This window comes from Nonomuraea sp. NPDC050478, from assembly GCF_044458265.1.
Taxonomy (GTDB): domain Bacteria; phylum Actinomycetota; class Actinomycetes; order Streptosporangiales; family Streptosporangiaceae; genus Nonomuraea; species Nonomuraea ferruginea.
Map to the genome: position 1 here is coordinate 719,435 of NZ_JBITHT010000002.1, position 56,266 is coordinate 775,700.

General features: G+C 71.5%; 51 protein-coding genes and 1 riboswitch (1 of these 52 only partly in view). Of the genes, 28 read left to right on the forward strand and 23 right to left on the reverse strand.

Annotated features, from left to right (window positions below; all coding sequences use genetic code 11):
• Nucleotides 1-150 precede the first annotated feature (150 nt).
• From ACIBF7_RS11335 to ACIBF7_RS11345, 3 genes are all read right to left on the reverse strand, one after another.
• Nucleotides 151-1,368, reverse strand: a complete 1,218-nt coding sequence (locus ACIBF7_RS11335; protein ID WP_261808638.1) for an acyltransferase — start codon at nt 1,366-1,368, stop codon at nt 151-153.
• A 249-nt stretch (nt 1,369-1,617) separates the two neighbouring features.
• Complete coding sequence (locus tag ACIBF7_RS11340; RefSeq protein WP_187281236.1) at nt 1,618-2,220, reverse strand: amino acid-binding protein; 603 nt, start codon at nt 2,218-2,220, stop codon at nt 1,618-1,620.
• 282 nt (nt 2,221-2,502) lie between these two features.
• A complete protein-coding gene (locus ACIBF7_RS11345) occupies nt 2,503-2,667 on the reverse strand; it encodes a hypothetical protein (RefSeq protein WP_271279748.1) in 165 nt (54 codons plus the stop codon).
• A gap of 177 nt (nt 2,668-2,844) precedes the next feature.
• Here ACIBF7_RS11345 and ACIBF7_RS11350 point away from each other — a divergent pair, with 177 nt between their 5' ends.
• Complete coding sequence (locus ACIBF7_RS11350) at nt 2,845-3,402, forward strand: hypothetical protein (protein ID WP_148032436.1); 558 nt, start codon at nt 2,845-2,847, stop codon at nt 3,400-3,402.
• 2 nt (nt 3,403-3,404) lie between these two features.
• Here ACIBF7_RS11350 and ACIBF7_RS11355 read toward each other — a convergent pair whose 3' ends face one another.
• From ACIBF7_RS11355 to ACIBF7_RS11375, 5 genes are read right to left on the reverse strand one after another with little or no spacing between them, the layout of a single operon-like run.
• On the reverse strand, nt 3,405-4,661 hold the full coding sequence (locus ACIBF7_RS11355) for a right-handed parallel beta-helix repeat-containing protein (protein WP_261808640.1): 1,257 nt from the start codon (nt 4,659-4,661) through the stop codon (nt 3,405-3,407).
• A gap of 52 nt (nt 4,662-4,713) precedes the next feature.
• Entirely contained in the window at nt 4,714-6,504 is a 1,791-nt protein-coding gene (locus tag ACIBF7_RS11360) for a glycoside hydrolase family 13 protein (protein ID WP_345482620.1), read from the reverse strand.
• Nucleotides 6,505-6,507: 3 nt separating this feature from the next.
• Nucleotides 6,508-7,347, reverse strand: a complete 840-nt coding sequence (locus ACIBF7_RS11365) for a sugar ABC transporter permease (RefSeq protein WP_222709008.1) — start codon at nt 7,345-7,347, stop codon at nt 6,508-6,510.
• On the reverse strand, nt 7,344-8,912 hold the full coding sequence (locus ACIBF7_RS11370; protein WP_271280180.1) for an ABC transporter permease subunit: 1,569 nt from the start codon (nt 8,910-8,912) through the stop codon (nt 7,344-7,346). The genes ACIBF7_RS11365 and ACIBF7_RS11370 overlap by 4 nt, the downstream gene beginning before the upstream one ends.
• 6 nt (nt 8,913-8,918) lie before the next feature.
• Complete coding sequence (locus tag ACIBF7_RS11375; RefSeq protein WP_271280181.1) at nt 8,919-10,178, reverse strand: maltose ABC transporter substrate-binding protein; 1,260 nt, start codon at nt 10,176-10,178, stop codon at nt 8,919-8,921.
• A 329-nt stretch (nt 10,179-10,507) separates the two neighbouring features.
• Between ACIBF7_RS11375 and ACIBF7_RS11380 the strand changes: the two genes are divergently transcribed.
• From ACIBF7_RS11380 to ACIBF7_RS11395, 4 genes are all read left to right on the forward strand, one after another.
• Nucleotides 10,508-11,857, forward strand: coding sequence for a cell wall metabolism sensor histidine kinase WalK (locus tag ACIBF7_RS11380; RefSeq protein ID WP_271280182.1), 1,350 nt, complete (start codon nt 10,508-10,510; stop codon nt 11,855-11,857).
• Between the two features lie 98 nt (nt 11,858-11,955).
• Nucleotides 11,956-13,998, forward strand: a complete 2,043-nt coding sequence (locus ACIBF7_RS11385) for an N-acetylneuraminate synthase family protein (RefSeq protein WP_271280183.1) — start codon at nt 11,956-11,958, stop codon at nt 13,996-13,998.
• A 5-nt stretch (nt 13,999-14,003) separates the two neighbouring features.
• Entirely contained in the window at nt 14,004-14,981 is a 978-nt protein-coding gene (locus ACIBF7_RS11390) for a glycosyltransferase family 2 protein (protein ID WP_397197024.1), read from the forward strand.
• The gene (locus ACIBF7_RS11395) at nt 14,978-16,261 is read left to right on the forward strand and encodes a polysialyltransferase family glycosyltransferase (protein WP_345482621.1); all 1,284 of its coding nucleotides are present in this window, start codon (nt 14,978-14,980) and stop codon (nt 16,259-16,261) included. Before ACIBF7_RS11390 ends, ACIBF7_RS11395 begins: the two co-directional genes overlap by 4 nt.
• Before the next feature lie 37 nt (nt 16,262-16,298).
• On the opposite strand, the gene ACIBF7_RS11400 is transcribed toward ACIBF7_RS11395, so the two are convergent.
• Both ACIBF7_RS11400 and ACIBF7_RS11405 read right to left on the reverse strand, forming a co-directional pair.
• Nucleotides 16,299-17,459 carry a DUF6716 putative glycosyltransferase gene (locus tag ACIBF7_RS11400; protein ID WP_271280212.1) on the reverse strand — a complete coding sequence of 387 codons (1,161 nt, stop codon included), beginning with the start codon at nt 17,457-17,459 and terminating at the stop codon, nt 16,299-16,301.
• Between the two features lie 2 nt (nt 17,460-17,461).
• Entirely contained in the window at nt 17,462-18,415 is a 954-nt protein-coding gene (locus ACIBF7_RS11405; RefSeq protein ID WP_397197025.1) for a hypothetical protein, read from the reverse strand.
• A 97-nt stretch (nt 18,416-18,512) separates the two neighbouring features.
• Here ACIBF7_RS11405 and ACIBF7_RS11410 point away from each other — a divergent pair, with 97 nt between their 5' ends.
• The 11 genes from ACIBF7_RS11410 to ACIBF7_RS11460 all read left to right on the forward strand — a co-directional run bounded on the left by ACIBF7_RS11410 (nt 18,513) and on the right by ACIBF7_RS11460 (nt 30,217).
• Nucleotides 18,513-19,328 (forward strand): aldo/keto reductase, encoded by an 816-nt coding sequence (locus ACIBF7_RS11410; RefSeq protein WP_397197026.1) that lies wholly within the window; start codon nt 18,513-18,515, stop codon nt 19,326-19,328.
• A 48-nt stretch (nt 19,329-19,376) separates the two neighbouring features.
• The gene (locus ACIBF7_RS11415) at nt 19,377-20,333 is read left to right on the forward strand and encodes a Gfo/Idh/MocA family protein (RefSeq protein ID WP_397197027.1); all 957 of its coding nucleotides are present in this window, start codon (nt 19,377-19,379) and stop codon (nt 20,331-20,333) included.
• A gap of 114 nt (nt 20,334-20,447) precedes the next feature.
• A riboswitch (cyclic di-AMP (ydaO/yuaA leader) is annotated at nt 20,448-20,585 on the forward strand.
• Between the two features lie 13 nt (nt 20,586-20,598).
• Entirely contained in the window at nt 20,599-21,297 is a 699-nt protein-coding gene (locus tag ACIBF7_RS11420) for a CHAP domain-containing protein (protein WP_397197028.1), read from the forward strand.
• Between the two features lie 93 nt (nt 21,298-21,390).
• Nucleotides 21,391-21,822, forward strand: coding sequence for a YciI family protein (locus tag ACIBF7_RS11425; protein WP_261808869.1), 432 nt, complete (start codon nt 21,391-21,393; stop codon nt 21,820-21,822).
• A gap of 192 nt (nt 21,823-22,014) precedes the next feature.
• Complete coding sequence (locus ACIBF7_RS11430) at nt 22,015-23,259, forward strand: RNA polymerase sigma factor (RefSeq protein WP_148032447.1); 1,245 nt, start codon at nt 22,015-22,017, stop codon at nt 23,257-23,259.
• Nucleotides 23,260-23,529: 270 nt separating this feature from the next.
• On the forward strand, nt 23,530-24,858 hold the full coding sequence (locus ACIBF7_RS11435; RefSeq protein ID WP_219544545.1) for an ABC transporter substrate-binding protein: 1,329 nt from the start codon (nt 23,530-23,532) through the stop codon (nt 24,856-24,858).
• Between the two features lie 69 nt (nt 24,859-24,927).
• A complete protein-coding gene (locus ACIBF7_RS11440; protein ID WP_148032449.1) occupies nt 24,928-25,884 on the forward strand; it encodes a carbohydrate ABC transporter permease in 957 nt (318 codons plus the stop codon).
• Nucleotides 25,881-26,732 carry a carbohydrate ABC transporter permease gene (locus tag ACIBF7_RS11445; RefSeq protein ID WP_148032450.1) on the forward strand — a complete coding sequence of 284 codons (852 nt, stop codon included), beginning with the start codon at nt 25,881-25,883 and terminating at the stop codon, nt 26,730-26,732. Before ACIBF7_RS11440 ends, ACIBF7_RS11445 begins: the two co-directional genes overlap by 4 nt.
• Nucleotides 26,729-28,138: a GH1 family beta-glucosidase gene (locus ACIBF7_RS11450; RefSeq protein ID WP_148032451.1), complete on the forward strand. Its 1,410-nt coding sequence runs from the start codon at nt 26,729-26,731 to the stop codon at nt 28,136-28,138. Before ACIBF7_RS11445 ends, ACIBF7_RS11450 begins: the two co-directional genes overlap by 4 nt.
• On the forward strand, nt 28,119-29,117 hold the full coding sequence (locus tag ACIBF7_RS11455; RefSeq protein ID WP_148032452.1) for a LacI family DNA-binding transcriptional regulator: 999 nt from the start codon (nt 28,119-28,121) through the stop codon (nt 29,115-29,117). Before ACIBF7_RS11450 ends, ACIBF7_RS11455 begins: the two co-directional genes overlap by 20 nt.
• Before the next feature lie 62 nt (nt 29,118-29,179).
• Entirely contained in the window at nt 29,180-30,217 is a 1,038-nt protein-coding gene (locus ACIBF7_RS11460; protein ID WP_148032453.1) for a phosphotransferase family protein, read from the forward strand.
• Here ACIBF7_RS11460 and ACIBF7_RS11465 read toward each other — a convergent pair.
• Nucleotides 30,161-32,416: a M64 family metallopeptidase gene (locus ACIBF7_RS11465; RefSeq protein ID WP_397197029.1), complete on the reverse strand. Its 2,256-nt coding sequence runs from the start codon at nt 32,414-32,416 to the stop codon at nt 30,161-30,163. The genes ACIBF7_RS11460 and ACIBF7_RS11465 overlap by 57 nt on opposite strands.
• 94 nt (nt 32,417-32,510) lie before the next feature.
• Nucleotides 32,511-33,266: an anti-sigma factor domain-containing protein gene (locus tag ACIBF7_RS11470; RefSeq protein ID WP_397197030.1), complete on the reverse strand. Its 756-nt coding sequence runs from the start codon at nt 33,264-33,266 to the stop codon at nt 32,511-32,513.
• 154 nt (nt 33,267-33,420) lie between these two features.
• Between ACIBF7_RS11470 and ACIBF7_RS11475 the strand changes: the two genes are divergently transcribed.
• Both ACIBF7_RS11475 and ACIBF7_RS11480 read left to right on the forward strand, forming a co-directional pair.
• The gene (locus ACIBF7_RS11475) at nt 33,421-34,755 is read left to right on the forward strand and encodes a class II 3-deoxy-7-phosphoheptulonate synthase (protein ID WP_246639746.1); all 1,335 of its coding nucleotides are present in this window, start codon (nt 33,421-33,423) and stop codon (nt 34,753-34,755) included.
• A gap of 91 nt (nt 34,756-34,846) precedes the next feature.
• A complete protein-coding gene (locus tag ACIBF7_RS11480; protein ID WP_397197031.1) occupies nt 34,847-35,614 on the forward strand; it encodes an SAM-dependent methyltransferase in 768 nt (255 codons plus the stop codon).
• 54 nt (nt 35,615-35,668) lie between these two features.
• Here the strand turns inward: ACIBF7_RS11480 and trxA are convergent, their stop codons facing one another.
• On the reverse strand, nt 35,669-36,043 hold the full coding sequence (gene trxA / locus ACIBF7_RS11485) for a thioredoxin (protein WP_148032460.1): 375 nt from the start codon (nt 36,041-36,043) through the stop codon (nt 35,669-35,671).
• A gap of 138 nt (nt 36,044-36,181) precedes the next feature.
• The gene (locus ACIBF7_RS11490; RefSeq protein WP_397197032.1) at nt 36,182-37,873 is read right to left on the reverse strand and encodes an ExeM/NucH family extracellular endonuclease; all 1,692 of its coding nucleotides are present in this window, start codon (nt 37,871-37,873) and stop codon (nt 36,182-36,184) included.
• 106 nt (nt 37,874-37,979) lie between these two features.
• Here ACIBF7_RS11490 and ACIBF7_RS11495 point away from each other — a divergent pair, with 106 nt between their 5' ends.
• Both ACIBF7_RS11495 and ACIBF7_RS11500 read left to right on the forward strand, forming a co-directional pair.
• The gene (locus ACIBF7_RS11495) at nt 37,980-39,029 is read left to right on the forward strand and encodes a pentapeptide repeat-containing protein (RefSeq protein ID WP_219544538.1); all 1,050 of its coding nucleotides are present in this window, start codon (nt 37,980-37,982) and stop codon (nt 39,027-39,029) included.
• 64 nt (nt 39,030-39,093) lie between these two features.
• The gene (locus tag ACIBF7_RS11500) at nt 39,094-39,753 is read left to right on the forward strand and encodes a permease prefix domain 1-containing protein (protein ID WP_148032463.1); all 660 of its coding nucleotides are present in this window, start codon (nt 39,094-39,096) and stop codon (nt 39,751-39,753) included.
• Here ACIBF7_RS11500 and ACIBF7_RS11505 read toward each other — a convergent pair.
• Nucleotides 39,731-40,075, reverse strand: coding sequence for a PadR family transcriptional regulator (locus tag ACIBF7_RS11505; RefSeq protein ID WP_148032464.1), 345 nt, complete (start codon nt 40,073-40,075; stop codon nt 39,731-39,733). The two genes, ACIBF7_RS11500 and ACIBF7_RS11505, sit on opposite strands and share 23 nt — an antisense overlap.
• A gap of 87 nt (nt 40,076-40,162) precedes the next feature.
• Between ACIBF7_RS11505 and ACIBF7_RS11510 the strand changes: the two genes are divergently transcribed.
• The 8 genes from ACIBF7_RS11510 to ACIBF7_RS11545 all read left to right on the forward strand — a co-directional run bounded on the left by ACIBF7_RS11510 (nt 40,163) and on the right by ACIBF7_RS11545 (nt 48,180).
• Nucleotides 40,163-41,329: a cytochrome ubiquinol oxidase subunit I gene (locus ACIBF7_RS11510; RefSeq protein ID WP_148032465.1), complete on the forward strand. Its 1,167-nt coding sequence runs from the start codon at nt 40,163-40,165 to the stop codon at nt 41,327-41,329.
• Nucleotides 41,330-41,339: 10 nt separating this feature from the next.
• Nucleotides 41,340-42,104: a cytochrome d ubiquinol oxidase subunit II gene (locus ACIBF7_RS11515; protein ID WP_148032466.1), complete on the forward strand. Its 765-nt coding sequence runs from the start codon at nt 41,340-41,342 to the stop codon at nt 42,102-42,104.
• Between the two features lie 7 nt (nt 42,105-42,111).
• Nucleotides 42,112-43,860, forward strand: coding sequence for a thiol reductant ABC exporter subunit CydD (cydD, locus tag ACIBF7_RS11520; protein WP_148032467.1), 1,749 nt, complete (start codon nt 42,112-42,114; stop codon nt 43,858-43,860).
• Entirely contained in the window at nt 43,857-45,536 is a 1,680-nt protein-coding gene (gene cydC / locus ACIBF7_RS11525; RefSeq protein WP_397197033.1) for a thiol reductant ABC exporter subunit CydC, read from the forward strand. The genes cydD and cydC overlap by 4 nt, the downstream gene beginning before the upstream one ends.
• Nucleotides 45,537-45,622: 86 nt before the next feature.
• The gene (locus tag ACIBF7_RS11530; protein ID WP_148032468.1) at nt 45,623-46,246 is read left to right on the forward strand and encodes a hypothetical protein; all 624 of its coding nucleotides are present in this window, start codon (nt 45,623-45,625) and stop codon (nt 46,244-46,246) included.
• Complete coding sequence (locus tag ACIBF7_RS11535) at nt 46,243-46,566, forward strand: transcriptional regulator (protein WP_148032469.1); 324 nt, start codon at nt 46,243-46,245, stop codon at nt 46,564-46,566. The genes ACIBF7_RS11530 and ACIBF7_RS11535 overlap by 4 nt, the downstream gene beginning before the upstream one ends.
• Nucleotides 46,563-47,447, forward strand: coding sequence for an ABC transporter ATP-binding protein (locus ACIBF7_RS11540; protein ID WP_271276454.1), 885 nt, complete (start codon nt 46,563-46,565; stop codon nt 47,445-47,447). Before ACIBF7_RS11535 ends, ACIBF7_RS11540 begins: the two co-directional genes overlap by 4 nt.
• Nucleotides 47,440-48,180 (forward strand): ABC transporter permease, encoded by a 741-nt coding sequence (locus tag ACIBF7_RS11545; RefSeq protein ID WP_271276455.1) that lies wholly within the window; start codon nt 47,440-47,442, stop codon nt 48,178-48,180. Before ACIBF7_RS11540 ends, ACIBF7_RS11545 begins: the two co-directional genes overlap by 8 nt.
• 98 nt (nt 48,181-48,278) lie before the next feature.
• On the opposite strand, the gene ACIBF7_RS11550 is transcribed toward ACIBF7_RS11545, so the two are convergent.
• The 8 genes from ACIBF7_RS11550 to ACIBF7_RS11585 form a co-directional block, all read right to left on the reverse strand.
• Nucleotides 48,279-49,517, reverse strand: coding sequence for a S1C family serine protease (locus ACIBF7_RS11550; protein WP_148032472.1), 1,239 nt, complete (start codon nt 49,515-49,517; stop codon nt 48,279-48,281).
• 141 nt (nt 49,518-49,658) lie between these two features.
• Nucleotides 49,659-51,185, reverse strand: coding sequence for an AMP-binding protein (locus ACIBF7_RS11555; RefSeq protein WP_148032473.1), 1,527 nt, complete (start codon nt 51,183-51,185; stop codon nt 49,659-49,661).
• Nucleotides 51,186-51,280: 95 nt separating this feature from the next.
• On the reverse strand, nt 51,281-51,850 hold the full coding sequence (locus ACIBF7_RS11560) for a hypothetical protein (RefSeq protein WP_148032474.1): 570 nt from the start codon (nt 51,848-51,850) through the stop codon (nt 51,281-51,283).
• Nucleotides 51,851-51,943: 93 nt separating this feature from the next.
• Complete coding sequence (locus ACIBF7_RS11565) at nt 51,944-52,756, reverse strand: MetQ/NlpA family ABC transporter substrate-binding protein (RefSeq protein WP_397197034.1); 813 nt, start codon at nt 52,754-52,756, stop codon at nt 51,944-51,946.
• Between the two features lie 10 nt (nt 52,757-52,766).
• Nucleotides 52,767-53,423, reverse strand: coding sequence for a methionine ABC transporter permease (locus tag ACIBF7_RS11570; protein ID WP_397197035.1), 657 nt, complete (start codon nt 53,421-53,423; stop codon nt 52,767-52,769).
• Nucleotides 53,420-54,370 (reverse strand): methionine ABC transporter ATP-binding protein, encoded by a 951-nt coding sequence (locus ACIBF7_RS11575; protein ID WP_397197036.1) that lies wholly within the window; start codon nt 54,368-54,370, stop codon nt 53,420-53,422. The genes ACIBF7_RS11570 and ACIBF7_RS11575 overlap by 4 nt, the downstream gene beginning before the upstream one ends.
• A gap of 291 nt (nt 54,371-54,661) precedes the next feature.
• Nucleotides 54,662-55,807, reverse strand: coding sequence for a Fic family protein (locus ACIBF7_RS11580; RefSeq protein ID WP_364227537.1), 1,146 nt, complete (start codon nt 55,805-55,807; stop codon nt 54,662-54,664).
• 23 nt (nt 55,808-55,830) lie between these two features.
• Nucleotides 55,831-56,266 carry the 3' portion of a TetR/AcrR family transcriptional regulator gene (locus ACIBF7_RS11585; protein ID WP_397197037.1) on the reverse strand. It continues 155 nt past the right edge of the window, so the window shows 436 of its 591 coding nt (coding positions 156-591); the start codon falls outside the window, past its right edge; its stop codon occupies nt 55,831-55,833.

Genomic DNA, 56,266 nt, shown 5'->3' on the forward strand with positions numbered 1-56,266 from the left:
ACCCCGCGCCGTGGCTGCCCGCCGTCGCGCTGCCCCGGCTGGAGCTCGCCATGGGCGCGGCTCCCGCCCGGCCCTCGCCGGAGCGGGTGGAGGTGGCCCACGTGGCCGCGCACGCGGTCCGCCACCTGGCGTTCCTGATGACGGAGGACCCTATCGTGCGGCGGACGTTGCTGAGGCATCCTCTGCTGGCCCCCGCGCTGGAACGGTGGACGACCTCGACCGCGCGATCCGCCGGCCCAGCTCCTGCATGGGCCGCTCCACGAAGCGGTACGTGAACGCGCTCACCAGCACCACCATCGTCAGCGCCAGCGCCGTCATGGCGAGCTGGTAGGGCAGCGGCTCCGCCCGGAGGTCGCCGGACACCCAGGTGAAGTACCTCAGCAGCGGGTGGTGCACCAGATAGAGCGAGTAGCTGACGAGCCCCAGCCAGACGAGCACCCGGGGCACCCGCCGCCCGCGCAGCGCCATACCCGCCGCGAACGTGGCGGCCACGAGCACGATCGTGGTGATCCAGATGTCGGGCTGGACCCACCACCACCCGGCCATGATCGCCCAGAACGGCACGCAGGCGACCGCCACGAGCGTGACCGCCACCGGCCACAACCGGCCCTCGCCCCGCTCCCAGCGGTAGATCGCGGTGCCGGCGAACATCAGCGCCAGCACCGCCACCCCCACCCATGGCACCCGGCTGCCCAGCACCAGCAGCGTCAGCGCCATCACGCCCAGCACGGCCGCGGCCGTCCGGCGGAACCGCCCGGTGATCAGGCAGACGAGGCCGGTCACGAACACCGCGCACGACACGTACGCGACCCAGCCGCCGGTCAGCACCCCCCGCGTCATCAGCACCCCGGTCGCCACCGCCCCGGCCGCGAACAGCATCGCCAGCAGCCCGCTGCGGTGGTGCAGCCGGACCATGAACAGCGCCGTGACCATCAGGTAGAACACCATCTCGTACGAGAGCGTCCACATGGTGTCGGCGACCCCGGCCACGTCCACGACGTCGAGCAGCATGGTGGCGTGGCCGGCGACCGACGCCCAGTCGCGCTCGACCGCCTCGCGGACCGGCACCCACCAGTGGAGCGCGACCACCAGCAGGCCGACGGCCAGGAAGAGCGGGTAGAGGCGGAACACGCGGCTGAGCCAGAACGTGCGCACGTCGCCGTGGCGCTCCAGCGACGCCGGGATGATGTAGCCGCTGACCAGGAAGAACACGAAGATCCCGTACACGCCGAGATGGAACCACTGCGGGCGCACGGAAGGCAGGAACCACGGGGTCATGTGCTCGGCGACCACGGCCAGCGCGCCGATGCCACGCAGCGCGTCCAGCCACGCCAGGCGTGGCTGGGCCGGAGCGGAGGCTTCTGACACCCGCCCAAACCTACCCGTACCCATAGGAGAAATGCTCGGCGATCAACAACAACCCCGAAATCTTCTCCCTAAAGCCACAGTCTTCCCATCCCGGACGAACTACCGGGTCCGCCTCAGCGGTGGGTGGACGAAAAGGCGGGGTGGTCGGTGGCGGAGGACCGTCCGACTTCCGGATCCGCGTCAGCGGTGGGTGGACGGTGCCGGAGGGCCGTCCGGAGCGTGTGGACGGGCCCGCGGGCGTACGGGCGGTCAGACGCGGGCGGCCAGGGCGGAGACGACGTCCACGATGCGCACGGCCCGTTCCAGCTCGGCGCGGTGGAACCCGGGCCCGTCGGCCCGGGCCACGAGCAGGTGCAGCTGGTACGCGGTCATGGGCAGCAGCATGAGCCGCACCTTCTCGCCGTCCAGCGTGGCGGCGCGCGGCGGCGGCTCGGGCAGGTCGACGAGTTCGGGCGCGGCGATGGAGCTGTGGACCACCGAGCCGCCGGCATAGGCCACCGACCATTCCGCGCCGCACAGGCCGGGCAGCGCGTCCACCAGCGTGGCGAGGCCGCGCGACGGCTCGGCGGCCACGTGCATGAGCAGGTCGTAGTCGGGCGCGGAGCCGGGGACCTCGCGGGTCGGCCACACGCCCTCCACCCGCACGCCTGGCACGGCGGAGAACCGCTCCCGCACCTCGTCCGCGCCCGCCGGGCCCGGCCAGGACACCACGAAGTCGTCCACCGCCCTGCCCATCTCACGTTCGAGCACGGTGACCTGGAGGATGTCGGCGCCCAGCGTGCCCAGCACCTTGGCGACCTGGCCGAGCCCTCCCGGCCGGTCGGCTAGCGACACCCTCAGTCGCAGCAGCATTGCCCCTCCCCTTTTCCGAGGCTTTCACAGTGCCGCGGAGAGGTTTCCGGCATGTTCCACGGATATGTCACGCTTGCTGCGCTTAATCCCAGCATGCAGCTTCCATACCGGTTCACGCCGCCAAGAACCGGGCAAGACTGACCGCGTATTGCGCCAAGCCGCCGTCAGGCGCGCTCCTGCAGCACCCGGCCGTCGCCGTCGAGGTCGTCGAAGAACACGAGTTCCATCGGCCGCCCCGCCCTTCGGCGAGCGTGCCGTCCCGCTCGTAGTGCTTGACCGCGCTCACATGGAGCAGCCCGAGCCGGGCGGCGTCAGCCGGACCACCCGCGTCTCCTCGTTCACCCGCGAGTCGTGGTCCACGGTGAACCCCAGCCGCTCGCTGTAGGACCCCTTGGCCTTCTCCACGTCGGCGACGGGGATGGGGACGACTTCGATCTTCCAGCCCATGGGTCTCTCTCTCGTCGCTTTCACAGGAAGCGTCGTGCGGATCGCGCCCGTTTCGACACCACCACAGGGTCGCGGATAGGTAATCATTGATCTCGGTCACGAGGGTGGCCTGAGAACGGTTGCAGAGAGCGCGGTACGGTGAGGCGCAGAGGATGGCCTGGATGGCTGCATGTCGGCGTGCTGGAGCACAGGCTGACGCGGATGTGGGAGCCGGGGACGCTGCCGCCGCCGGAGTCACTCGTGGCCGTCATGACGCTCGCGGCGGTGCCGCGCGCCCTGGGCGCCCGCCTGGCCGACCACCTCGACGGCGGCCTGGTGGTGGGCCCCGGCTCCGTTCCTGACCTGCCGGCCTTCGAGAAGCTGCGCGCCATCCCGCTGCCGCAGCAGGAGGGCACGTGGGAGCGGAGCGCCGGCGTCTACGACCCGGTCCTGCGCCGCATCGCGGTCGGCAGCGTACCCTCGCCGTCGGTCAACGTGTGCGGTCACGAGCTGGGCCACGCCATCGACCACTCCGACGGCCGGCCCTCGGCCGACCGCTGGTGGACCTTCCTGCACGCGCTGCGCCGGCCCCGGCTGGAGTCGCCGTACCGGCAGGACGTGTCGGAGCTGTTCGCGGAGAGCTTCGCGTGCGTGCTGACCCGCCGCACCGGCAGGCTGATCACCTTGCTGGGCGGCGACGAGCCCGCCGCCCGCCAGGTCTACGACTGGATGTCGAGCCGTTACGGCATCGGCTGACGTTACTGGTAGGCGCCCGCGTGGCGGGTGGAGGAGGGCAGCGGCTTGCCGGTGATGTCCTTGGCCAGCGCGGCGCCGCCGAACCACGACGGGCCGAGGCGGACCGCGCGGCCACGGGCCGGCGACGAGGGCGCCAGGCGCAGGTTGGTCCGCGAGACGAAGCGCGGGTCGGCCATGACGGAGCCGGAGCCGAGCTTGAACTCGGCCTTGCGCGCCTTATAGACGCTGCTCGCCTCGTCGGCGCCCTTGGCGTCCTCGTAGCCGGCCGTGCCGCCCACCACGATGACGTTGTTGCGCAGCTTCAGGATCGACGGGGAGCAGCCGTCGTGGCAGGACCAGCCGATGGTGTCGCGGGCCGGCATGTAGACGGAGTTGTGCACGGCCGTGGTGCCCTTGACCGGGCCCACGACGTGGCGGGCGCCGCGGGTGACGAGGAAGGAGCCGGTCTTCAGCGAGGAGGTGACGACGTTGAAGGCGAACACGTTGCCCGTGGCGGTGTCGCCCTTCTTGGCGCCGAGCTCGCTGAAGGTGTTGTTGTCGTGGGTGCGGTTGTGGGTGATCCGGTTGCGGTTGCCGCCGAAGATCTCGATGGCGGCGCCGTCGACGCCGTAGTCGTAGCTCTTGGCGTGGCTGCCGGTGATCGTGTTGCCGGTGACGAGGTTGTCGTCGCCGTTGAGCAGGATGCCGAAGGCGCCGGAGTCGTTGTCGCCGCCCTTGTCGTTGACGCTCATCCGGTTGTTCCTGGTGAAGGTGCTGTCCTTGATCGTGTTGCGGGACCCGCTGGGGGTGACGGTCGCGCCGGTCACGTTGCGGTCGGCCTGCACCTTGGACAGCACGTTGTGGTCGCCCTTGATCTCGAACCCCGCCCAGGCGCAGTTGCTGGCGCGCAGGCCGCTGATGCGCCAGTGGTCGCCGGCGACGACCACGCAGTTGGCGTCCCTGCCGCCGATCCTGGGCAGCGCGCCCTTGCCGTAGGCCTTGACGGTGATGGGCGAGCGGGCGGTGCCCTTCGCGGCGAGTACGAGCGAGCCGGTGAAGCTGCTGCCGCGCTTGACGGCGACGGTGTCGCCGGGCTTGAGGTCGGCGGCGTTGACCGCGTCGAGCGACCGCCACGCCCGGTCGGCGGCGGTGCCGTCGGCGGCGTCGTCACCCGCCTTGGAGTCCACGTAGTAGGTGGTGCCGGCGTGGGCGGCCGCCTGGGCCGGCAGCGGCAGGGCGGGCAGGAGCGAAGCCAGGACGGCCACGGACAGCAACCTCATCGGGCACACCTATAACTCGATCAACTCTGACGGGGCGGCCCCAACCGTAGCGTCATCGGCCGATGACCCGCCACACGGACAGCGACGGTCCATCACCTGTTCCGTCATTCGTGTCGCCGCCGTTATGGACGAGGTCGGCGCGGGCGGGCAGGGCCAGCGGAGCCCCCGGCGCGCGGCGGGCGCACACGAGCAGCGTCTCCTCGTACGTCTCGCGCGCGAACACCAGGCAGTCGGCGTCGGCGTGCAGCCAGCGCAGCCCGCCGTGGCGCAGCGCGGGCTCGCGGCGGCGCAGGCCGAGCAGGTCGCGGTAGGCGGCGAGGGTGGCCGGGTCCCGGTCTGCGGGGCGGTTCCAGGGCATGGGGGTGCGGGAGTGCTCGCCGTTGACGCCGGTGAGGCCGAACTCGCTGCCGGCGAACACCATGGGCGTGCCGGGCAGCGTGGCCTGCAGGCCGAGCGCGACGAGGTGGCGCTCGCGCGAGCCGGTGACGGTGCGGATCCGCGGCGTGTCGTGCGAGTCGAGCAGCTGCCAGGAGTGCACGAGCGAGCGCCACGACATGTGCGAGGCGAAGGACCGCAGCGTGGCCAGGGCGGCGAGGCCGTCGCGGCGGGGAACGCCGCCGGGCACGCCGAGGAAGTGCTCCAGGCCGAGCGTGCCGGCGCGCAGCCAGGACCAGACGGGGCGGGTGAAGCCGCCGTAGTTCATCGTGCCGTGCCAGCCGTCGCGGTCCAGGTCGGACGAGGCGTCGTGGTTGTGCTCGGCGACGAACGCGGCGCCGGGCGGCAGGGCGCGGCGCAGCAGGGCCGCGGCCTCGTGGTTGTGGTCGTCGGCGCCGAACCGGCCGGTCATGTTGGCCACGTCCACCCGCCAGCCGTCGAACGGCCCGGTCCAGCGGGTGAGCACCTGGCGCATGCGGTCGCGGACGAGCGGGCTGCCCCAGTTGAGCTTGGGCAGCGACTTGAAGCCCCACCAGGACTCGTAGTCGCCGGTGTCGGGGTCGAAGTAGTACATGTCCCGTTCGGGGGCGCGCACGTCGGAGACGGCGGCGGTGAACCAGGCGTGGGCGTCGCCGGTGTGGTTGGCGGTGATGTCGCCGAGCAGCCGCATGCCGCGCCCGTGCAGCGCGTCCGCCAGCCGGCGCAGCGCGGCGTCGCCGCCGAGCAGCGGGTCGACGCGGTCGAAGTCGGCGGCGTCGTAGCGGTGGTTGGAGCGGGCCGGGAAGATCGGGGTCAGGTAGACGGTGTCGGCGCCGAGGCTCTCGATGTGGCCGAGGTGGCGGACGACGCCGTCGAGGTCGCCGCCGTAGAACTGCTCCGCGGTGCCGGGGCCGCTGGGGATGACCGGGTCGCGGTCCCAGTCGCGGGGCAGCGCCCATGCCGGGGCCGGGTCCGGCATGGGGCCCGAGCGGGCGAACCGGTCGGGGAAGATCTGGTAGACGATCGAGCCGGCCATCCACGCGGGGGGCGGCTCGTGGCAGACCAGGCGGAAGTCCCCGGAGTCGGGCAGGTCGTGCGCGAACAGCCCGGCGGCGGTCAGCCACGCCTGGCCGCCGGTGGTCTCCAGCAGGAAGCGGTAGCGGGTGACCGGGTTCACCGGGGTGACCTCGGCCCGCCACCAGTCGTCGCCGGCACCGTACCCGCCGACGGGGCGGCCGGTCCTGGCGGGGTCGGGCGCGGCGCGGGCGTAGCGCGGCTCGCCGTCGTGGACGGCGCGCACGTGCGCGGCGGTGACCCCGGCGGCGCGCGGGGCGCGCAGCCAGAGCGTCACCGGGGCGCCGGGCTCGGGCGCCTGCGTGGAGACGTACAGCGGGGAGCCGTCGTGGTGCGGCAGATCCAGGAAGCGCATGAGTCACCCCTTGACGGCGCCGGAGGTGAGTCCGGAGACGATGTACTTCTGCAGCCAGAGGAAGACGCTGACGGTCGGGATCGCGGTGAGCAGCGTGGCGGCGGCGAACATGCCGAAGTTCTCGTTGCGCCGGTCGCCGGCGATCATCCCGTACATGCCCACGGCGAGCGTCTTGCTCTCCGGGTCGCGCAGGAAGACGTTCGCCATGAGGAACTCGCTCATGGTGGTGATGAACGCCAGCAGCGCGGTGACCGCGAGGATCGGCGTGACCAGCGGCATGATGACCTTCCAGAAGACCTGCGCGTGCGTGGCGCCGTCCACGGTGGCGGCCTCGTCGAGCTCCTTCGGCACGGTGTCCAGGAAGCCCTTCATCAGCCAGGTGTTCACGCCGAGCGCGCCGCCCAGGTAGAGCAGCATGAGCCCCCACACGGTGTCGAAGCCGAACGCCGGGTACAGCTCGGTCACCCTGGTGAAGATCATGAAGATCGTCACGATGGCCAGGAACTGCGGGAACATCTGGATGAGCAGCAGCGCCAGCAGCCCGACCCGGCGCCCGGCGAAGCGCATCCGGCTGAAGGCGTAGGCGGCGAACATCGACAGCAGCAGGCTGGCGAACGACGACAGCAGCGCGATGAACACCGAGTTGAAGAACCACCGGCCGAACGGGTAGACGTCCGAGGTCATCAGCTCGCCGAAGTTGTCCAGGCCGGCTCCGGTCGGCAGCAGCTCGGTCGAGGCGAGGGTGCCCAGCGGGTTGATCGCCGCCGAGACGACGAACAGGATGGGGAAGATCGCGAACGCGCACACGGCGAGCACGAACGCGTGCCTGAGCGCCAGCTTCACGCGTACACCTCCTCCTGCTTGCGGGTACGGCGGAACGCCACGGCAGAGACGATCGCCACGATGGCGAAGATGAACACCGAGATCGCGGCCGCGAAGCCGAACTGCGCGCCGCCGGTGCCGAAGGCCAGCCTGAACGTGTAGGTGATGAGCAGGTCGGTGCCCCCCACCTGCGGGTTCTCCGGCGGGAACGGCCCGCCCTCGGTGGTGAGCTGGATGGCGTTGAAGTTGTTGAAGTTGTACGCGAACGACGAGATGAGCAGCGGCGTCAGCGCCACCAGCAGCAGCGGCAGCGTCACCCGCCGGAACGCCTTCCACGGGGTGGCCCCGTCGATGGCGGCGGCCTCGGTCAGCTCCCGCGGGATCGCCTGCAGGGCCCCGGTCGTCACCAGGAACATGTACGGGAAGCCCAGCCACAGGTTGACCAGGACGACGGCGAGCCGGGCGGTGGTCACCTCGCCGAGCCAGTCCACGTTCAGCCCGAGCATCTGGTTGACCAGCCCGAAGTCGCGGTTGAACATGTCACGCCAGACCAGCAGCATCGCGAACGACGGCATGGCGTACGGCAGGATGAGCGCGATCCGGTAGGCCTTGGTGCCGCGCATGCGCGGGTGGTGCAGGGCCAGCGCGACGGCCATGCCGAGCCCGAACGTGCCGGCTACGGAGGCCAGCGCGAAGACCGCGTTCCAGCCGAACACGCCGAGGAAGTAGCCGGAGATCGTGGGGTTGGTCAGCACCCTGGCGAAGTTGGCCAGGCCGACGTTGACCTGCCAGCCCTGGGCCAGGTGCTCGCCGGCGGCGTTGACGAAGTAGCCCTGCGACCCGTCGGCGCGCCACGGGCCGCCCTCGCCCCGCATGCAGTCGCAGCCCGCGTCGTAGACGAGCGCCGCCCTGCCCTCGACGGCGCGGCTGAGCCCGTTGGCCTTGATGGCCCCGCCGTCGGTGGGCACGGTCAGCGCGGCGATCTCCTCGCCGCGGGCGGCGGCCTGCGGCGCGGTCAGCACGGTGACGCCGGGCGCGCGCAACACCTTGCCGGTGACGCCGACCTCGGCGCCGGGCAGCGGCGACAGCCCGCCCGCGTCGCCGAGCCGGACCTGCTTGGTGGCGGGGTCGACGAGCAGGAACACCAGTTCGCCGCCGCGCAGCGCGGTGGTGAGCTGGTACTCGGGCGAGCCGGGCGCCTGCCGTACGGAGCCGCGCTCGATGGCGGTGATCGCCGCCGCCTTGTCACCGCGGTGGCCGTCGCCGAAGTTGGTGAAGGCGGTGGTCACCGTGTAGAGCACCGGGAACACCTGGAAGGCGATGAGGAAGACGGTGCCGGGGACGAGATACTTGGCCGGGACGTACCGCCGGGTCAGGTAGAGGTAGCCGATGACGGCGGTGGCCCCGAGCAGCACGGCCAGCCCGATCCACGACCCGGTGGCGACCAGCGGCGGCGCGGCGTAGAGCAGGATCGCGGCGGCGACGGCGAGCACCGCGATCCTGCTCACCACGAAGGCGGTGGTGATGTTGCGGCGGGGCCGCGGAGCCTGTGACGCCTCCGCGGTCTCGCGCACGTCGGGCGACATGGGGCGTCAGTTCTTGAGCGAGCCGTCGATGGTCTTCTGCGCGGCGGCGGCCGCCTTGGCCGGGTCGCCGCCCTTGACCACGCCCGCCTCGGCGATGCCGAACGGCTCCCACACGGCCTGCATCTCCGGGATGGCGGGCATCGGCATGCCGTCCTTGCCGGCGTCCATGAACTTGCCGGCGTCGGCGTCGGCCGCCTTGACCTCCTCCAGGGCGGCGGTCAGCGCCGGAGGCCGGGGGTCGGCGTCGTACAGCGCCTTGGCGACGTCCTTGTTGGTCACGTAGTTGGTGACGAACTCCTGGGCGAGCGTCTTGTTCCGGCCCTTGGCCGCGACGAAGAACGACTGGACGCCGACGAACGGGGTGGCGGGCTCGCCGCCCTCGAACGAAGGGACGGGCGTGATGTCGTAGCCGAAGCCGCCCTTCTTGACGTCGGTCATGGCCCACGGGCCGGAGATCAGGAAGGCGCACTTCTTGCCGGCGAAGCTGGGGATGTAGTTCTCGTTGGTGATCGACGTCTTGAGCGCGCCGTCGCCCTTCTCCCCCAGCTCGCGCAGCTTCCCGAAGGCCTTGACCGAGCCCTCGGAGCCGACCAGCACCTGCTTGGGGTCGGGGTCGCCGGCCGGGGTGGAGCCGAACAGCTTGCCGCCGCCGGCGGCGAACAGCGGGTAGACGTGGAAGGCGTCGCCCTTCTGGGCCACGGGCAGGCAGAGGATCTCCTGGACCTTGCCGTCGTCCTTGAGCTTCTTGCCGGTCGCCACCATGTCCTCGATCGTGGCGGGCGCGTCGGGGGCCAGGTCGGTGTTGCGGATCAGGGCGATGTTCTCGACGGCGTACGGGGCGCCGTAGATCTGGCCGTCGAAGGTGACCGCCTTGATCGCGATGTCGGAGAACGCCGCCTTCTGCTCCTCGGTCAGGTTGACCGGCTCGATGGCGCCGTTCTGCACCAGGTTGCCGATCCAGTCGTGCGCGCCGACCATGACGTCGGGGCCGCTGCCCTGCTGGGAGGCGGTCAGGAAGGTCTGCTGGTTGTCCTTGCTGATCTCCTTCACCTCGACGGTCACGCCGTTCTCGGTGCCGAACTGATCGGCGAAGGGGGTGAGGGCCTTGACCCGGTTGGGGTCGGCCCAGATGACGAGGTTGCCCGACGCGGGGGCGGCCGAGGCGGACTCGCTCGGCGCCGCGGAGGGGGCAGCGGGGTCGGAGCCGCCACAGGCGGTTAAGGCCAGCGTCGCGAGAGCGGCCACGCCCAGGGCTCGCTTGCTCATGAGACCTCCCGAAAGATCAGTGATCGACCGCTTTCGCGGCTCTTGTTTCCGGGACGTTAGCTGGATTTTGCAATTTTTGGAAGATTTTGCAAGAGGGCGTTACCCGATCCTCATCCAGAGGCATTCCGGAGAGGCTCAACCTCCAGCGTCCGACCGGTATGCAAGTTTCGGCAAGCTTGCATCCCCACCCGGCGGAAGCCGGCGGGGTCCCACCCGATTCTCCCGCGCCGGCCGGTGCGGGCCCGCCTCTGATGAGGATCGGGAGCATTTGACCTTTCTTTCCCTCGGCGCGGCAGTCCGCGAAGAATACGGTCGGTAGCGTCGGTGAGGTGCGCCTGTGGGCCCGATCCCTGCGGGGACGCGTCACCATCATCGCCACGGTCGTCGCCGCGCTCGTGCTCACCCCCGTGGCGATCGCGGGCGTCCTCATCACCCGCCATCTGATCGCGCAGGCGACCTGGGACTCCACGGGAGACACCGCCGCCCGCATCGCCGCCCGGGTGCGCGGCGGCGAGCTGGGGGCCGGCCACGGGCTGCCGGTGCTCGACAGCGACGTCGACCTGATCCAGCTGGTCGCGCACGACGGCCGGATCCTCGCGGCGAGCGACGCGGCCAGGAAACTGCCGATGCTGAGCGGCGTGCGGCCGCGGCCGGGCGGCCGGGACGTCGACGTCACCGCTTGCCTGCCCGCCATGTGTATGCACATCACCGTGATGCGGGCCGGCCTGTCCGCCGAGGCGCCGATCGTCTACGCTGCGCGGCGCACCCCGCCCCTGCTCTCCACCCGGAGCATGGAGATCAGCGCGGCCGTCCAGCTCGCCGCGATCCTCGCGCTCACCGCCTGGGCGACCTGGGTGGTCACCGGCTCGGCCCTGCGCCCGGTGGCGCGGATGCGGCGGGAGCTGGACCACATCACCGCCCGCGACCTGAGCCGCCGGGTGACGGAGCCGCCGGGTGACGACGAGGTGGCGCAGCTCGCCCGCTCCGTCAACGGCACCCTGGCCCGCCTGGAACGCGCCGGGCTGCAGCAGCGCCAGTTCGCCGCCGACGCCTCGCACGAGCTGCGCACCCCGATCGCCGGGCTGCGCGCCCAGCTGGAGAGCGCCCAGCTCTACCCGGACGAGGCCGACGTGCGGACGCTGGTGAAGTCCGCGCTGCGCGACACCGACCGGCTGGAGGCCATCATCACCGACCTGCTGCTGCTGGCCAGGATCGGCTCCGGCGAGGACGCCGCCGCCAGGGAGCAGGTGGACCTGGCCGAGCTGGTCCGCCAGGAGCTCACCAGGCGCACGGACAGGGTCCCGGTGAGGACCGAGCTCGCCGAGGGCGTCACCGTGCACGGCGTCCGGCTCCAGCTGGCCAGGGTGCTGACGAACCTGCTGGACAACGCCCAGCGGCACGCCGAGAAGCAGGTGTCCGTCGAGGTGCGGCGGCAGGACGGCCAGGCCGTGCTCTGCGTGGAGAACGACGGCGCGCCGATCGCCGTCGGCGACCGCAAGCGCATCTTCGAGCGGTTCACCCGGCTGGACGCCGCCCGCAGCCGGGACGCGGGCGGCACCGGGCTGGGCCTGGCGATCGCCCGCGACGTGGCGCTCGCGCACGGCGGGCAGATCCGGGTGGAGGACAGCCCGCACGGCGCCAGGTTCGTGCTGCGCCTGCCGGCCACCTGGCCCGGGTGACGCAACCCGATGCCCCCGGAAAGTTAAGAACGGGGACGCTGCCAGTTCAACCAGCGCCTCTAGCTTCTGGATGCAACCCGGAGGATAGAGGAGATACGTTGCGAGTCCTGGCCGTAGTTCCCGCCCGTGGAGGTTCGGCGGGCGTACCACTGAAGAACCTCGCCCCCGTCGGGGGCACCCCGCTCGTGGCTCGCGCGGTCCGCGCGTGCCTGCAGGCCGAGCTGGTGGACGAGGTGGTGGTGAGCACCGATCACCCGGGCATCGCCGAGGCCGCCGAGCGGGCGGGCGCGCGGGTGGTGGAGCGGCCGGCCGAGCTGAGCGGCGCCACGGCCTCCAGCGAGTCGGCCGTGCTGCACGCCCTCGACGCCCTGGGCGAGGACCCCGAGGTCGTCGTGCTCGTGCAGTGCACGAGCGTGTTCATCGATCCCGCCGACCTGTCGGCGGCCGTGCGCCGGGTGCTCGACGGCGAGGCCGACGCGGTCTTCTCCGGTACGCCGACGCACGAGTTCCTGTGGACCCCGGCCGGCGCGGGCGTCAACCACGACCCGGCGTCCCGGCCGCGCAGGCAGGACATGGAGCCGCAGTTCCGCGAAACCGGCGCCTTCTACGTGATGCGCGCGGCGGGGTTCCGCGAGCGCGGCCACCGCTTCTTCGGTGACGTGGCCGTGCAGGCGGTGCCCGCCCGGCACGCGGTCGAGGTGGACACACCAGAGGACCTGGAGATCGTGCGGGCGCTGGCCCCGTTCGTGGACGCGCCCGAGCCGATCGACGTGGACGCGGTCATCACCGACTTCGACGGCGTGCACACCGACGACCGCGCCTACGTCGACTCCGAGGGCCGCGAGATGGTGCTGGTCAGCCGCTCGGACGGGATGGGCGTGTCGCTGCTGCGCCGCGCCGGGGTGAAGGTGCTGGTCATGTCGACCGAGCACAACCCGGTGGTGGCGGCCAGGGCGCGCAAGCTCGGCGTGCCGGTGCTGCAGGGCCTGGCCGACAAGCGGACGGTGCTGCGCGACTGGCTCGCCATCGAGAACCTCGACCCGGCCCGCGTGGCGTACGTCGGCAACGACGTCAACGACCTGGGCCCGATGGCCGAGGTGGGCTGGCCGGTCGCGGTGCCGGACGCGCACCCGCGGGTGCGCGCCGCGGCCCGGGTGGTGCTGACCAGGGCGGGCGGCGACGGCGCGGTGCGCGAGCTGTGCGACCGGGTGGTCGCGGCCCGGCCGGTCCTGGAGGAGCCGGCTCCGGCCGCGCCGCCGCGGCTCAGGTTCCGCCCGGTGTCCATCGGGGACGTGCCGGTCGGCGACGGCGAGCCGGTGTACGTGATCGGCGAGATCGGCATCAACCACAACGGCGACCTCGACATCGCCCGCCGGCTCATCGACGTGGCGGCCGACGCCGGCTGCCAGGCGGTGAAGTTCCAGAAGCGCACCCCGGCCATCTGCGTGCCCGAGGCGCAGAAGGGACAGATCCGGCAGACGCCGTGGGGCGAGATGACGTACCTGGAGTACAAGGAGCGCACCGAGTTCGGCGCCGACGAGTACCGGCAGATCGCCGAGTACTGCGACGAGCGCGGCCTGCACTGGTTCGCCTCCCCGTGGGACGTGCCGTCGGTGGAGTTCCTGGAGGACATGGACGTCCTGACGCACAAGGTGGCCTCGGCCGGCGTCGCCGACCACCAGCTGCTGCGCGCGCTGGCCGCCACCGGCAAGCCGATCATCCTGTCGACCGGGATGTCCACGCTGCGGGAGATCGACGAGGCCGTGGAGATCCTCGGCACCGACAAGCTGATCATGATGCACGCGACGTCCACGTACCCGCTGCCTCCCGAGGAGGCCAACCTGCGCACGATCACCACCCTCAAGGAGCGGTACGGGGTGCCGGTCGGCTACTCGGGGCACGAGCGGGGCCTGCAGATCTCGCTGGCCGCGGTGACGCTCGGCGCGGTCTGCGTGGAGCGGCACATCACCCTCGACCGCACCATGTGGGGCTCCGACCACGCCGCCTCGCTGGAGCCGTCGGGCCTGGAGCACCTGGTGCGCGACATCCGGATCATCGAGCAGGCCATGGGCGACGGCGTCAAGCGGGTCTTCCCCGGCGAGGAGGCCCCGAAGGCGCGGCTGCGCCGGATCACTGTCTGACCTCGGTGATCACCCTCTCGGTCATCGTGCCGGTCCGCGACGGCGAGCGCTTCATCTCCGACGCGCTCGCCTCGCTGGCCCGCAACTTCCGGCCCGGCTTCGAGTTCGTCGTGGTCGACGACGGGTCGGTGGACGGCACCGCCGCCGTCGTCGAGGACTTCCGCGCCGACCTGCCCGGACTCGCCGTGATCCGCAACCCCGAGCCGCTCGGGCTGGCGGACGCGCGCAACGCCGGGCTTGCGGCCGTCTCCGGCCGGTACGTCACGTTCCTGGACGGCGACGACTGGCTGGCTCCCGGCTACTTGGCGCGGCTGGTCGCGGTCATCGACGGGCTCGGCTGCGACTTCGTACGCGCCGACCACGTACAGGTCGAGGGCCGCAAGCGGGTCGTGCACCGGGCCCCCGCGGCGCGGCGGGGCGCGGTGCTCGACCCGCGCTGGGCGATCCTGCCGGCGGGCGCGCGCACGATGGTGGACTACCCGTACGCCTGGGCGGGCATCTACCGGCGGTCGCTGGGTGACCTGCTGCGCTTCCCCTCCGGGCTGCACACCGCCGAGGACCGGCCGTGGATCTGGCGGCTGCACCGGGAGGCGGTGACGTTCGCCGCGGTGTCGATGGCGGGCGTGTTCTACCGGCGGCAGGTGGCCGGCTCGCTCACCCAGGTGGGCGACGAGCGGCAGCTGCACTTCTTCGACGCGTTCGAGCTGGTCTTCGCGGACCTGGAGGAGAAGTACCTGCCGAAGGCGGTGCGCAACTTCTGCGGTCTGCTCGCCCACCACCTGGAGCTCGCGGACCGGTTCCCGCCGGAGCTGCGGGCCCGGTTCACCGAGCGCGGCGCGCGGATGGCGCAGGCGCTGCCGCGCGAGCTGGTGGCGGAGGCCGCGTCGGCGATGCCGGCCGAGCGTTCGGCCGTGCTGCGCGAGCTGCTGCCCGGTCTGCCCGTCCCGGCCCGCGGGCCGCGCCCCGATGGGGAGGATTCATGACGAGCCACCCGACGACGGTCTTCTACGCCTCGACGCTGTTCGGCGCGATGTCGCTGGCGGCGGGCATCGACGCCGGCCTGTTCGGGGACGGCCGCAGGGTGCTGCTGGTGTCGTCCAACACGCCGGTCCCCGAGGTCTCCACGCCGCTGGACGCGACCCCGGGCTTCGCCGTGCTCGCCTCCCGGTTCGACGAGGTGCGCTCGTGGAACGAGCTGATCGCGCCGCTGCATCCGGCGGAGTGGCGGCCCAGGATCGTGGAGGCGCCGATGCTGGAGCGGCTGGTCCGCTCCCACCTGCGGCTGGACGTGGTCGACGAGCTGGTGGTCGAGTCGATCGCGGTCGCGCCCGCCCGCACGATCGCCGGGCTGGTCCGCGACTGCCCGATCACCGTCTACTCCGACGGGCTGATGAGCTACGGACCGACCCGTGACCCGCTGCCCGCCGAGATCTCCCACCGCGTCACCCGACTGCTCCACCTCGACCTGGTGCCGGGGCTGGCGCCGCTGCTACTGAGCGAGTACGGGGTGCCGGCCGTGAGGCTGCCGGAGGAGCCGTTCCTGTCGGTCGTCCGCGAGGTGGCCGCGACCGCGCCGGCCATGGCGGGCGGCCAGGCGATGATCCTCGGGCAGTACCTGTCGGCGCTCGGCGTCGTCACCCCCGAGGAGGAGGCCGGGCTGCACGAGGCGATGCTGCGCGGCCTGGCCGCCCGCGGCTACACGGGCGTGCTGTTCAAGCCGCATCCCTCGGCGGGACGCGAGCACGCCCGGCTGCTGCGCGCCGCCGCCGGGCCGCTCGGCGTCCAGGTGACGGTGGCCGGGGAGAGCGTGCCCGCCGAGGTCTGCTTCGCCACGCTCCGGCCGGAGCTGGTGGTGGGCTGCTTCTCCACCGCCCTGGTGACGGCGCGCCGCCACTACGGGCTGCGCGCCGTCTCCCACGGCACCGGCCTGGTGCTGGAGCGGCTGACCCCGTACGAGAACAGCAACCGGATCCCTGCCACGATCGTGGACGCGCTGCTCCCCCGGCTGTCGGAGGACGGCTTCGTCGACGAGCCGCCCGCGGCCGACCTGCCGGAGCTGGTCCGCGCGGTGGGCTACTGCATGCAGGCCGAGGCGTACCCGGACCTGCGGCCCGACGGCTTCTCCTTCGACGCCCGCTACTTCAAGCGCAGGCGGCTGGAGGCCCTGGGCCTCCTCGACAAGCCCGAAAAGCCCGGCAAGCCCGAGCAGGCCCCGCCGGGCCCGCTGGACCGCCTGCGCAGAAAACTCCGAACCACCCGCTGACCCCGCTCCACCTGCGGCGACCTCCGCGCCGTACGCGTCAGGTCAGGACTTTGAGGTAGCGGCGGACGCGTCGCTTGGCGCGGTAGCCGGCGCGCAGCATGTTCGGCGGCACCTCGACCCGCAGCCGGGCGCGGCGGCGGGCGGCGGCGTGCTCGGGGCCGTCCAGCAGGGAGACGGCAGGCACCCGGGAGCGGGAGAGCACCAGCCCGGTCAGCAGCCCGGTCCAGTCGCCGCGCTCGTCCGGGTGGAAGTAGTTGGCCGCGCACCACCGCGGGTCCGCCTGCCGGAAGCCGCCCTCGGCCAGGTCGTCGAGCGTGCCGAGCAGGCCGCTGTCCTCGAACACCAGGTTGATCATCTCGGCGTTCACCCCGAAGTCGCTCAGCACCAGCGACGGCACGCCCATGGCGATGGCCTCCAGCGCGGCCGTGGAGCTGACGGTGACGAACCCGGCCGCCCGCGAGAGCTGGTCCTGCATCGACCCGGCGGCGAACCGCAGCCGGCCCGGCTCGCCCAGCTCCCGCCAGAGCTTCTGGTAGTGGTGGCGCTCGCGGTGGGTCTGCCGCTCGCCTTCGAGCGCGCGCAGCTTGACCACGACGTCCAGGCCGGGTTCGCGGACGGCCAGCTCGGCCAGCGCGAGCAGGATCCGCTCGCGGTCCTCGCGCGCCTTCGGCACCTTGGCCTGGGTGGCGAAGACCACCCGGTCGCCGCCGGACCGCTCCTGCCGGGGCCGCAGGAACGGCAGCCTGGCCAGGCCGACCGCCCCTCCCCCGCCGAGCCGGGCCGCGATGGCCGCGAACTCGGCCACCTCGCGCTCGCTGTGCACCACGAACAGGTCGCAGCCGCTGCGGAACAGCCACGCCTTCTCCGTCGCGGGCACCGAGATGCCAGGCAGCCCGGTGGCGAACACCGGCCGCGGGCGCAGCCCGTCCAGCACGCCGGACACCAGCACGTCCACGACCGGACCCGTGCAGGACACCAGGATCACGTCAGGCCTGGACCGTTCCGCCAGGCGGCGCAGCGCGCGGGCGCTCAGCACCGGCGGCGCGGGCCGGTCCCCCACGGCGGCGGCGATCTGCTCGGCCGACGGCGCGATCGGGGTGCGCACCACCACCAGTTCGGTGTCACAGCCGTCCGGCAGGTCCTGGAGCAGGCAGGCCGCCCACTTCAGGTACGAGTCGGAGTCGGCCACCGCCAGCATTCTCAACCGGTCACTCCTGTCACTCCTGTCAGATGCGAGCGCAGCGCGGGGGCCGCCCTGCTCGTCCACCAGTCGTCGGGCACGTCCACCGGCTCCACCGCCACTCCGCGCGGGCCGAGCAGCACCCGCAGCGAGGAGACCGCGGTCGACGGCAGGCTGACCACCCGCTGGCCCGGGTCGAGGCCGCGCAGCGTCAGCTCGGCGGGCGCGCCGCCGTCGTGCACGGTGATGCCGGGCCGCTCGCGGATGACCGCGACGTCGACCGGGTCCTCCCGCCGGTGCGGGTAGTACGCGAGCGGCTCCTCGGCCGCCAGGTCGGTCAGCCAGCGCAGGTAGCGCTCGCGGTGCACCAGCCCGTTGCGCACCAGCGAGGTGCCGAGCACGACCGTCCGCTCGGCGGGCCCCGGCTCGCTGGGCGGCTGGCCGCGCAGCCATGCGAACTCGTGCCGTACCAGGTCGACGCCCGCCCGGCGGACCGCCTCCGCCAGGTGAGGCGGGACGGGCAGCGCGGTGAAGACCGTGACCCCGCCCGCGCGCAGCCTGATCGCGGCGGCCAGCCCGAGCGCCGCGCGCAGCGCGCCCGGCTGGGCGCGGGCCCGCAGCAGCGGCCGGTACGGTTTCGCGGCGAGCAGTTCCAGCAGCCGGATCGTGGCCATGCCGTCGTCCACCACGACGACCCTGCCGGGGAAGGCGGCGAGCCAGCGCAGCTGCACCCGGCCGGAGAAGGCGTCGCCGACGACGGCCGGCCGGCGCGGCATGCGCTCGCTCGGCTCGGCCAGCTCCAGCCCGGCGGGCAGGTCGAGGCCGCGCAGCTCGCGCCCGGTCGCCTTGAGGGCGCGCAGCCGCGCCCGCGGCACCACGATGGTGGCCGGGCCGAGCAGCCCCGCGTGATGGGCCTCGACGGCGCACAGCATCTGGAGCGGGGATTCCACCCAGGCCGACGCCTGTTTGACCACGTTTGCTCTCCCAGCCAGGTGATGGCCCGTTCACGACCGCTTCAAGCTAGCCCGGGCGGCTTAAGCCGTGCGGAACGAGACGTGAACAATGGGAAGTATGAACTCGCTACGGCTTTACAGAGACGGTGTCGAGATCCCGCAACTCGGCCTCGGCGTCTGGAAGGTGACCGACGACGAGGCGGAGCGGGCCGTGCTGACCGCGCTCGAGGCCGGCTACCGCCACATCGACACGGCCACGCTCTACCGCAACGAGGAGGGCGTCGGCCGGGCCGTGCGCGCCTCCGGCATCCCGCGCGAGAAGCTCTTCGTCACCACCAAGCTGTGGAACTCCGACCACGACCGGGTGGAGCGGGCCTTCGACGAGAGCCTGGCCAGGCTCGGCCTCGACCACGTCGACCTCTACCTGATCCACTGGCCGGCGCCGAAGCAGAACAAGTACGTCCAGGCCTGGCGTGGCCTGGAGAAGATCTACCGGGACGGCCGGGCCAGGGCCATCGGCGTGTCCAACTTCACGGTCGGCACGCTCACCCGGCTCATGGACGAGACCGACATCGTCCCCTGCATCAACCAGATCGAGCTGCACCCGTACTTCCAGCAGCACGAGATGCGCGAGTTCCACGACAAGAACGGGATCCTCACCGAGGCGTGGAGCCCGCTCGGCTCCGGCCGGGGCCTGCTGGAGGACCCGGCGCTGGCGGTGCTGTCGGACAAGCACAACCGCACGCCCGCGCAGATCGTGCTGCGCTGGCACATCCAGATCGGCAACGTGGTGATCCCGAAGTCGGTCACCCCGTCGCGGATCAAGGAGAACATCGACGTGTTCGACTTCATCCTGGACCGCGAGGACATGGCCGCGATCGGGGCGATGAACGCCGGCCGCCGCCTGGGGCTCGACCCCGAGACCAGCGGGTGAATTCGCCTCACATATCGCTTTCGCGGATGAATCTGTACGATCTTCCGCGTGCGTGACTTATCGTGGGGCATCGCGGCGACCGGCGGCATCGCCAGGACAGTGGGCGCCGTCATCGCCGCCGAGCCGGGGATGAGGGTGGCCGCGGTCGGCTCCCGCGACCTGGGCCGGGCCAAGGCGCTGGCCGCGACGCTGGGCGCCGAGTCCGCCCACGGCTCCTACGCCGAGCTGTGCGCCGATCCGGCCGTGGACGCCGTCTACGTCGCCACCCCGCACGCCCAGCACCTGGAGGTGGCCGAGGCGGCCATCGCGGCGGGCAAGGCCGTGCTGTGCGAGAAGCCGCTCGCCGCCACCACGGCCGACGCCGAGCGGATGGTCCGGCTGGCCCGCGAGGCCGGGGTCTTCCTGATGGAAGCGATGTGGATGCGGTTCAACCCGCTGATCCGCATGCTCGCCGGCGACGGGCGTTTCGGCGAGATCCGCTCGGTGCGCGCCTCGTTCGGCTTCGCGCACCCGTACGATCCCGCGCACCGGCTCTGGGCGCCGGAGCTGGGCGGCGGCGCCCTGCTCGACCTGGGAATCTACCCCATGGGGCTGGCCCAGTTGTTCCTCGGGACGCCGGAGAGCACGCACCTCACCGGCTCGCTGTCCCCGGGCGGCGTGGACGCCGAGGCGGGCGGGCTGATGAGCTATCCGGGCGGCAGGCGGGCGCTGGTGGAGTGCTCGCTGCTCGGCGCCTACTCCAACGACGCCACCGTCGTCGGCACCGGGATGCGGGCCGACATCGACGCCCCGTTCTGGGCTCCGCGGCGGGTCGTGCTCAGCGGGCCGGGGATGGAGCCGGAGGAGCACGTGCTCGACGATCCGGCGGACAACGGGTACGCGGGCGAGCTGCGCGAGGTCCGCGACTGCCTGGCGCGAGGTCGTACCGAGAGCGCGATCATGCCGCTTGACGAGAGCCTTGCCATCATGCGGGTTCTGGCGGAGGCGCGGGCGCAGATCCGCTAGCCGCGGCTTTGAAGACTTGCCAGTTTCTTGCCAGATGCGTTACTTTACTCCGCATTCACGGCATACGTCCGGTTTGTCCGGTCGTGTCCGAGAACACCGTCGTATCGCAGGATCGTCCTGCGACCGCTGAATCCGCCTTGCGCGGAACCGGGGACCCACTTCTTCCGGGGTGAATCGGCGCCTCGCGCGCCGTAGGGCAGCTTCCACGCCCGAACCCGTCAGCTAACCCGGTAAGCGGCATGGAAGCAAGGAGTACATCCCCTCGATGGTCATGCATCGCCTCCCCCGTGCCACCAAACCGCATTACGTCCGCGCCGCCCTCGGCGCCACCTTCGTCGCCTGCTTCATGGGCTCCGCCCTCCCCGCCCACGCCGACCCGGTCAACGGAGACGATCTCTCGTTGACGGCCCAGGCGGAGACCGGCCAGACCGCCTCCCAGGAGGCGAAGCCCGCCGAGAAGGACAAGATCGACGTCACCGCGGCCCAGGTGCTCGCCCTGGCCAGGGAGCAGATCGGCATCAGGGAGAACGCGCGGGGCGGCGGCACGAAGTTCCAGGAGTGGTACGCGAACTCGCAGCGCGCCCAGGAGACCATCGCCCGTGACGGCGGCCACCCCGCCGCCTACCTGAACGCCCCCTGGTGCGCGATGTTCGTCTCCTGGGTCGGCGAGCAGACCGGCGCCCGCGCGCAGGTGGGCTGGGACGCCTACACGGTGACGCACGCGCGGTGGTTCCAGAACAACGGCCGCTGGGGCACCCTGGCCAAGCCGGGCGCCGTGGTCTTCTTCGCCTGGAACGGCAGCAAGAGCCTCGGCTCCATCCAGCACGTCGGCTTCGTGGTCAAGGACAACCGCGACGGGACGATCTCCACGATCGAGGGCAACACCGGCAACGGGCTCGTCGAGGAGCGCATCCGTCCCAAGTCTCAGGTCGTCGGCTACGGCTACCCCGAGTACGCCGCCTGATTGTCCGGAAGAATCCCTGAGGTGTCGATGCGGGCGCCGCTCGTTCGACGCGTCGGCGAGACCGGGATTCGAAGGAGAAGCACCGTGAAGTTCATGATCATCGGAAAGGGCAGCGCCGAGACCGAGGCGGGCGTCATGCCGAGCCGGCAGCTCGTCGACGACATGATGGCCTACAACGAGTCGCTGGCCAAGGCCGGTGTCCTGCTGGCGGCGGAAGGGCTCGCCCCCAGCTCCCGCGCCGCCCGCATCGCCTACGGCCCCGGCAAGCCCAAGGTCATCGACGGGCCCTTCGCGGAGACCAAGGAGATCATCGCCGGCTTCTGGCTGATCCAGGTCAAGTCCCGCGAAGAGGCCGTCGAATGGGCCCTGCGCGTCCCCGTCCCCGAGGGCGGCGAAGGGGTCGGCCTGGAGCTCTGGGAGGTCTTCGACGCGGCCGACATGCCGGAGACCTCCCTCACCCCGGAGACCGCCGAGCGCGACAAAGCCCTCCGCGAGTCCCTGGAGACCAACCCCCCGAACGCCTGACAGCCCAGGGCGACCCCCCGCACGCCTGCCGGAAACGCGTCACCCACGCCCGCCGTGGACGACCATCACCGCTTCAACCAGGAGCCCGGCACACATGCCCGGGACGCCGCTCCTTCTTGAAAGCGTTTCTCGCTTCCCGCGCTGAGGTGAGTGCCGGGCATGTCCCGGACGGGGTGACCATACGATGGGCCCGTGACAGCTTCGGAGACGCATGGGGCCATCGAGGCCGTGTGGCGGATCGAGGCGGCGCGGCTGATCGCCGGGCTGGCCCGGCTGGTGCGCGACGTCGGCCTGGCCGAGGAGCTGGCACAGGACGCGCTGGTCGCGGCGCTGGAGCAGTGGCCCCGCGAGGGCGTGCCACGCAATCCGGGCGCCTGGCTGATGACCGTGGCCAAGCGCCGGGGCGTCGACCTGATCCGCCGCAGGGAACGCTACGAGCGCAAGCTCGCCGAGATCGGCCGCGCCCTGGAGGACGACCCCGGGCAGGAGCCGCCCGGCCCCGAGGAGATCGAGGACGACCTGCTGCGGCTGGTGTTCACCGCGTGCCATCCGGTGCTGTCCACCGAGGCCCGGGTCGCGCTGACGCTGCGGGTGCTGGGCGGCCTGTCCACCGACGAGATCGCGCGCGCGTTCCTGACGCCCGAGCCGACGGTGGCGCAGCGGATCGTCCGCGCGAAGCGGACCCTGGCCACGCGGAAGGTGCCGTTCGAGGTCCCCGCGGGCGAGGAACTGGCCGGACGGCTGTCGTCCGTGCTGGAGGTCATCTACCTGATCTTCAACGAGGGCTACTCGGCCACCGCCGGCGACGACTGGATGCGGCCCGGCCTCTGCGAGGACGCGCTGCGCCTGGGCCGGGTGCTGGCCGGGCTGATGCCGAAGGAGCCCGAGGTGTTCGGCCTGGTGGCGCTCATGGAGATCCAGGCGTCCCGCTCGGCCGCCAGGCTGGGCCCGTCCGGCGAGCCGATCCTGCTGCTGGAGCAGAACCGCGCCCGGTGGGACCGGCTGCTCATCCGCCGCGGCCTGGCCGCGCTGGAGCGGGCCGAGGAACTGACAGACACCATGGGCCCGTACACGCTCCAGGCCGCCATCGCGGCCTGCCACGCCCGCGCGTTCACGCCCGGGGAGACCGACTGGGTCCGCATCGCCGACCTGTACGCGCGGCTCGCGGCCCTGTCGGGCTCGCCGGTGGTCGAGCTCAACCGCGCGGTGGCCCTGGCCATGGCGTACGGCCCCGAGGTGGGCCTGGAGCTGGTCGACCAGATCGCCGGCGAGCCGGCCATGCGGGACTACCACCTGCTGCCGGGCGTACGCGGCGACCTGCTGTTCAAACTGGGCCGGCTCGGCGAGGCCCGCGCCGAGTTCGAGCGCGCGGCCGCGCTGACCCGCAACGAGCGCGAACGCGTTCTCATGGAGGCGCGGGCCGCGGCCTGCCGGTGAGACGCCTCTGGTTCTGGTGCGCTTTTGTGCCGGTGTGCGGGAGAAACGGTGCCCGTGGGATGGGAGCGCTCCCAAGTAGCGCTTTGGGCGATATATCCCCGTACGGCTACTTCTAGGGTCACAAAATACCCCAGAGGTAACGGTTGAGTTTCGGGACGTTGACGCCTGGACGCGCTACGGGCACTCTTTGTGGGAGCGCTCCCAAAGACACTCCAATCGCGGGACTGTCGCGATGCACCTCCCAAGATCCACACCCAAGAGGGGTACGGTATGACGAACCACAAGCGCTTTGCAGTAACCGGAGTCCTGGTCACGGCCCTGGCCGCGATGACCGCCGCCTGTGGTGGCGGTGAGGCTCCGGCCCCCTCAGCCGATGCGAGCACGCCGGCGGAGCCCGTCACCATCAACGTGCACACCTTCGGCGGCGGCGAGAACTTCGGCTACGACGAGGCCGTGAAGAAGTGGAACGCCGAGCACCCGAACATCCAGGTCAAGTACTCGAACCTGACCGACAGGTTCGAAGACGTCTATCTGCCCCAGCTGCTCCAGCGCCTGCAGGCCGGCAGCGGCGCCGGCGACATCGTCGGCATCGACGAGGGCGCGATGGGCCTGATGGCCGCCCGCCCGCAGTTCTTCACCGACCTGGGCGAGTACGGCCTGCAGGACCGCAAGGCCGACTTCCCCGCGGCCAAGTGGGAGACGGGCGTCAACGCCGAGGGCAAGCTGTTCGCGCTGGGCACCGACATCGGCGGCATGACCATGTGCTACCGCAAGGACCTGTTCGAGAAGGCCGGGCTGCCGACCGACCGTGAGGAGGTCGCCAAGCTCTGGCCGACCTGGGACGCCTACCTCGAGGCCGGCAAGAAGTTCTCGGCCGCCGACACCGGCGCGAAGTGGATGGACGGCCCGAACACCATCTACAACGTGATCCTGTCGCAGGAGGCGCCGAAGAACGGCAACGTCTCGTACTTCGACAAGGAGAACAACCTCGTCCTGGAGACGAACCCGGCCGTCAAGACCTCCTTCGACTGGGTGCAGAAGTTCAGCCAGCAGGGCCTGACGGCCAAGCTCCAGGCGTTCACCCCGCCGTGGAACAAGGCCATCAAGGGCGGCGACTTCGCCACCATGGGCTGCCCGTCGTGGATGCTCGGCGTGATCTCCGGCGCGGCCGGCGAGGAGAACAAGGGCAACTGGGACGTCGCCGCGGTGCCGGGCGGCACGGGCAACTGGGGCGGCTCGTGGCTGGCCGTCCCCAAGCAGACCAAGCACCCGAAGGAAGCCGCCGAGGTGCTCAACTACCTGACGGGCAAGGACGGCCACATCGCGGCCTTCAAGGAGGCGGGCGCCTTCCCGAGCTCCATCCCCGCCCAGCAGGACCCCGAGGTCGCGGGCCTCAAGAACGAGTACTTCAACGACGTGCCGACCGGCGAGATCTTCTCGGCCTCGGTCAAGGACCTGCAGCCGGTCTTCCTGGGTGAGAAGCACGCCCAGGTGAAGACCTCGGTGGAGAAGGTGCTGGAGGGCATGGACCAGGGCGCGGTGGGTTACGACGAGGCCTGGACGAAGTTCGTCGAGGCGGGCGTCAAGGCAGCGGGCTGACGCTCCCACTGGACCGGGTGGCGCCCGCTCCGGGCGGGCGCCACTCCCGATCTGGCTCGAAAGGCTTCCATGACTCTCCAACTCGCGCCGCCGCCCCGGCACGCGTCGCCCAGGCGGGCGAGGCCGAGCAGGCGGGCCGGGCGCTTCGACCTCAGGGGCATGCCCTACCTCCTGGTCTCGCCCTACTTCCTGCTGTTCGCCGTCTTCGGCGTCTTCCCTCTTCTCTACACCCTCTGGCTGTCGCTGCACGACGCCGAGCTGGCCGGCAAGCGGGAGTTCGCCGGCCTCGCGAACTACGCCGAACTGATCGCCGACGCGGAGTTCTGGAACGCGGTGTTCAACACGGTCGGCATGTTCGTGCTGGCCACCGTGCCGCAGATCATCATGGCCCTGGTGCTGGCCAACGCGCTGAACAAGCGCCTGCGCGGCAGGCTGCTGCTGCGCCTGGGCGTGCTGCTGCCGATGGTCACCTCGGTGGTCGCGGTGGCGGTCGTCTTCAGCCAGCTCTACAGCCGTGACTACGGCCTGTTCAACTGGATACTCGGGTTCGCCGGCATCGAGCCGATCGCCTGGCAGAACGAGAAGTGGTCCGCCTGGATCGCCATCGCCACCATGGTCGACTGGCGGTGGACCGGCTACAACGCGATCATCCTGCTCGCCGCCATGCAGACGATCCCCAAGGACCTGTACGAGGCCGCCGCCATCGACGGCGCCTCGGCGCGCCGGCAGTTCTGGCAGATCACGCTGCCGATGCTGCGGCCGACCATCGTGTTCGTCGTCTTCATCTCCACCATCGGCGGCCTGACGCTGTTCACCGAGCCGGTGATGTTCGAGGGCGAGCAGATGATGACCGGCGGCACCACCGGCCAGTACCAGACCGTGGCGATGTTCATCGTCGAGGCCGCCTTCCGCGGCGGGTTCGAGATCGGCTACGCCTCGGCCGCCGCCTGGCTGCTGTTCGTGCTGATCCTCTTCGGCACCATGATCAACTACTGGTTCACGCGCCGCATCGGGGGTGCACGATGACCACCAGGCAACCGGTCAACCGGCTGTGGGACGCGGGGGCTCTCACTAAGGTCGTGCTCGCCCTGGCGCTGCTGCTGTCGGCCTATCCCGTCTACTACATGTTCATCATGGCGACGCGGACCAACGACGACGCGCTCGACACCCCGCCGCCGATGCTGCCGGGCGGCCATCTGGGCGAGAACGTCGAGCGGCTGCTCGCCACCGAGGACGCCTACTTCCTCACCGGCCTCATCAACTCGGCGATCGTGGCGACGACGGTGACCGTGTCGGTGGTGTTCATCTCCACCCTGGCCGGCTTCGCCTTCTCCAAGCTGCGCTTCCGCGGCTCCAAGATCCTGCTCGGGCTGATCCTGGTCACCATGATGGTGCCGCTGCAGCAGATGGGCATCGTGCCGTTGTACGAGCTCATGGTGACGCTCGGCTGGACCGGCCAGCTCCAGGCGGTGATCCTGCCGTTCCTGGTCAACGGGTTCGGCGTGTTCATGATGACCCAGTACGCCTCCCAGGCGGTGCCGGACGAGCTGGTCGAGGCGGCCAGGGTCGACGGGGCGTCAACACTGGGCATCTATCGCAAGGTCATCCTGCCCGCGCTCCGGCCGGGCATGGCGGTGCTCGCGCTGCTGGTGTTCATGCAGACGTGGAACGAGTTCATGTGGCCGCTCATCGTGCTGCTGCCGGAGAACCCGGTGGTGCAGACCTCGATCGCGGCGCTGAACCAGGCCCACGGCACCGACTACGTGATGCTGTTCACCGGCACCGCCGCCTCGGTACTCCCTCTCTTCGTAGTTTTCGTACTGTTCGGCCGTCAGATCGTGGGCGGCCTGATGGAAGGTGCGGTCAAGGCGTGACGACTCAGGAGGAACAGACCCGCTCCGAGCTGCGATTCCCTACCGGGTTCGCGTGGGGCGCGGCAACCTCGGCCTATCAGATCGAGGGCGCGGTGACGGCGGACGGCCGCGGCACGTCGATCTGGGACACGTTCACCAAGACGCCGGGCAGGGTGGTGGGCGGCGAACACGCGGACGTCGCCATCGACCACTACAACCGCTACCGCGACGACGTACGGATCATGGCGGATCTGGGTCTGAGCGCCTACCGCTTCTCGGTGTCCTGGCCGCGCGTGCAGCCGGACGGATCCGGGGCCGTCAACCAGAAGGGGCTGGACTTCTACAAGCGCCTGGTCGACGAGCTGCTGTCGCACGGGATCGACCCGTGGCTGACGCTCTACCACTGGGACCTGCCGCAGGCCCTGGAGGACAGAGGCGGCTGGCCGGCCAGGGACACGGCGCTGCGCTTCGCCGACTACGCGGCGATCGTGCACGAAGCGCTGCACGACAGGGTGCACACGTGGAGCACCGTCAATGAGCCGTGGTGCGCGGCCTTCCTCGGATACGCCTCGGGTGAGCATGCTCCGGGACGCCGCGAGCCCGAGAACGCCATCCGGGCCGCGCACCACTTGAACCTCGCCCATGGACTAGGGGTCCAGGCCATGGGCGCGCGCCGGGTGGGAGGTTGCGTGAACCTCTACGCGATCACCCCGGCCACGGCCAGCGAGGCGGACCAGGACGCGGCACGTCGCATCGACGGGCTGCAGAACCGGTTCTTCCTCGACGCGCTGCTGACCGGCCGCTATCCGCAGGACGTCCTCGACGACCTGCGGATGGACCTGGCCTTCATCGAGGACGGCGACCTGAAGACCATCAACGCGCCGATCGACGTGCTGCTGGTCAACTACTACAGCCGGTTCACGGTGTCCGGGGCGCCGGGCGGCCGGGCCTCGGCGGCGGCCGCGCCGACCGACTCGGCCTCGCCCTGGGTGGGCAGCGAGCACGTCTCGTTCGTGAACGGCGGCCGCCCGGTCACCGCGATGGGCTGGGAGATCGACGAGGACGGCCTGGTGGAGGTGCTCGCCAGGGTGGCCCGCGACTACCCGCGGATCCCGCTGGTCGTCTCGGAGAACGGCGCCGCGTTCGAGGACGTCCTGGCCGACGGCCGGGTGCGCGACGAGGAGCGGCGGGCCTACTTCGAGGCCCACCTGGGCGCCTGCCGCGAGGCGATCGACGCCGGAGTGCCGCTGGAGGGCTATTTCGCCTGGTCGCTCATGGACAACTTCGAGTGGGCCTGGGGCTACGGCAAGCGCTTCGGCATCGTCCGGGTCGACTACGAGACGCAGGAGCGGCTGCCCAAGGACAGCGCGACATGGTATGCCGAGATCATCCGGCAGAATAGGAACCATGAACCGACCGACTCTTGAGGCAGTCGCCGCCCGGGCCGGGGTCGGCCGAGGCACGGTGTCGAGAGTCATCAACGGCTCCCCCAATGTGAGCCAGCGAGCGCGCGACGCGGTGCAGGCGGCGATCCAGGAGCTGGGCTACGTCCCCAACCGGGCGGCCCGCACCCTGGTGACCCGCCGCACCGACACCGTCGCGCTGGTCGTCTCCGAGTCCGAAGGCCGGCTCTTCGACGAGCCCTACTTCGCCGGCACCATCCGGGGCATCGGCTCGGCGCTGTCGGAGACCGGCCTGCAACTCCTGCTGGCCATGGCGCGCACCCCCCAGGAGCACGCCAGGCTGCAGCACTACCTGACGGGGCAGCACGTCGACGGCGTGCTGCTCCTGTCACTGCACGGCGCCGACCCGCTGCCGGGCAGGCTGGAGGCGATGGGCGTGCCGACCGTGCTGGGCGGCCGCCCCGTCGGCCTGTCCCCCTACAGCTACGTCGACATGGACAACAGGGCAGGGGCCCGGCAGGCGGTCAAACACCTGCTGGGCCTCGGCCGCACCCGCATCGCCGCCATCGCCGGCTCGCAGGACATGGGCGTGGGCGTCGACCGGCTGGCGGGTTACCGCGACGCGCTGCTGCCTTCCGGCTTTCCCGAGCTGGTCGCGTACGGCGACTTCTCCGAGGAGAGCGGGGAGGCGGCGATGGCCGAGCTGCTGGCCGCCCATCCCGACCTCGACGCGGTGTTCGCCGCCTCCGACCCGATGGCGCTGGGCGCGGTCCGGGTGCTGAAGGCGGCGGGCCGGGCGATCCCCGGCGACGTGGCGGTGATCGGGTTCGACGACTCGAAGGCCGCCCTGCACGCCGACCCGCCGCTGACGACCGTCCACCAGCCGACGGAGGCGATGGGCCGCCAGATGGCGCTGCTGCTGGTGGCCCGCATCAACGGCGAGGAGCTGCGCCAGCCGGTCGTGATCCTCGACACCCACCTGGTGCGGCGCGAGTCGGCCTGAGGCGCGGCGCGAGTAGCGCGGATGAGCTTGGTACGGCGAGGGCCGGTCTGAGGAGGGCGCGGGTGGACAGCAGGACCAAGCGCCGCTTATCGCGGCAGGAGCTCGACGCGCTGGCCCGCAGGGCGCTCGGCGCGGGCGTGCTCGATCACGCCGAGCTGACCGACGGCTTCGCGAACGCGGTGTGGCGGCTGCGCCTGGACGACGGCCGCGACGTGGTCTGCAAGCTGTCGCCGCCGCCGGAGCTCGACCAGCTGAGCTACGAGCGCGATCTGCTGCGGACGGAGGCGGCGGCCTGCGAGCTGGCCGCGGCGGCGGGCGTGCCGGTGGCGGCGCTGCTGCGGGCCGGGTTCGACGACCCGGTGCTGGGCGGCGACTACCTCATGCTGGCGGCGCTCGACGGCGTCTCCTGGAACCACGTCTCACGGGGCGACGGCGCCCTGGGCGAGGGCTCTCCGAAGGTCACGCCCGAGGACGAGGCGAGGCTCCGCCGCGAGCTGGGCCGCCTCCTGGCCCGGCTGAACGCGGTAACCGGCCCGGTGTTCGGCTACCCGCACGCCGGCATCACCGGCTCGACCTGGCGCGAGGCGTACCTCGCCATGGTCGACGCGCTGCTCGGCGACACCGTCCGCTACCCGACGGCGCTGCCCGCGCCGGTGCCGCGCATCCGCGCGCTGCTGGCGGCGGCCGCGCCCGCGCTCGACGAGGTGACCACGCCCCACCTGGTCCACTTCGACATCTGGCCGGGCAACGTGTTCCTGGACCTGTCGGGGCCGCCCCGCATCCAGGCGATCATCGACCACGAGCGGGCGTTCTGGGGCGACCCGCTGGCCGAGTTCATCACCCCGACGATCTTCGCCGAGCTGCGTGAGGACGACCCGCTGGTGGCGGGCTACCGCGAGGTGACCCCGTTCGAGCTCACCCCGGCCGCGCGCGTACGGCTCGACCTGTACCGGGCGTACCTCTACCTGATCCTGCTGGTGGAGAACGGCCCCCGGCAGTATCCGGAGGCCGAGTACGCCCGCGTGCGCGACCAGGCCACGGCCTCACTCGCCGAGGTGCTGGACCGCCTCGTACCTCTCGCCCCCGGCACCGTCGCGTAGCTCGCGGCACTGCCCGGCGCCCGCGCCGCGCAGCGCGTTGGGCACGCCCAGGTCGGCGGGCGCGGGCGTGTTGCCGGTGCAGGCGAGCGCGCCCCTGACGGTGCTGCCCGACAGGACCGGCGCGTCGTTCCCGGTGAGCAGCACGGCGCCGCGCACGTCGGCGGAGACGATGTGCAGCGAGCCGGTGCGGTCGGCGCTGAACGCGCCGTCCAGGCGGGCGCCGAGCAGGTGCACGGCGGCGGCCTCCGACGCGGTGAGCGTGCCGGTGACGCGCCCGCCGGTGACCACGAGGGACGCGCCGCGCCCGACGACGACCGGGCCGGTCACGCGGGCGCCGTCCAGGCAGGTGACGCCGCCGGTGACGGCCAGCGGCCCGCGGTGCTCGCCGGTGATCGTGCGGGTGCAGGCGGGCGGCGGCGCGATCGTGGTGACGGTGAACTCCCCCGGCTCGCCGTGGTTGCCGGCCGCGTCGATCGAGCGGTACTCGACCGTGTGCCGGCCGCGCGGCAGCTTGCCGAAGACGAGGTGGTCGATGACGGTGCCGTCCTCGCTGAACGTCCACGGCAGCTCGGATGAGGTGGGCCAACCGAAGTAGTTGAACCAGCCGTCTCCGTCCACCCGTGACTCCGGCACCACGTGGCCGTCGCGGTCGTCGGCGCCGGTGAGCCGCATGGTGAACGGGCCGTTGTAGACGTAGGTGTCGCCCGCCCAGGCCAGCGGCTCCGACAGCTCGTAGGCGGTGGTGGGCGGGGTGGCGTCGACCGTCCAGGTGAGGGTGTCGCCGCCGAGCGAGGCGGTCAGCTCGTGGGCGCCGGCGCTCAGGGCGAGCGCGCCCAGGTCGAGGTCGGCGCCGGAGCCGCCGACGCGCTCGCCGTCGAGCCGCCAGGTGACCTCGGGCACGGTCGCGACCGGGTGGGTGGTCTCCACGTACACGACCTCGTCCCTGCCGACCGGCCGGTGCACCGGGGTGGAGGAGACGAACCCCGGCTCGACGCCGTCCGGCGGGGTGGTGAGCGAGGTGTCCACGGTCCAGGTACGGGTGCGCGTCATGGAATCGCGGACGGCGGGGTCGCGGACGAAGTCCGTCGGGTCGGTGACCGTGGCGGTGACGGTGTGCGTGCCGGGGGCCAGGCCGAGGGTGCGCAGGTCGAGGGTGTCGCGGTCGCCGTCCAGTTCCTCGCCGTCGACCGTCCAGGTGGTGACCAGGCCGTGGCTGACGGGGCGCATCGGCTCGGCCCAGAGCACCCGGTCGGCGCCGACCGGGGCGCCGGTGGGCGTGGCGTCCTGGATGACCATGGTCTTGGCGGTGATCCGCTCGGTCATGACCTCGCGGCCGACCTGGTCGAAGTAATAGCCGAGGCTCTTCATGATCGAGTGGGCGCTGGGCCGCCACACGCCGGTGCCCGCGTACAGGCCGCCCTCGTAGCGGGCGATCGGGCCGCCCGACTCGCTGGGCTCGCCCAGCCAGCGCCACCACTTCGCGCGCCGGTCGAGCATCTCCCGCTCGGTCAGCAGCGTGTGATGGGCCGAGTCCGGCTCCCGGCCGGTGTATGGGCCGCCGGGGACACCGCGCTGGTAGTAGTCGTACTCGTCCTGCAGCCCGCCCAGCGAGTGGCCCAGCTCGTGCGGGCTGATCAGGGCGGACATGGCGTTGCTGCCGGAGGCGGTCGCGTACGCGCCGCCCGCTCCCCCGTACGTGCCGCTGTTGCCCAGGGCGAGGATCTGGCGGTTGGCGGAGGAGGTGCCGGTGACCAGGTTCGCGTAGCGGGTGGCGGCGGTGTTGTCCATGGTGATGAGGCGCTGGACGCTGCCGGGGTTGCAGCGGCCCCAGAATCCCATGCTGAGCGGGGTGGTCCTGCGCGGCGAGGACAGGCCGGGGTCGCAGCTGATGCCGGACTCGCCGGAGACGATGTCGATCCGGTAGACGTTCAGGTAGTTCCGGTAAGACTTGAACGGCTCGATGGACCACATCACGTTGAGGTGGCGGTCCACGTCCTGGCGGAACTTCTCCTGTTCCGCCCCGGTGTAGCCGTCTCCCATGACGATCAGGTTGAACCGCTTCTCCGGCGCGCCCGTCACCTGGACGGGCACCACGGTCGCCGCGCCCGGCTCCGCCGCGTCGGCGAGCACTCCTCCGGCCGGGGACACGCCCAGGACGGCGGCGGCGAGCATCATCACCAGCACCGCTAAGATCCGCATGCACCGCACTATCCGCCAGAAAACGCGTCTCGTCTTCACCTTTCATGGTCACAACTCGGGCTGGGGTTCCCCGCGGCCTGGGCGACGGTCCGGCTCAGGCCGCGGGAAGCTCGGCGAACAGGATGGGGCGGGTGGTCGGCCGGTCGGAGCCGCCCGCGGGCTCGACGGTGAGTCCGAGGCGGACGTCGTCGCGGAGGTCGGCGACGACGGGTGCGGTGAGGCCGTCCTCCCCCCGGTCGAGCAGCCCGGCCGGGCGGACGCCGTCCGGGTTCATCAGCCACAGAGCGTAGACCTTGGACGGCGGCAACTCCGGCATTCCCGATGAAGTGAACAGTATCCGTCCCCGCTCGCGGGAGACGACGGCGACGCCGGTGCCGCCCGAGGCGATGCGGTGCCGTACCGTACGGGCGTCCGGGGCGGCCAGGACGGCGGCCACCTCCGTGACCAGCGCGCCGTGCCCGGCCCGCAGGTCGCCCAGGTCGCGGCGGGCGTCGAAGGCGACCACGCCGAGCGCGACGGCGGCGGCCGCGGACACGGCGGCGAGCCCCGCCACCGCCTTGGCCCGCCACCCGCGCCGCGGGGGAAGGACATCGGCACGCGGAGTCCGGTCCGCCGCCGGGCGGACCGTGTCGTGCCGCCGGTGGGCGGCGGTCAGGACGCGGGAGCGCAGGGAGGCGGGCGGCGGGGCGGCGACGGCGAGGGCCAGGCGGGCGGCCGTCTCCCGGAGGCGGCTCACCTCGGACGGGCAGGTGCGGCAGCTCGACAGGTGCTTCTCGAACGACGCCACGTCGGCCGGCGGCAGCGCGTGCGCGGCGTAGGCGCCGGACAGGGCGTGGAGTTCGTCGTCCATGTCCACTCCCGAGGTGGTGAGAGGCGGCTCACAACCGGTGATTCGGGCGCTCGGCGCTCATGGATGCCGTCAAGCTTTGACCGCCTTCTCACAACGTGGACATGGAGGTCGGCCAGAGGGATCCGGTGGAATACCCTCGTATCTCGTGAGCGCATTGAGCAATTCGCTGAATCTCGATTCCTGGCGAGCCCTGTCCGCGGCCCAGCAGCCTGACTGGCCTGAGCGCGACGAGCTCGAGAAGGTCGTCGCCGAGCTCGGCGGCCTGCCCCCGCTCGTCTTCGCGGGAGAGTGTGACCAGCTCAAGGAGGAGCTGGCGGCCGTCACCCGGGGCGAGGCGTTCGTCCTGCAGGGCGGCGACTGCGCCGAGACGTTCGCCGGCGCCACGGCCGACAACGTGCGCAACAAGCTCAAGACGCTGCTGCAGATGGCGATCGTGCTCACCTACGCGGGCAAGGTGCCGGTGGTCAAGATCGGCCGGCTCGCCGGCCAGTTCGCCAAGCCGCGGTCCAAGGGCACCGAAGTGCGCGACGGCGTGGAGCTGCCCGCCTACCGGGGCGACATGGTCAACGGGTTCGACTTCACCCCCGAGTCGCGCAGGCCCGACCCGTGGCGGCTGCTCAAGGCCTACCACTCCTCGGCGGTGACGCTCAACCTCGCCCGGGCGTTCACCAAGGGCGGCTACGCCGACCTGCGCCAGGTGCACGCCTGGAACCAGGACTTCGTGGCCGGGTCGCCGGCCGGTCAGCGCTACGAGCGGCTGGCCCGCGAGATCGACCAGGCGCTGGCCTTCATGCGGGCCTGCGGGGCCGAGCCGGAGGAGTTCCAGTCGGTGGAGTTCTACTCCTCCCACGAGGCGCTGATCCTCGACTACGACCAAGCGCTCACCCGCATCGACTCGCGCACGGGCCTGCCCTACGACGTGTCGGCGCACATGGTCTGGATCGGCGAGCGCACCCGCCAGCTCGACGGCGCGCACGTGGAGTTCTTCTCCAGGATCCGCAACCCGATCGGCGTCAAGCTGGGCCCGTCCACCTCTCCTGAGGACGCGCTGGCGCTGGTGGAGAAGCTCAACCCGGACAACGTGCCGGGGCGGCTCACGTTCGTCACGCGGATGGGCGCGTCCAAGATCCGCGAGCATCTGCCGCCGCTGGTCAAGGAGGTCACGGCCGCGGGCGCGCAGGTGGCCTGGGTGTGCGACCCGATGCACGGCAACACCTTCGAGGCGCCGAGCGGCCACAAGACCCGGCGCTTCGACAACGTGCTCGACGAGGTGGCCGGGTTCTTCGAGGTGCACCGCGCGCTCGGCACGCACCCCGGCGGCATCCACATCGAGTTCACCGGCGACGACGTGACCGAGTGCGTCGGCGGCGGCCACGAGATCGCCGAGGGCGACCTGGCGACCCGCTACGAGACGGCCTGCGACCCGCGGCTCAACCGGAGCCAGTCGCTCGATCTGGCCTTCCGGGTGGCCGAGCTGTACCGCGGCTGAGTAACTCTCACCTTTCCGGGCCATCGCCGAGCGGTGGCCCGGAACATCTTCTATGATCAGCGGCTAAAGGCCGGGAATATTGGGAGATGTGGTGGACAGAGCTCCAGATGGCGTCGATCCGAACGTGCCCAACGTCGCGAGGATGTACGACTACTACCTCGACGGCAAGGACAACTTCGCGGCGGATCGGGAGGCGGCCGAGCGCATCCTGAAGCTGTTCCCCAACACCAAGACCTCGGCCGCGGTCAACCGTGGTTTCCTGCGCAGGGCCGTACGCCTGGTGACCGATAACGGTGTCGACCAGATCGTGGACCTGGGGGCGGGGTTGCCGACCCAGGGCAACACGCACGAGATCGCGGTGGGCTCGCGGGTGGTGTACGTCGACAACGACCCGGTGGTGTGCACGCACGGCCGGGCGCTGCTGGCGCGCGGCGACGACGTCGACTTCCTCCAGGGTGACGCGCGCAAGCCGGATGAGCTGCTGGAGCAGCTCAAGCCCTTGATCGATTTCGACCGGCCGGTCGCGTTCATGATGCTGACGATCCTCCACTTCCTGTCGGACGAGGAGGCGTTCGGGCTCATCGCCCGGCTGCGCGAGGTCAGTGTGCCCGGCAGCCACCTGGTGATCAGCCACGCGATCGACGACAACACCGATCTCACGCCGCAGGCGCTCGAGGTCTACAAGCAGTCCACGGCGGCGCTCAACCTGCGCACGCACGAGGAGATCCTGCGCTTCTTCGAGGGCTACGAGCTGCTGGAGCCCGGCCTGGTGGACCCGAAGGACTGGCGCCCGGACGACGAGCTGGCCGCCTCGGGACGGCGCAGCCCGGGATACGCGGGCGTCGGCCGCAAGGCCTAGAAAGCACGGAAAGCACGGCGGCCCCGCCCGAGGGCGGGGCCGTGCCGGAGTGGGTCAGTTCTTCTGGGCGTTCTTGAGCTCCTTGTCGAGCTCCGCCCTGATCTCGTCCATGTCGAGCGCGCGCACCTGACGGATCAGGTCGTCGAGGGCCGGCGCGGGAATGGCGCCGGGCTGCGCGAAGACCACGATGCCGTCGCGGATGGCCATCAGGGTCGGGATCGACCTGATCTCGAAGCCCTGCGCGAGCGCCTGCTCCTGGTCGGTGTCGATCTTGCCGAACGTGATGTCCTCGTGCTTCTCGGAGGCCTTCTCAAAGATCGGGCCGAACATCTTGCAAGGACCGCACCACTCCGCCCAGAAGTCGAGCAGGACGATCCCCTTGTCGGCGATGTCGTTGAAGTTGGTCTCGGTTACTTCGATGGTCGCCACAAGTGGCTCCTCTGACGTCGGTCCGCTTCCGGTGATTGTCTCCGTGACAACCACGTACCCTTCACCAGCATTCCATGCTCCGGGCCGGGCCGCGCGCACGCGGCCCGGCCAGGGGACGGGCACGGGGACGGGCGCGGGTCAGCGGCCGGGCAGGGTGAGGCCGACGACCAGGGGGTCGTGGTCGGAGGACCGGTAGGCGTCCGGCCGGTAGAGGTGCGGCGGGTTGAACTCGGTGTTGTAGTCGCGGATGCGCGGCTCGTCCGCGTTGACGTGCCAGATGGCCGCGCTGGTGACGCGCCTGAGCAGCTGCTTGCTCGCCATCATGTGGTCGAGCTCGCCGGCCAGCCCGTCGAAGAGGTAGCTGTAGCGCAGCGGGGCGGGCACGTACCGTTTGGTGAGGCTGGTGAGGCCGCCCGCTTCGAGGGTCTCGATCGGGTCCTCCTCGCCGTAGGCGTTGAGGTCGCCGAGCACCAGCGGGGCCGGCAGGTCCTCGATGAGGCCGAGCAGCGCCTGTGCCTGCGCCACCCGGGTGGGGTTCCAGCAGCCCTGGCCGTCGCCCTGGTCGGCGTCGGGCCCGCTGTCAGGGCAGGAGCCCTTGGACTTGAGGTGGTTGACCACCATCGTGAACGGCTGGCCGCCGTGCTTGCGGCGGAAGCTCTGGACGAGCGGCGGGCGGCTGAACACCGGGTCCTCTGATGAGCGGGCCTGACCCACCGGGGTCAGCTTGCCCGGCTTGTAGATGAGCCCGACCTGGATCGCGTCGGTGCCCGGGTAGGGGTGGGTGAGCGCCGCGTACGTGCCCGCGCCCATCTCGGCGTTGACCGCGTCGACCAGGGCCTGCAGGGCGGTCTGGCCGTTGTTCTCGACCTCCATGAGGCCGACGGCGTCGGCGTTGAGTCCCTTGAGCGCGGAGACGAGCTTGGCGAGCTGGCGCTGCTGCTCCTCGGCGGTGCTCGCGCCGCGCGAGCCGATCGTGGTGAACCAGTTGAGCGTGTTGAAGGAGGCCACCGTGACGTTGCCGATCACCGGGAACGGCCGGGGCAGGCGCGGGTTGGTGCTCTGGTAGCGGATCGGCTCGGTGGGCTGCAGCCGGTAGCGGTCGAAGCCGTAGCCGAGCACGCCGGTGATGCCGGCGGCGCTGTCCCCGGCGCGCACGACGGGCGGCAGCGTGGCCGGGTTCTGCTGGTTGGAGCCGTCGTCGACGAGCAGGGAGCGGCGGGCGTTGTCGTCGGCGGTCACGCCCGGCCGGTCGGTCGGCTGGTAGAGCCTGCCGCCGGAGGACAGCGTGACCTCGCCGAAGCGGCCCAGGTTGTAGTTGTCGTTGACGGTGAGCCGCTGGGGGAAGGTGAGCAGCATGTTCTCCACCGGCTCCAGGTCGGCGCTGGGCAGCCGGTGGCGCTGTGGCGCGATGGAGCCGGTGCCGCACACGTCGACGGCGGTGACGGGCGACAGCTCGGTCCAGCCGTTGAACTCGATCGCCCGGCCGGTGACGAGCACGCGGTCGCCGACCTTGACATCCTTGAAGGACTCGCGGGCGAAGGCGAACAGCGCGTCGGAGGTGGCCGGATCGGCGTCCGGCGTCGGGTCCTGCAGGAAGAAGCCGCTGAGCTGGTCGGTGCGCTGGAAGTCGGCGGTGACCACGCCCTCGACGCGGACGGTCTGCCCGGCGAGCGGGGTGGCGGCGCCGCTGCCCTGGACCTCGGCGATCTCCCGGTCGGGCGGGGTGTCGCAGGGGCCGGCGGGCGTCGCGGCGGCGGGGGCCGACAGGAGGCCGGCGGTGAGTGCGGCCGCGGTGATCGCGGCCCAGGAAGCCCGGGGTAAAGCATGCATAAGCCGCACTCTAGAGCCAGGGTCCGTGACAGGTGTCTACAGAGATGTGACCTCAAGCTTCCATCGCCGAACCTTGACAGTGCGGCCCACCGGGTATGAGCAGGGCATGGACTGGGTCACCTGCGCGCAATCGGCGGCCTGCACAGGGATCGCCCGCCGGCCGTACGGCCTCTGCCTCGCCCACCTCTCCCCCGACCAGGTCTCCGCCGTGCTGGCGGGCATGGCTCCCGGCCGGCTGCTCGACCTGCGCGGCACGACGCTCAGCGGCGACCTGCTGGGCAGGGTCGTGGAGGCCACCCTCGGCCGGCCCGGTCGCGCCCGGCTCGACCGCGCCCGCTTCACCGGCGACGTGCGGCTGGCGGGGGTGACGTTCACGGGCGACGTGTCGCTCGACGGCGCCCGGTTCGAGCGGCTCGCGTCGTTCTTCGGCGCCCGCTTCGAGGGCAACGTGTCGCTGGCGAGCGCCAGGTTCGCCAGGGAGCTGTCGTTCCACGGGGTGACGGTGCGCGGGCACGCCTCGCTCGACGGGGCGGTGATGACCAGGGACGCGCTGTTCAGCCAGGCGGTGTTCGAGCACGGGCTGTCCTGCGAGGCCGCCAGGTTCGAGGGGTACGCGACCTTCGACGGGGCCCGGATGGGCGAGGCGGCGCACTTCCGCGGCGCCCGGTTCGGCCGCACGCTCTCGTTCCGCAAGGTGAGCGGCAGCGCCGGGTTCGACTCGGTGCGCTTCGCCGCCGACGCCTACCTGTCGGCCACCGGCAGGTTCTCGGCCACGCGGGCGCAGGCGGGCGGCACCCTGGACCTGGCCGTCCGCGGGTGCGGGGTCGACCTGCGGCGGCTGGTGGTGGCGGGGGCCACGACGGTGCGGCTGACCGACTCGCAGGCCGACCTGGAGGGCGCGGTCCTGCGCGGCCCCGCGACGGTCACCGGGGGCGGCACGTCCACGCTGACGTCGCTGCGCGAGGTGGACGCGGCCAGCCTGGCCCTGACGGGGCTCGACCTGTCGGCCTGCCTCTTCACCGGGCTGGCGCACCCGGCGGGGGTGCGGCTGAAGGAGTGCACGTTCGCGCTCACCCCGCGCGGCATGCGGGTGAGCATGCGCCTGCCCATGCTGCGCTGGTTCTCCCGCCGCCGCGCGCCGGCGCAGCACGGCTAGCGTGACCGCATATCAGGGAGATCCCCGATGGGGGCCCGGGGTGCCGCTTCGTAGACTTGAGTCCATGCTCATCGACGACTACGTGACCGAGCTGCGCCGGTCCCTGTCGGGTCCGTACGGGCCGAAACATGACATGGTCGTCGAGGCGCGCGACAGTCTGGTCGACTGCGCCGAGGCCTACGAGGCCGAGGGGCTGCGCCGGGCCGACGCGGAGCGGCGGGCGGTCGAGGAGTTCGGGCCGGTCCAGGAGGTGGCGCCGGGCTACCAGGAGGAGCTGACCGCCTCTGCGGGGCGCAGGCTGGGGCTGCTGCTGTTCGTCAGCGTGCCGGCGACCGTGCTGGCGTGGGGCCTGGTCTGGAACTTCGCCCCCGCCGATCCGGTCGTGTGGGAGAGCCGGCCGAGCTGGTTCATGCCCGCTTCCCGGCTGCTCGACGTCATCCAGCTCGCCACCGGCCTGTACGGCGGGCTCGCGCTGCTGGCGCTGGGCCGGGGCGCCCGCTGGATCCCGAAGGCGCGGCTGGTGACGCGCTCGCTCGGCCTGGCGGTCTGGCTGATGCTGCCGCTGACCTCGCTGCTCGGCCTGGTGCTCTCGCAGGGCTCGTACGTGTCGGCGAGCATGGGGCTCTCCCTTCCCGTCGTCCTCGCCAACCTGATGACCTACGCCTGCGCCGGGCTGCAGCTCTACTGCGCGACCCGGTGCGTCAGGCTGACCCGGAGGGCCTGACCTCCCCGGGCCCCAGCACGCTCCCGATGGCGCTGGTGAACGCCTGCCAGGCCGACCGCTCCCCCTCCAGCTGCTTCCTGCCGGAGTCGGTGAGCCGGTAGGTGCGCCGCCTGCGCCCGCCCACCGTCGCCCACTCGCTCACCAGGTGGCCGGTGCGCTCCAGCCTGCGCAGCGCCGGGTAGACGGTGCCGGTCGGCACGTTGAGCGCTCCCCCGCTCCGCTCCTGCAGGGCCTCGATGATGGCGTAGCCGTGCAGCGGCTCCCGCTCCAGCACGGAGAGCAGCAGAGCGTCCATGTGGCCGCGCAGCGCGTCGGGGTTCATGGCAACGATCCTAAGCACCGTCTCGCATGTAGGCAGTCTACATGTAGGCTGTCTATATGTAGACAGGCACAACGACGGAGTGGAGAGATGGACGCACTCGATCTGGCCCGCTTACAGTTCGCCCTGACGGGGAGCCTGCACTTCCTGTTCGTCGTGCTCACGCTCGGGCTGGCGCCGCTGGTGGCGATCATGAACACCCGGTGGGCGCGCACCGGCAGGCCGCTGTTCGAGCGGATGACCCGCTTCTGGGGGCAGATCTACGTCATCAACTACGCCCTGGGCATCGTCACCGGCCTGGTGATGGAGTTCCAGTTCGGCCTGTCCTGGAGCGGTCTGTCCCACTACGCGGGCGACGTGTTCGGGGCGCCGCTGGCCATGGAGACGCTGGTGGCGTTCTTCCTGGAGTCGACGTTCCTGGGGCTGTGGATCTTCGGCTGGGGGCGGCTGCCGAAGTGGGCGCACGTGGCCTGCATCTGGGCGGTCACCGCGACCGCGTACGCCAGCGCGTTCTTCATCATGGTGGCCAACTCGTTCCTGCAGAACCCGGCCGGAGCGGTGGACGCGGGCGACCGGCTGGCCCTGGTGGACGCCGGCGCGCTGTTCACCAACAAGACGCTGGTGTTCGCGCTGCCGCACGTGCTGGGCGCCGGGCTGTTCACCGGGGCGATGGTGCTCGTCGGGGCCAGCGCCTACCAGTTGCGGCGGCGTACTCACGAGCAGGAGTTCTTCACCAGGTCGATGAAGACGGGGATCGTGGCGGCGGCCGTCGGCATCACGCTGACCGTGGCGTACGGCTACGCCCAGTTCGGCGGGATCCAGGACGGCAAGTTCGACGACAACCCGGCCGCCGCGGTGCCGCTGGGGCTGATGATGGAGGGCGGCAACCTGCTGTCCATGGTGGTGCTGCTCTTCATGCTGCCGCTGATCAGGAAGCTGCCGCGCTGGCGGTGGGCGCATCCCCTGCTGATGGCGCTGACGCCGGTGCCGTTCGTGCTGGCCATCCTCGGCTGGCTGGCCAGGGAGCTGGGGCGGCAGCCGTGGATGATCTGGGAGAAGCTGACCGTGGCCGACGCCATGACGCCGGGGCTCACGACCGGCATGGTCACCGCCTCGCTCACCGGGTTCGTGGCCGTGCTGGGGCTGCTGGCCGTCGTCGACTACGTGCTCATCGCCCGGGTGGTCAGGCGCGGACCGCGCGACCTCGCCCTCGGCGCCACCGCCACCGAACAGCGCTCGCCCGCGCTGAGCCACTAGGAGTGCCCCGATGGAGCTGATCTGGTTCGCCGTCTTCGCCCTGCTGCTGGCCGGCTACTTCGCGCTGGAAGGCTTCGACCTCGGGGTCGGGCTGCTGCTGCCGGTCCTCGGCAGGAACCGCGACGACCGGGACCGCATGGTCGCCGCGATCGGGCCGTACGTGCTCGCGAACGAGGTGTGGCTGGTCGCCGTCGCCGGGACGCTGTTCGGCGTCTACCCGCTGCTGGAGGGCGAGTTGCTGCCCGCGATCTACCCGCTGGTGGTGGCCATGCTGCTGGCGTGGATCGTGCGGGACGCCGGGCTGTGGTTCCGGCGCAGGATCGGCGGTGCCCGGTGGCGGGCGTTCTGGGACCTGATGATCGTGCTGGGCTCGCTCTGGCTGTCGTTCGGCTGGGGGCTGGTGATCTACGCGGCGGCCACCGGCTTCGACGGGCCGCTCATGCACCCGCTGGGGCTGCTGCTCGGCGCGGCGGTGACCCTGCTGTTCGCCTGGCACGGCCGCGTGTTCCTGGGCTGGCGGCTGCCCGGGTTCGCCGGACCGGCGCGTACCGGCCGGGCCCTGCTGGCGTCGGGGGCGCTGGCCGCGACGCCGGCGCTCGCCCTGCTCGGCGGGGGGATGTCCTACATGCTGGAGCACAGCGCGCCGGCGGCCACGCTGAATGTGCTCAGTCTCATGGTCCTGCCGTTCGCACCCATCATGGTGGGCGCGCAAGTATGGATATGGCGCACTTTCCGTCCCGGCAAGGGCGCCGACCTGAACCCATCCTTCTTCTGAGGCGCCCGTGCACAAGGATCTACTCCGCCTGATCCGGGGAGAGCAGCCGGTCCTGCGTCATCTGGCCGTCACGTTCGCGGCCGCGATGGCGGCCGGGCTGCTCGTCCTCGTGCAGGCGGAGCTGCTGGCCGGGGTGCTGTCCGGCAGGTTCACCGCGGTCGCGCTGGCGGCCGTGGCCGGCGTGGTGGCGCTGCGGGCGCTGCTGGCCTGGACGCAGGGCGTCTTCGCCGGGCGCACCGCCACCGGCGTCAAGTCGGCGCTGCGGCACCGCCTGCTGGCCAGGTTCCGCGAGCTCGGCCCCGTCCGGCTGGCCGGTCACCGCTCCGGGGAGCTGGTCACGCTCACCGGGCGCGGCCTGGACGGGCTGGACGACTACCTGACCGGCTACCTGCCGTCGATCGCGGTGGCCGCGGTGGTGCCGCTGGCGGTGCTGGTCCGGTTGTTCGCCGCCGACCTGGCCAGCGCCGTCATCGTGCTGGTCACGCTGCCGCTGATCCCGATCTTCGGGGCGCTGGTGGGCATGACCACCAAAGCCGTCACCGAGCGGCAGTACCGGGCGCTGACCCGGCTCGGCGGCCACTTCCTGGACGTGGTGCGCGGCCTGCCCACGCTGCGCGCCTTCGGCCGGGCCCGCTACCAGGCGACGGTGATCCGGGAGGTGGCCGGCGCGCACCGCTCGGCCACCATGCGCACGCTCCGGGTCGCCTTCCTGTCGTCGCTGGTGCTGGAGCTGTGCGCGTCGCTGTCGCTGGCGCTGGTGGCGGTGCCGATCGGGCTGCGGCTGCTCGGCGGCACGCTGGACCTGTCCACGGCGCTGCTGGTGCTGCTGCTGGCGCCGGAGGCCTATCTGCCGCTGCGCGCGATGGGCACGCGCTTCCACGCCTCGATGGAGGGGGTGGCCGCCGCCGACGCCGCCTTCTCCGTCCTGGACCGCTCGGACGACCCCGCCGCGCCGGCCCCGGGACGCACCGCGGCCGTGTCCGGGCGGCCGCGGATCGAGCTGGAGAACGTCACCGTGCGCTATCCCGGCCGTGCCGACCCGGCGCTGGACGGTGTCACGCTCACCATCGAGCCCGGCGAGCGGGTGGCGCTGGTGGGTGAGAGCGGCAGCGGCAAGAGCACGCTGCTCAACCTGCTGCTCGGCTTCGTGCCGCCGTCGGAGGGCCGGGTGCTGGTCGACGGGGCCGACCTGCGGACGCTGGACCTGGAGACGTGGCGGGCCCGGCTGGCGTTCGTGCCGCAGCGCGCGCACCTGTTCACCACCTCGGTGGCGGACAACATCCGGCTCGGCGCGCCCGCCGCCTCCATGGACGAGGTGCGGCGGGCCGCCCGCGCCGCCTACGCCGACGAGTTCGTCGGGGAGCTGCCCGACGGCTACGAGACCCGGGTCGGCGAGCGGGGCGCCAACCTCTCGGCCGGCCAGCGCCAGCGCATCGCCCTGGCCCGCGCCTTCTGCCGCCCGTCGACCTCGGTTCTGCTGCTGGACGAGCCGACGGCCCGGCTGGACGGCCGCAGTGAGGCCGCCGTGGTGGCGGCGACCGCGGAGCTGAGCAAGGACCGCACCGCCGTCATCGTGGCCCACCGCCCGGCCATGATCGAGCTGGCCGACCGGGTCATCCGCGTCCACGAGGGCCGCGTCGTCGCGGACACCACCCGCACGGAACCCGCCCTCGCTCCCCCGGGTCCCGGCGCGGCCTCGCCTCAGCAGGAGAAGACCGGCGACGAGATTCCGACGAGCGGGCGGGTGGAGCGATGAAGGGGCAGATGCGGGCCCGGCTGGTGTACGCGGTGCTGGCCGGGGCCGCGGCCGATCTCGCGGGCCTCGGGCTGATCGCCGCGGCCGCCTGGCTGATCACGCGGGCGGCGGAGCAGCCGCCGCTGGCCGCGCTCAGCGTGGCGATCGTGGCCACCCGGGCGTTCGCCACCGGGCGCGGCGTGTTCCGCTACGCCGAGCGGCTGACCGGCCACGACGTGGCCCTGCGGGCGCAGGCCGGCACGCGGGAGCGGCTGTACGAGTCGCTGATCCCGCCGCAGCGGCCCAGGGTGGGCGGCGCCGACCTGCTCAGCCGCATGGTCGACGACACCGACGCGGTGCAGGACCTGCTCGTGCGCTGCCTGCTGCCCGCCGCGGCGGCCGCCATCGCGGGCCTCACCGCGGTGGTGATCGGCCTGACGATCCTGCCCGTCACGGCGCTCGTCCTGCTGGCCGGGCTGCTGCTGGCCGGGGCGCTGCTGCCGGCGGCCACCGCCGCCGCGGCGCGCCGCTGGTCGGCGCGGATGGCGCCGGCGCGGGCCGAGCTGGCCGGCCGGGTCGCCGACCTGGTGCACGGCGCGGCCGACCTGTCCGCGTACGGGGCCGGGGACCGGGCGTTGCGGGACGCCGGGGAGGCGGGCGACGCGCTGGGCCGGCTGGAGCGCCGCCAGGCCCGGGTGCACGCCACCGCCCTGGCCGGCGGCACGCTGGTGCAGGTGCTGACCGTGGTCGCGATCGTGCTGGTCGCGCAGGCGGGCGGCGTGGGGACGGTCGGCACGGCCGTGCTCGCGCTGACGGCGCTGGTGGCGTTCGAGCCGGTGCTGCCGCTGGCCGCCGCCGGCGAGCGGTACGCGGGCATCGCGGCGGCGCTGCGCCGCCTGCGCGAGGTCCGCTCCGCCTCCCCGGCCGTCACGGAGCCGGCCACGCCCGCCGCTCCCCCGTCGCCGCCGCTGACGGTCGAGGTCGAGGATCTCGTGGTACGGCACGCGCCCGGCGGCAGGCCGGCCGTGGACGGGGTGTCGCTCACGCTGGCCCCGGGCAGGCGGGTGGCGCTGGTGGGGCCGAGCGGCGCGGGGAAGAGCACGATCCTGGCGGCGCTCATGCGGCTCGTCGAGCCCGAGTCCGGAAATATCAGGATCAACGGTGTGGACATCGCCGACCTGGACTCCGACGACGTGCGGGCCATGATGACCGGCCTCACGCAGGACCCGTACCTCTTCCGTACCTCGCTCCGCGACAACCTGCGCCTGGCGGGCCCGGAGGCCGACGACGAGCGGCTCGCGCGGGCCGTGCGGGACGCGCGGCTGGAGCACTGGGTGGAGCGCACCGGCTGGGACGCCGAGCTGGGCGAGGACGGCAGCACCGTGTCCGGCGGCCAGCTCCAGCGGCTGGCGCTGGCCAGGGCGCTGCTGTTCGACCCGCCCGTGCTGCTGCTGGACGAGCCGGCCGAGGCGCTGGACGAGGAGACGGCCGACGAGCTGATGGCCGACCTGCTCGACGTCACGCACGACCGGACCACGCTGCTCGTCACCCACCGCCTCAAGGGGCTGGAGCAGGTGGACGAGATCGTGGTGCTGGAGGACGGCCGCGTGATCCAGCGCGGCGCCCACGACGACCTAGTCTCCCGGCCCGGCTACTACCGGGATCTGTGGGAGTCGGAGGTGCTCACCCGGCGTTAGGGAACTCCGCGGGCCCGCCGCCCGTTGTACGGGCATGGCAAACTGGTTTACAGTACAAACCAGTTTGGTGTTCCGAGGAGTTTGCGATGACAGACGACGGCGAGCGGGCCTCCTCCCCCGAGGAGACGCTCCGGCTGATCGAGCGGCAGCGCGCCGCCGCAGTGAAGGCGCTGAACGGCGACCCGCTGCTGCTCTACACGCCGTGGGGCGTCGCCTGGCTGCTCGGTTTCGGGGCGTTCTTCCTGCACTACGGGCTGCACGGCGTGCCCTACGCGCCCATCACCTGGCAGCTCGCGCTGGGCATCCTCCTCGCCGCGCAGCTGGTGGCGGGCGCGTTCATGGCGACCGGGCTCGTCAGGTTGAGCTCCGCCATCCGCGGTGAGAGCTCGGCCAAGGGCATGATGTATGGCTACGCCTGGTTCGTCGGCATGGTGCTGATGACCGTGATCAACATCCGGTTCAGCTCCATGCTGCCCCCTGAGGAGAGGGGCCTGATGTGGTCGGGCGTGTCGCTGCTCGTGGTGGCCGTGCTCTACATGGCCTGCGGCGCCCTCTACACGCAGTGGCCGATGTTCTTCATGGGGGTGTGGGTCGCCGCCGTCAACGGCCTGGGCGTCATCCTGGGGCCGGGCTGGCACGCGCTGCTCACCGCGGTCCTCCTCGGCGGCGGCCAGATCGTCACCGGGATCCTGCTGCGGCGGCGCGCATGACCTCCGGCGACGCCGCGCCCGAGCTCGACCCGGTCATCCACGCCCAGGCCAGGCTGCGCGTGATGGTCACGCTCAGTGCCCTCGGCGAGGGCGACGAGATCGCCTTCCCCTCACTCAAGGACCTGCTCGGCATGACCGCGGGCAACCTTTCCGTCCATCTGACCAAGCTCGAAGAAGCGGGCTACGTGCGCATCACCAAGACCCACAGGGGCCGCACCCCCGTCACCTACGTCTCGATGACCACGCGGGGGCGGCTCGCGCTCGAGGACTACACCAAGGCCATCCGTTCCCTACTGGACTCCGCAGGAGGAAATCCATGACAGTCCTCGCCAGAACGGTCGAGGCCACCCGGCGCTACGGCGACGTGGTCGCGCTCGACCGGGTCTCCGTCGAGATCCGGGCCGGCGAGCTGGTGGGCCTGCTGGGCCCCAACGGCGCGGGCAAGTCCACGCTGATGAACCTGTTCGTGGGGCTGCGCCGGCCCACTTCCGGCACGGTCGAGCTGCTCGGCGGCTCGCCGTCCGACCCGGCTGTGCGGCGCGGCATCGGCGTCACCCCGCAGGAGACCGGGCTGCCCGAGGTGCTGCGGGTGGGCGAGGTCGTGGACTTCGTCTCCTCCCACTTCCCGAAGCCGGTGGCCAAGGCCGAGCTGCTGGACAGGTTCGGCCTGGGCGAGCTGGTCAAGCGGCAGATCGGCGGCCTGTCCGGCGGCCAGAAGCGGCGGCTGGCCGTGGCGCTGGCGTTCGCCGGCGACCCGAGACTGGTGTTCCTGGACGAGCCGACCACCGGGCTGGACGTCGAGGCCAGGCGTACGCTGTGGGACGGCATCAGGGCCTTCCACGAGGGCGGCGGCACCATCCTGCTGACCAGCCACTACCTGGAGGAGATCGAGGCGCTGGCGGAGCGGGTGGTGGTCGTCGGCCACGGCCGCGTGCTCGCCGACGACACCGTGGCGGCCGTGCGTGACGTGGTCGGCGCGCGGCGGGTCTCGTTCGACGCGGGCGAGCTGCCGGAGCTGCCCGGCGTGGCCGGCGTCCAGCGCGAGGGCGGCCGGGTCCACCTGGTGACCCCCGACCCCGACCGGCTCGTGGTCGAGCTGGTGCGCAGCGGCACGCCGTTCTCGGGCCTGGAGATCAGGCCCACCTCCCTGGAGGAGGCCTTCCTGACCATCACCGCCGCGAAGGAGCACGCCCATGCCTAGCCTCGTCCTGGCCCACACCCGCTATCAGGTCATCGAGCAGATCCGGGTGCCGATCGGCCTGCTGGCCAGCGGGCTGTTCCCGGCCATCGCGATGCTGGCGTTCGCGGTGCCGTTCGTCGGCGACGACCCGGTGGCCTCGACCCTGTCGATGGGCTCGATGATGCTGGTGGGCGCCATGTCGGCGGCGCTGATGGGGCTGTCGATCTCGGTGGCGATGGACCGCGAGCAGCCGTTCAACCCCTACCTGCGCACGCTCCCCGCGGGGCCGTTCCCGCACTTCGCCGGGCGGATCCTCACCACGACGGCGCTCATGGTGGTCTCGACGTTCCCCGTCATCCTGGTGGCGGGGCTGTTCACCGAGGCCGACCTCGCCCCGGCGCGGCTGGCCGCGATCGTGGGCGCGGCGCTGGCCGGGTCGCTGCCGTTCATGCTCATCGGGCTGTTCCTCGGGCTGGTGCTGCCGTCGAAGGCGGCGATCGCGGTGTCGCAGATCCTGTTCTTCCCGTTCGCGATCGTGGGCGGGCTGATGCTGCCGCCGCAGGTCATGCCCGAGTTCCTGACCGCGATCTCCCCGTACGTGCCGAGCCGGGGCGGCGGCGAGCTGGTCTGGTGGGCCGGCACCGGAGCCGCCCCGGACACTCTCGCGCTGGTGGTGCTGGCCGGGTGGACCGTGGTGGCCGGGGCCGCCGCCGCGTGGGCCTACCGGCGTGACGAGGGCCGCCGGTTCACCTGATCGGCCGGGGTCTCAAGGTGACTCAAGGTGAACGGAAGGGGGTGTGCCGCCGAGTCCGCAGCGATCTCGACGGCACACCCGTCCGTGTGGGGGTCCTGTTATTGCATTTCAGCGAGGGTGGCGGTGACGGTCTTCTCCGCGCCGTCCCTCATATATGTGATCTGAACCTGTTGGCCCGGTTTGAAACCTCTGATCTGCCCGACGACGTCATCTCCGCCGTCGACGGCCTTGCCGTCGATCTTGGTGATGAGGTCGGCCGACTGCAGTCCGGCCTTCTCCGCGGGGCTTCCCGCTGTGATCTGCCGGACCAGCGCGCCGGGCACGTCGCCGGTGGCGTCGGTGACGCTCACGCCCAGGAACGCGTGGGTCACCTTGCCGGTGCTGATCAGCTGGTCGGACACGTGCTTGGCGGTGTTGATCGGGATCGCGAAGCCGAGGCCGATGCTGCCGTTGCTGCCCGCGGTGGCGATCGCCGTGTTGATGCCCACGACCTCCCCCGCGGCGTTGACCAGCGCGCCGCCCGAGTTGCCCGGGTTGATCGCGGCGTCGGTCTGGATGGCGCCGCCGATCGTGGAGACCGCGCCGCCGCCTCCGCGCTGCTGTTGCGGCCAGCCGGGCGGGGCCTGCTCCTGCTCGCCGCCGACGGTGAGCGTGCGGTCGAGCGCGCTGACGATGCCGAGGGTGACCGACCCGTCGAGGCCGAGCGGGCTGCCGAGGGCGAGCACGGAGTCGCCCACCTTGAGCTTGCCGCTGTCGCCGAGGGTGGCCGGGGACAGCCCCGACACGTCCTCGGCCCTGATCACGGCCAGGTCGGTGGCCGGGTCGGTGCCGACGACGGTGGCGGCGGCGGTCCTGCCGTCGCTGAACTTCACGCTCATCCGGCCGCCGCCCTGGCCGGCGCCCTCCACCACGTGGTTGTTGGTGAGGATCAGCCCGTCGGCGGTGAGGACCACTCCGGAGCCCTCGCCCGTGGAGCCCTGGATCATCACGACCGAGGGCTGCACCTTCTCCGCGACCTGCGCCACGCTGAGCGAGTTGGACGCCTGGCTGAACGTGGGGCTCGGGGCGCTGACGGTCGTCACGACGGGATCCTGGAACGCGGTGGCGACGGTGGCGCCCACTACGCCGCCGCCGACGGCCACGGCCGCCAGGGCCAGCCCGGCGATCGCCTTCCGCCCGGCCGTGAAGCCGGGCTTCTTCGGCGGAGGCGGAGGCGGTGGCACCGGATGACCCATGATCATGGTGTCCCGCCGGGGGAAGCCCCCGGCGGAGGGCGGCGTGTCGCCGAACTGGCTCCAGCCGCCGGCGCCCTGCTCGCGAGGCTCGTTCGCGTTCATCGTCATCTCCCTCGAGTTCCTCTTACCCAAGGGTGCCGCAGCAGGCGTAAGTCCTGGTTAAGCCGATGATCGACGGCGGCTGAACTCGTAAACGACGACTTTATCCTCCCTGCTCGAAGCCCGTTGCCCGGCGCGGAAAAATCACTTCCAGTACTCGTCCTTGAGCAGCCGCTTGTAGAGCTTGCCCGTGGGATGCCGGGGCAGCTCCGCCCTGAAGTCGACCGACTTGGGACACTTGTAGTGAGCCAGCTGCGAACGGCAGTACTCGATCAGCTCCTTCTCCAGCTCCGGCCCCGCCTCGTCCATCGACACCGGCTGGACCACGGCCTTGACCTGCTCGCCCATCTCCTCGTCCGGCACGCCCAGCACGGCCACGTCGGCGACCTTGGGGTGCACGCACAGGGCGTTCTCCGCCTCCTGCGGGTAGATGTTCACCCCGCCGGAGATGATCATGTACGAGCGGCGGTCGGTGAGATAGAGGAAGCCCTCCTCGTCCAGGTAGCCGATGTCGCCGAGGGTGGTCCAGCCGCGGCCCCGCGGGTCCTGCACCGAGCGGGTCTTATCCGGGTCGCCGTGGTATTCGAAGGCGGCGGCGCTCTCGAAGTAGATCGTGCCGTGCTCGCCCGGCGGCAGCTCCTCGCCCTCCTCGTCGCAGATGTGCACCGGGCCCAGCAGGGAACGGCCGACCGTGCCCTTGTGCTCCAGCCAGTCCTTCGATCCGACGTACAGGAAGCCGTTGCCCTCGGTGCCCGCGTAGTACTCGTGGATGATCGGGCCCCACCACTCGATCATCTTCTCCTTGACCGGGATCGGGCAGGGCGCGGCCGCGTGGATGGCGGCCTCCAGCGACGACAGGTCATATCTCGCCCGGGTTTCCTCCGGCAGCTTGAGCATCTTGATGAACATGGTCGGCACCAGCTGCGAGTGCGTCACCCGGTACTTCTCGACCAGCCGCAGGTACTCCTCGGGGTCGAAGCGCTCCATGACCACGAGGGTGGCGCCGATGCGCTGGAACGTCATGCAGTAACGCAGCGGGGCCGCGTGGTAGAGCGGAGCGGGCGACAGGTAGACGCTGTCGGCCGACGGCGCGAACAGGAACTGGATGAGGCCGAACAGGGCGCCAGGCTCGGTCAGCGGCTCCAGCGCCAGGGCGGGCTTGACGCCCTTGGGCCTGCCGGTGGTGCCGGAGGAGTAGAGCATGTCGGTGCCCTGCACCTCGTCGTCGATCGGGGTGACCGGATGGGCCGCGACGGCTTCCTCGTACGACTGGAAGCCCTCGGCGGTGCCGTCGAGCATCAGCCGCAGCTCCACGCCCGGCGTGTCGGCGGTGATGGAGGTGGCGACCTCGGCGAGGGCGGCGCTGGAGACAAACACCCGGGCGCCGCAGTTGTCGACGATGTAGGCCAGCTCGTCGCGTTGCAGCCGCGAGCTGATCGCCGTGTAGTAGAGGCCGGACCGGTGCGCGGCCCAGGCGATGGCCAGGAAGAGCGGATGGTTGGGCAACATGAAGGCGATGTGGTCGCCCGGCCGCAGGCCCGCGGCGCGGAACAGGTGGGCCAGCCGGTTCGACTCCTCGTCGAGCCGGCGATAGGTGACGACCTGACCGGAGCCCGCCATGATCACAGCGGGCTTGTCGGGGGTGACGGCTGCGATGGCTCCCGGGTACATGACCGAACAGTATTCTGTTCACGCCGGGAAAAGCCAGCCTCCGCACACGGCGAAGCCGCGACCTCGCCTTCGAGGCCGCGGCTCGCTGTCATGGATCAGACGGCGTGGTAGACGTCCTGCCAGCCGGAGTTCCAGCCCTTCGGGCCCCAGTGGTCGCCGCGGCTCACGTTCACGTAGATGTGAGCGACATCCTTACCGGAGAACGAGAAGTGCTTCGGGTGCTTGTGGCAGTTCTTGAACCGCTCGAAGGAGGTGTCGCCGTCGTTGGTGACGACCTTGAAGGTCTCCCACGCGCACTTGTTCTTGCCCCACCACTTGTCGTTGTGGAGCTTGCTGTGGACGTCGAAGGTGTCGACGTGCTTCCACACCCACACGCGCTTCTTGTCCTTCTTCTTCACCCACCAGCACTTCTTTTCCCCGTCGTGCCACTTGCAGACCTTCTTGGGGGTCCAGACGGTCTTCCAGTACCAGTGCTTGTAGGTCTTCTTCTCCACCTTCACATGACCCTCGGCCTTGGCGTTGTGGTCACTGGAGTGGTACGGGCCCCAGCTGTCGTAGGAGGCGGAGGCACTGGTCGTCGTCGTCGCGCTCGCCGCGGCGGGGGCGGCGACGGCCACCATGGAGGCGGCCGCGACGCCGATCAGGATTCGAGTTGCGAATCGCACTTGAGGGCTCCTCGGGAAGAGGTCGGTTCTGCTGTCGGGTCATTGATAAGCGGAACCGATTGCCCCCGGCTTGCAAGCCGCTTTAACGTCGCCTTATCCGGCGGCGGTCACCGAACCCGCGTACTTCTGCGCGATGAAGTCCTTCACCTTCTGGTCCTGGAGCAGTTTGCCCAGCGTGACGATGTCCGGGTCCTGCTCCTGCCCGGCGGCGACGACCAGGCCGTTCACGTACGGGTTGTCCTCGCCCTTCTCCAGGGTCAGGGCGTCGGACGCGGGCTTGAGTCCGGCCTCCATGGCGTAGTTGCCGTTGATCACGGCCGCGTCCACGTCGTCCAGGGAGCGCGGCAGCTGCGCGGCCTCCAGCGGCTCGAACTTCAGGTTCTTCGGGTTGCCGGTGACGTCGCGCTCGGTGGCGGCGGTGCCCGCGCCCTCCTTGAGCGTCACCACGCCGTTGTCGGCGAGCAGCTTGAGCGCGCGGCCCAGGTTGGTGGCGTCGTTCGGCACGGCCACGGTGGCGCCGTCGGCCAGGCCGCCGAGCTCGGTCACCTTCTTGGAGTACAGGCCGAGCGGCTCCAGGTGGACCGGCGTGACGAAGGCCAGGTCGGTGCCCTTGGAGGCGTTGAAGTCGTCCAGGTACGGCTTGTGCTGGAAGAAGTTGGCGTCCAGCTTGCCCTCGCTGAGCTGGACGTTCGGCTGCACGTAGTCGGTGAACTCGACGATCTCCAGGTCCAGGCCGGCGGCCTCGGCGAGGTTCTCGTCGATGTAGGCGAGGATCTCGCCGTGCGGCACCGGGCTGGCGCCGACCTTGAGCGCGCCGTCCTGCTCGCTGGTCGCGGACTGCGACGCACCGCATGCGGCGAGCGACAGAGCCAGCGCAGCAGCACCCACTATTCGACCAAATTTCATGATCTTTCCTTTACTTGTGCGATAGACGCCGGGCGGCGTAGTCGCCCAGGCTCTGCATGAGTTGCACGATCACGACCAGCAGCACGACGGTCGCCACCATCACGCCGGTCTCGAACCGCTGGTAGCCGTACCGGATGGCCAGGTCGCCCAGCCCGCCTCCGCCGATGGTCCCGGCCATGGCCGTGTAGCCGATGAGCGCGACCACCGTCACCGTGATCCCGGCGACGATCCCCGGCAGCGCCTCGGGCAGCAGCACCTTGGCCACGACGGTGGCGCGGCCCGCCCCCATCGCCTGCGCGGCCTGGATCACGTCCCGGTCCACCTCGCGCAGGGAGGTCTCCACCAGCCGGGCGAAGAACGGCACGGCGCCGACGGTGAGCGGCACCACCACGGCGGCGGTCCCGATGGTGGTGCCGACGACCAGCCGGGTGAACGGGATGATGGCGATCATCAGCACGATGAACGGCAGCGACCGGCCCACGTTCACGACCATCCCGAGCACGGACTTAAGAGCGGGCAGCGGCCGCAGCCCGCCGCGGTCGAACGCCACCAGCGCCACGCCCAGCGGCAGCCCGAGCAGCACGGTCAGCAGCGCCGACCAGCCGACCATGATCGCGGTCTCGACGGTGGCCTCCACCAGCAGGGGCGCCATCTCTTCCCAGGTCATGACACCTCCACCAGCAGCCCGCTCTCGCGGAGATAGTCGAGCGCGGCCGGAGCCTCGTCACCGGTGAGCGCGACCCGCAGCCGGCCGGCCGAGCCGCCGGCGATCTCCTCGATCGCGCCGCCCAGGATGCTCACGTCCACGTCGAACTTGCGCACCACCTCCGACACCAGCGGCCGCTGCGGGTCGCCGGTGAAGGTGAGCGTCACCGAGCCCGCGGGCGCGGGACCGGGCAGCGGGAAGATCTCCCGGGTGAGGCGCGCGCCGGGGGTCCTGATGAGGTCGGCGACGGCGCCCGACTCCTCGACGCGCCCGCCGGACATGATGGCGGCCGAGTCGCAGACGCTCTTGATGACGTCCATCTCGTGCGTGATGAGCAGGATCGTCAGGCCCAGCTCCGTGTTGAGCCGCTTCAGCAGGTCCAGGATCGACTGGGTGGTGGTGGGGTCGAGCGCGGAGGTGGCCTCGTCCGACAGCAGCACGGCCGGCTTGCCGGCGAGCGCCCTGGCGATGCCGACGCGCTGCTTCTGCCCGCCGGAGAGCTGGTGCGGGTGGTCGCGCTCGCGCCCGTCCAGCCCCACCAGCTCCAGCAGCTCGGCGACGCGGCGGCGGCGCTCCGCCCTGGGCACGCCCATGACCTCCAGCGGGAAGGCCACGTTACCCGCCACGGTCCGCGAAGAGAGCAGCGCGAAATGCTGGTGGATCATGCCGATGCGGCGGCGGGCGCGGTTGAGGTCACGGCCGCCGAGCCCGGTGAGCTCCTGGCCGGCCACCCTGACCGTGCCGGAGTCGGGCCGTTCCAGCAGGTTGACGCAGCGCAGCAGCGTGCTCTTGCCGGCGCCGCTGCGCCCCACCACGCCGTAGACCTCGCCTTCGCGCACGCTCAGGTCCACGCCGTCCAGCGCGACGGTGCGGCCGTACGCCTTGCGCAGGCCGGAAACCTCGATCACGACACTTCCCCATGGCTGAAAGGCGGCCCATGGCCGCGGAGCTGGAAACGATCCCGTACGAGAGCCGGTCGCTCTATCGCGAACCCGGATGGAACGGCAGATGGCTCAGCCGGCGCAGCACGTAACAGGGCATGATCACGGGAAGACCTTCGAGGGAGGGCGGGCGGTTATCGGGCCTGGCGGGCGGTCATCCGCCCCATGCGCAGGCGACAACACCGGCCGGATCGGCGATGCGCGTGTCCCTCGGTCATGCTCATCCCAACGACGCCCCGCAGCGCGGCTATTCCTGACTCAGGGGGTGACGTCGCTCACTCGGTAGGGGTCGCGGAGCGGCTCGGCCCGCCGGGCGAAGTCGGCCTTGATCGCGCGCATGCGCGGGCCCGGCTCGTAGAAGCGTCCCTTGGTCTCCCCGTACGGCTGGAGCCAGCCCTTCGCGGCCAGCTCCCGCAGGTCGCGGGCGGCCTGCCCCTGGCTGAGCCCTTCGTCGGCCTGGTAGCGGCTCCGGCGCAGCCTCCGGTTGACGAACACCTCGTAGAGCGCGGACACAGAGCGGGTGTTGAGCCCGTCGGCGTCGACCCGCTCTTCGAGCAGCATCCAGATCTCCCCTGCCTGGGTGAGCCGCTGACGGACGCGCTGGGCCTGCATGTGGTGGCAGCGCAGGCAGAACCTGACCCAGGGCAGCGTGTCGCCGTGCGGCCCCCACTGCCGCCCGCCGACCCGGCCGAGCATCTCGTAGTAGTGGAGGGTGGTGCGCTGCTGGCCGAGCCACTCCTCGATCGAGCAGAACTCGGGCGTCGTGATCCGGTCGCGCCCGAGGACCAGGGTCTGCAGCGCCCTGGACATCCGGCCGTTGCCGTCGCGCCAGGGATGGATCTTGACGAGGTTGAGATGCGCCATGGCGGCACGCACGTAACTAGGCGCGCCGAGGTCGCCGTGGTTGAGCCAGGCGATCAGCTCGTCGAGGAGGCCGGGCACCAGCTCGGCGTCGGGACCCTCGTAGACGACCCCGCCCGTCTCCGAGTCGCGGATGTAGATGCCGCCAGGCCGGACGACGCCCGGCCCCTTCTGCCTGTGGTGGCCGATCATCATGAAGTTGAGCGCGTTGAGCAGGCCCTGGTCATAACGGAACGCCGGGGCCTCGGCCAGGAGCCGGACATAGGTGAGCGCCTGCTGGTAGCCGGCGATCTCCCGGGTCACCCGGTCGGACGCCTCCAGCGGCTCCTCCCCTTCCATGATCGACTCGATGTCCTCGACGCTGGCGTGGTAGCCCTCGATCGAGTTGGAGCCCTGGATCGCCCTCGCCCGCAGCTGGCGACGCAACTGGCCGTCCCAGCGGTGGGTCTCGGCCAGCCGGTATTTGAGATCGCGGCGCATGTCCTCGATCTCCACCAGCACGGCCTTGTCGGCCGGCTCCAGCTCGGGCGTCCCGTACAGCATGGAACCATGGAAGCATGACCGAATCATTCGGTCAAATGAGCGGATGATTCGGTCATTTGGGAGATCTGCCGATCGAGGATGCGTATCGCACGATCCGCCGTGAGGTGTCCGAGCAGCAGGTCGGAGGCCAGCCCGTCGGTCAGCGCCAGGAGGGTGTCCGCGGCCGTCGCGGGATCGGCGGTGAGCCCTTCCAGGCGCTCGGCCACCGCCGCGGACAGCAGGGCGCGGCCCTCCCGGTAGCGGGCGGCCATGGTGTCGTCGTTGAGCGCGCGGAAGAAGACCGCCACGCCGACCAGCGTCGCCGTCCGGGCCTCGGCGTCCAGCGGCAGCATCGCCAGGAGCAGTGCGCGCACCAGGTCGCGAGGCGTGGCGGACTCCATCCCCGTCAGGCTGCGCCCGAGGCGTTCTCTCAGCTGATCGCGCAGGCGGGCGGTCGCGTACAGGAGCATCTCGTCCTTG

Excerpts from the sequence above, each read along its gene's own strand:
- ACIBF7_RS11340 (WP_187281236.1), bottom strand. The coding sequence starts at position 2,220 with ATGCTGCTGCGACTGAGGGTGTCGCTAGCCGACCGGCCGGGAGGGCTC.
- ACIBF7_RS11345 (WP_271279748.1), bottom strand. The coding sequence starts at position 2,667 with ATGGGCTGGAAGATCGAAGTCGTCCCCATCCCCGTCGCCGACGTGGAG.
- ACIBF7_RS11355 (WP_261808640.1), bottom strand. The coding sequence starts at position 4,661 with ATGAGGTTGCTGTCCGTGGCCGTCCTGGCTTCGCTCCTGCCCGCCCTG.
- ACIBF7_RS11360 (WP_345482620.1), bottom strand. The coding sequence starts at position 6,504 with ATGCGCTTCCTGGATCTGCCGCACCACGACGGCTCCCCGCTGTACGTC.
- ACIBF7_RS11370 (WP_271280180.1), bottom strand. The coding sequence starts at position 8,912 with ATGTCGCCCGACGTGCGCGAGACCGCGGAGGCGTCACAGGCTCCGCGG.
- ACIBF7_RS11375 (WP_271280181.1), bottom strand. The coding sequence starts at position 10,178 with ATGAGCAAGCGAGCCCTGGGCGTGGCCGCTCTCGCGACGCTGGCCTTA.
- ACIBF7_RS11395 (WP_345482621.1), top strand. The coding sequence starts at position 14,978 with ATGACGAGCCACCCGACGACGGTCTTCTACGCCTCGACGCTGTTCGGC.
- ACIBF7_RS11400 (WP_271280212.1), bottom strand. The coding sequence starts at position 17,459 with ATGCTGGCGGTGGCCGACTCCGACTCGTACCTGAAGTGGGCGGCCTGC.
- ACIBF7_RS11410 (WP_397197026.1), top strand. The coding sequence starts at position 18,513 with ATGAACTCGCTACGGCTTTACAGAGACGGTGTCGAGATCCCGCAACTC.
- ACIBF7_RS11420 (WP_397197028.1), top strand. The coding sequence starts at position 20,599 with ATGGTCATGCATCGCCTCCCCCGTGCCACCAAACCGCATTACGTCCGC.
- ACIBF7_RS11425 (WP_261808869.1), top strand. The coding sequence starts at position 21,391 with ATGATCATCGGAAAGGGCAGCGCCGAGACCGAGGCGGGCGTCATGCCG.
- ACIBF7_RS11435 (WP_219544545.1), top strand. The coding sequence starts at position 23,530 with ATGACGAACCACAAGCGCTTTGCAGTAACCGGAGTCCTGGTCACGGCC.
- ACIBF7_RS11440 (WP_148032449.1), top strand. The coding sequence starts at position 24,928 with ATGACTCTCCAACTCGCGCCGCCGCCCCGGCACGCGTCGCCCAGGCGG.
- ACIBF7_RS11445 (WP_148032450.1), top strand. The coding sequence starts at position 25,881 with ATGACCACCAGGCAACCGGTCAACCGGCTGTGGGACGCGGGGGCTCTC.
- ACIBF7_RS11455 (WP_148032452.1), top strand. The coding sequence starts at position 28,119 with ATGAACCGACCGACTCTTGAGGCAGTCGCCGCCCGGGCCGGGGTCGGC.
- ACIBF7_RS11465 (WP_397197029.1), bottom strand. The coding sequence starts at position 32,416 with ATGCGGATCTTAGCGGTGCTGGTGATGATGCTCGCCGCCGCCGTCCTG.
- ACIBF7_RS11470 (WP_397197030.1), bottom strand. The coding sequence starts at position 33,266 with ATGGACGACGAACTCCACGCCCTGTCCGGCGCCTACGCCGCGCACGCG.
- ACIBF7_RS11490 (WP_397197032.1), bottom strand. The coding sequence starts at position 37,873 with ATGCATGCTTTACCCCGGGCTTCCTGGGCCGCGATCACCGCGGCCGCA.
- ACIBF7_RS11495 (WP_219544538.1), top strand. The coding sequence starts at position 37,980 with ATGGACTGGGTCACCTGCGCGCAATCGGCGGCCTGCACAGGGATCGCC.
- ACIBF7_RS11500 (WP_148032463.1), top strand. The coding sequence starts at position 39,094 with ATGCTCATCGACGACTACGTGACCGAGCTGCGCCGGTCCCTGTCGGGT.
- ACIBF7_RS11505 (WP_148032464.1), bottom strand. The coding sequence starts at position 40,075 with ATGAACCCCGACGCGCTGCGCGGCCACATGGACGCTCTGCTGCTCTCC.
- ACIBF7_RS11510 (WP_148032465.1), top strand. The coding sequence starts at position 40,163 with ATGGACGCACTCGATCTGGCCCGCTTACAGTTCGCCCTGACGGGGAGC.
- ACIBF7_RS11515 (WP_148032466.1), top strand. The coding sequence starts at position 41,340 with ATGGAGCTGATCTGGTTCGCCGTCTTCGCCCTGCTGCTGGCCGGCTAC.
- cydC (WP_397197033.1), top strand. The coding sequence starts at position 43,857 with ATGAAGGGGCAGATGCGGGCCCGGCTGGTGTACGCGGTGCTGGCCGGG.
- ACIBF7_RS11530 (WP_148032468.1), top strand. The coding sequence starts at position 45,623 with ATGACAGACGACGGCGAGCGGGCCTCCTCCCCCGAGGAGACGCTCCGG.
- ACIBF7_RS11535 (WP_148032469.1), top strand. The coding sequence starts at position 46,243 with ATGACCTCCGGCGACGCCGCGCCCGAGCTCGACCCGGTCATCCACGCC.
- ACIBF7_RS11540 (WP_271276454.1), top strand. The coding sequence starts at position 46,563 with ATGACAGTCCTCGCCAGAACGGTCGAGGCCACCCGGCGCTACGGCGAC.
- ACIBF7_RS11545 (WP_271276455.1), top strand. The coding sequence starts at position 47,440 with ATGCCTAGCCTCGTCCTGGCCCACACCCGCTATCAGGTCATCGAGCAG.
- ACIBF7_RS11550 (WP_148032472.1), bottom strand. The coding sequence starts at position 49,517 with ATGAACGCGAACGAGCCTCGCGAGCAGGGCGCCGGCGGCTGGAGCCAG.
- ACIBF7_RS11555 (WP_148032473.1), bottom strand. The coding sequence starts at position 51,185 with ATGTACCCGGGAGCCATCGCAGCCGTCACCCCCGACAAGCCCGCTGTG.
- ACIBF7_RS11565 (WP_397197034.1), bottom strand. The coding sequence starts at position 52,756 with ATGAAATTTGGTCGAATAGTGGGTGCTGCTGCGCTGGCTCTGTCGCTC.
- ACIBF7_RS11570 (WP_397197035.1), bottom strand. The coding sequence starts at position 53,423 with ATGACCTGGGAAGAGATGGCGCCCCTGCTGGTGGAGGCCACCGTCGAG.
- ACIBF7_RS11580 (WP_364227537.1), bottom strand. The coding sequence starts at position 55,807 with ATGCTGTACGGGACGCCCGAGCTGGAGCCGGCCGACAAGGCCGTGCTG.